57 protein-coding genes and 1 tRNA gene (1 of these 58 only partly in view) are annotated in these 55,644 nt (G+C 61.4%); 43 read left to right on the forward strand and 15 right to left on the reverse strand.

The window, feature by feature from the left end; all coding sequences use genetic code 11:
* Window positions 1-399 precede the first annotated feature (399 nt).
* From hisG to hisE, 9 genes are all read left to right on the forward strand, one after another.
* Window positions 400-2,115: an ATP phosphoribosyltransferase gene (hisG, locus tag DW029_RS05100; RefSeq protein WP_118345473.1), complete on the forward strand. Its 1,716-nt coding sequence runs from the start codon at window positions 400-402 to the stop codon at window positions 2,113-2,115.
* 105 nt (window positions 2,116-2,220) lie between these two features.
* Window positions 2,221-3,657, forward strand: coding sequence for a histidinol dehydrogenase (gene hisD / locus DW029_RS05105; protein WP_118345474.1), 1,437 nt, complete (start codon window positions 2,221-2,223; stop codon window positions 3,655-3,657).
* 1 nt (window position 3,658) lies between these two features.
* Window positions 3,659-4,774 carry a histidinol-phosphate transaminase gene (gene hisC / locus DW029_RS05110; RefSeq protein ID WP_199582549.1) on the forward strand — a complete coding sequence of 372 codons (1,116 nt, stop codon included), beginning with the start codon at window positions 3,659-3,661 and terminating at the stop codon, window positions 4,772-4,774.
* A complete protein-coding gene (gene hisB, locus DW029_RS05115; RefSeq protein ID WP_118345475.1) occupies window positions 4,775-5,362 on the forward strand; it encodes an imidazoleglycerol-phosphate dehydratase HisB in 588 nt (195 codons plus the stop codon).
* Between the two features lie 79 nt (window positions 5,363-5,441).
* Entirely contained in the window at window positions 5,442-6,137 is a 696-nt protein-coding gene (locus DW029_RS05120) for an imidazole glycerol phosphate synthase subunit HisH (protein ID WP_117735545.1), read from the forward strand.
* Window positions 6,134-6,877, forward strand: coding sequence for a HisA/HisF-related TIM barrel protein (locus DW029_RS05125; RefSeq protein ID WP_118345476.1), 744 nt, complete (start codon window positions 6,134-6,136; stop codon window positions 6,875-6,877). Before DW029_RS05120 ends, DW029_RS05125 begins: the two co-directional genes overlap by 4 nt.
* Before the next feature lie 3 nt (window positions 6,878-6,880).
* Entirely contained in the window at window positions 6,881-7,663 is a 783-nt protein-coding gene (hisF, locus tag DW029_RS05130; RefSeq protein ID WP_117757619.1) for an imidazole glycerol phosphate synthase subunit HisF, read from the forward strand.
* Window positions 7,664-7,993 carry a phosphoribosyl-AMP cyclohydrolase gene (hisI, locus tag DW029_RS05135; RefSeq protein WP_055252388.1) on the forward strand — a complete coding sequence of 110 codons (330 nt, stop codon included), beginning with the start codon at window positions 7,664-7,666 and terminating at the stop codon, window positions 7,991-7,993.
* A 46-nt stretch (window positions 7,994-8,039) separates the two neighbouring features.
* Entirely contained in the window at window positions 8,040-8,357 is a 318-nt protein-coding gene (hisE, locus tag DW029_RS05140) for a phosphoribosyl-ATP diphosphatase (RefSeq protein ID WP_055252387.1), read from the forward strand.
* A gap of 29 nt (window positions 8,358-8,386) precedes the next feature.
* Here hisE and DW029_RS05145 read toward each other — a convergent pair whose 3' ends face one another.
* On the reverse strand, window positions 8,387-9,298 hold the full coding sequence (locus tag DW029_RS05145) for a PHP domain-containing protein (protein ID WP_118345477.1): 912 nt from the start codon (window positions 9,296-9,298) through the stop codon (window positions 8,387-8,389).
* Window positions 9,299-9,599: 301 nt separating this feature from the next.
* Between DW029_RS05145 and larC the strand changes: the two genes are divergently transcribed.
* The 6 genes from larC (at window position 9,600) to DW029_RS05175 (ending at window position 15,017) form a co-directional block, all read left to right on the forward strand.
* Window positions 9,600-10,085: a nickel insertion protein gene (gene larC, locus DW029_RS05150; protein WP_233502257.1), complete on the forward strand. Its 486-nt coding sequence runs from the start codon at window positions 9,600-9,602 to the stop codon at window positions 10,083-10,085.
* A gap of 57 nt (window positions 10,086-10,142) precedes the next feature.
* Window positions 10,143-10,691, forward strand: a complete 549-nt coding sequence (yfcE, locus tag DW029_RS05155) for a phosphodiesterase (protein ID WP_117807773.1) — start codon at window positions 10,143-10,145, stop codon at window positions 10,689-10,691.
* A gap of 2 nt (window positions 10,692-10,693) precedes the next feature.
* Window positions 10,694-11,554 (forward strand): nucleoside triphosphate pyrophosphohydrolase, encoded by an 861-nt coding sequence (mazG, locus tag DW029_RS05160; protein ID WP_118345478.1) that lies wholly within the window; start codon window positions 10,694-10,696, stop codon window positions 11,552-11,554.
* 188 nt (window positions 11,555-11,742) lie between these two features.
* A complete protein-coding gene (gene eno / locus DW029_RS05165; protein ID WP_118345479.1) occupies window positions 11,743-13,032 on the forward strand; it encodes a phosphopyruvate hydratase in 1,290 nt (429 codons plus the stop codon).
* Window positions 13,033-13,228: 196 nt separating this feature from the next.
* Window positions 13,229-13,987 carry a septum formation initiator family protein gene (locus tag DW029_RS11670; protein WP_233543809.1) on the forward strand — a complete coding sequence of 253 codons (759 nt, stop codon included), beginning with the start codon at window positions 13,229-13,231 and terminating at the stop codon, window positions 13,985-13,987.
* Between the two features lie 28 nt (window positions 13,988-14,015).
* Window positions 14,016-15,017, forward strand: coding sequence for a hypothetical protein (locus tag DW029_RS05175; RefSeq protein WP_118345480.1), 1,002 nt, complete (start codon window positions 14,016-14,018; stop codon window positions 15,015-15,017).
* 448 nt (window positions 15,018-15,465) lie between these two features.
* Here the strand turns inward: DW029_RS05175 and DW029_RS05180 are convergent.
* Window positions 15,466-15,550 (reverse strand) — tRNA-Leu (locus tag DW029_RS05180).
* A gap of 31 nt (window positions 15,551-15,581) precedes the next feature.
* Complete coding sequence (locus DW029_RS05185; protein WP_117743691.1) at window positions 15,582-16,205, reverse strand: hypothetical protein; 624 nt, start codon at window positions 16,203-16,205, stop codon at window positions 15,582-15,584.
* Window positions 16,206-16,368: 163 nt separating this feature from the next.
* On the opposite strand from DW029_RS05185, the gene DW029_RS05190 reads away from it, so the two are divergent.
* On the forward strand, window positions 16,369-16,656 hold the full coding sequence (locus DW029_RS05190) for a PTS sugar transporter subunit IIB (protein WP_055252380.1): 288 nt from the start codon (window positions 16,369-16,371) through the stop codon (window positions 16,654-16,656).
* A gap of 11 nt (window positions 16,657-16,667) precedes the next feature.
* The gene (locus DW029_RS05195; RefSeq protein ID WP_055252379.1) at window positions 16,668-17,042 is read left to right on the forward strand and encodes a VOC family protein; all 375 of its coding nucleotides are present in this window, start codon (window positions 16,668-16,670) and stop codon (window positions 17,040-17,042) included.
* Between the two features lie 74 nt (window positions 17,043-17,116).
* Here DW029_RS05195 and DW029_RS05200 read toward each other — a convergent pair whose 3' ends face one another.
* Genes DW029_RS05200 through DW029_RS05210 form a run of 3 tightly spaced genes read right to left on the reverse strand, consistent with a single transcriptional unit; the run spans window position 17,117 to window position 19,733 of the window.
* Window positions 17,117-18,412, reverse strand: a complete 1,296-nt coding sequence (locus tag DW029_RS05200; RefSeq protein WP_118345481.1) for a cell wall metabolism sensor histidine kinase WalK — start codon at window positions 18,410-18,412, stop codon at window positions 17,117-17,119.
* Entirely contained in the window at window positions 18,396-19,172 is a 777-nt protein-coding gene (locus DW029_RS05205) for a response regulator transcription factor (RefSeq protein ID WP_117743693.1), read from the reverse strand. The genes DW029_RS05200 and DW029_RS05205 overlap by 17 nt, the downstream gene beginning before the upstream one ends.
* Before the next feature lie 18 nt (window positions 19,173-19,190).
* On the reverse strand, window positions 19,191-19,733 hold the full coding sequence (locus DW029_RS05210) for a hypothetical protein (protein WP_055252376.1): 543 nt from the start codon (window positions 19,731-19,733) through the stop codon (window positions 19,191-19,193).
* 373 nt (window positions 19,734-20,106) lie between these two features.
* Between DW029_RS05210 and DW029_RS05215 the strand changes: the two genes are divergently transcribed.
* Window positions 20,107-20,868, forward strand: coding sequence for a metallophosphoesterase (locus DW029_RS05215; RefSeq protein WP_117735537.1), 762 nt, complete (start codon window positions 20,107-20,109; stop codon window positions 20,866-20,868).
* A gap of 21 nt (window positions 20,869-20,889) precedes the next feature.
* Here the strand turns inward: DW029_RS05215 and DW029_RS05220 are convergent, their stop codons facing one another.
* The gene (locus DW029_RS05220; protein WP_118273020.1) at window positions 20,890-21,570 is read right to left on the reverse strand and encodes a hypothetical protein; all 681 of its coding nucleotides are present in this window, start codon (window positions 21,568-21,570) and stop codon (window positions 20,890-20,892) included.
* 473 nt (window positions 21,571-22,043) lie between these two features.
* Between DW029_RS05220 and DW029_RS05225 the strand changes: the two genes are divergently transcribed.
* Together DW029_RS05225 and DW029_RS05230 are read left to right on the forward strand one after the other, a co-directional pair.
* Complete coding sequence (locus DW029_RS05225; RefSeq protein WP_117735535.1) at window positions 22,044-22,283, forward strand: hypothetical protein; 240 nt, start codon at window positions 22,044-22,046, stop codon at window positions 22,281-22,283.
* Window positions 22,284-22,368: 85 nt separating this feature from the next.
* On the forward strand, window positions 22,369-23,133 hold the full coding sequence (locus DW029_RS05230) for a metallophosphoesterase (protein WP_233543810.1): 765 nt from the start codon (window positions 22,369-22,371) through the stop codon (window positions 23,131-23,133).
* An 82-nt stretch (window positions 23,134-23,215) separates the two neighbouring features.
* Here DW029_RS05230 and DW029_RS05235 read toward each other — a convergent pair whose 3' ends face one another.
* The 3 genes from DW029_RS05235 to gluQRS form a co-directional block, all read right to left on the reverse strand.
* On the reverse strand, window positions 23,216-23,689 hold the full coding sequence (locus DW029_RS05235) for a GNAT family N-acetyltransferase (protein ID WP_082435587.1): 474 nt from the start codon (window positions 23,687-23,689) through the stop codon (window positions 23,216-23,218).
* Entirely contained in the window at window positions 23,686-23,952 is a 267-nt protein-coding gene (locus tag DW029_RS05240; protein WP_158550249.1) for a DUF1778 domain-containing protein, read from the reverse strand. Before DW029_RS05240 ends, DW029_RS05235 begins: the two co-directional genes overlap by 4 nt.
* Window positions 23,953-24,055: 103 nt before the next feature.
* A complete protein-coding gene (gene gluQRS / locus DW029_RS05245; RefSeq protein ID WP_118273019.1) occupies window positions 24,056-25,057 on the reverse strand; it encodes a tRNA glutamyl-Q(34) synthetase GluQRS in 1,002 nt (333 codons plus the stop codon).
* Window positions 25,058-25,573: 516 nt separating this feature from the next.
* Here gluQRS and DW029_RS05250 point away from each other — a divergent pair.
* Window positions 25,574-27,520, forward strand: coding sequence for a DUF2207 domain-containing protein (locus tag DW029_RS05250; protein WP_158570845.1), 1,947 nt, complete (start codon window positions 25,574-25,576; stop codon window positions 27,518-27,520).
* 110 nt (window positions 27,521-27,630) lie between these two features.
* On the opposite strand, the gene DW029_RS05255 is transcribed toward DW029_RS05250, so the two are convergent.
* Entirely contained in the window at window positions 27,631-28,272 is a 642-nt protein-coding gene (locus DW029_RS05255) for a GNAT family N-acetyltransferase (RefSeq protein WP_117794142.1), read from the reverse strand.
* Window positions 28,273-28,549: 277 nt separating this feature from the next.
* Here DW029_RS05255 and purH point away from each other — a divergent pair, with 277 nt between their 5' ends.
* The 6 genes from purH (at window position 28,550) to DW029_RS05285 (ending at window position 34,773) form a co-directional block, all read left to right on the forward strand.
* The gene (gene purH, locus DW029_RS05260) at window positions 28,550-30,157 is read left to right on the forward strand and encodes a bifunctional phosphoribosylaminoimidazolecarboxamide formyltransferase/IMP cyclohydrolase (RefSeq protein WP_118273017.1); all 1,608 of its coding nucleotides are present in this window, start codon (window positions 28,550-28,552) and stop codon (window positions 30,155-30,157) included.
* 222 nt (window positions 30,158-30,379) lie between these two features.
* Window positions 30,380-31,111: a hypothetical protein gene (locus DW029_RS05265; protein ID WP_199570169.1), complete on the forward strand. Its 732-nt coding sequence runs from the start codon at window positions 30,380-30,382 to the stop codon at window positions 31,109-31,111.
* Window positions 31,112-31,287: 176 nt separating this feature from the next.
* Complete coding sequence (locus DW029_RS05270; RefSeq protein WP_055251273.1) at window positions 31,288-31,959, forward strand: response regulator transcription factor; 672 nt, start codon at window positions 31,288-31,290, stop codon at window positions 31,957-31,959.
* A gap of 9 nt (window positions 31,960-31,968) precedes the next feature.
* Complete coding sequence (locus DW029_RS05275) at window positions 31,969-33,012, forward strand: sensor histidine kinase (protein WP_117735527.1); 1,044 nt, start codon at window positions 31,969-31,971, stop codon at window positions 33,010-33,012.
* A gap of 178 nt (window positions 33,013-33,190) precedes the next feature.
* Entirely contained in the window at window positions 33,191-33,481 is a 291-nt protein-coding gene (locus tag DW029_RS05280) for a helix-turn-helix domain-containing protein (RefSeq protein ID WP_082435520.1), read from the forward strand.
* A complete protein-coding gene (locus DW029_RS05285; RefSeq protein WP_118345482.1) occupies window positions 33,481-34,773 on the forward strand; it encodes a HipA domain-containing protein in 1,293 nt (430 codons plus the stop codon). Before DW029_RS05280 ends, DW029_RS05285 begins: the two co-directional genes overlap by 1 nt.
* A 98-nt stretch (window positions 34,774-34,871) precedes the next feature.
* Here the strand turns inward: DW029_RS05285 and DW029_RS05290 are convergent, their stop codons facing one another.
* Window positions 34,872-35,309, reverse strand: coding sequence for a universal stress protein (locus tag DW029_RS05290; RefSeq protein ID WP_055251269.1), 438 nt, complete (start codon window positions 35,307-35,309; stop codon window positions 34,872-34,874).
* Between the two features lie 246 nt (window positions 35,310-35,555).
* Between DW029_RS05290 and DW029_RS05295 the strand changes: the two genes are divergently transcribed.
* Together DW029_RS05295 and DW029_RS05300 are read left to right on the forward strand one after the other, a co-directional pair.
* The gene (locus DW029_RS05295) at window positions 35,556-36,533 is read left to right on the forward strand and encodes an undecaprenyl-diphosphate phosphatase (protein WP_055251267.1); all 978 of its coding nucleotides are present in this window, start codon (window positions 35,556-35,558) and stop codon (window positions 36,531-36,533) included.
* Window positions 36,534-36,866: 333 nt separating this feature from the next.
* Window positions 36,867-39,767, forward strand: a complete 2,901-nt coding sequence (locus tag DW029_RS05300) for an ATP-dependent helicase (RefSeq protein ID WP_118345483.1) — start codon at window positions 36,867-36,869, stop codon at window positions 39,765-39,767.
* 535 nt (window positions 39,768-40,302) lie between these two features.
* Here DW029_RS05300 and DW029_RS05305 read toward each other — a convergent pair.
* Window positions 40,303-41,235, reverse strand: coding sequence for a type I phosphomannose isomerase catalytic subunit (locus tag DW029_RS05305; protein WP_370220167.1), 933 nt, complete (start codon window positions 41,233-41,235; stop codon window positions 40,303-40,305).
* Between the two features lie 72 nt (window positions 41,236-41,307).
* The gene (locus DW029_RS05310) at window positions 41,308-42,027 is read right to left on the reverse strand and encodes a GntR family transcriptional regulator (RefSeq protein WP_117763409.1); all 720 of its coding nucleotides are present in this window, start codon (window positions 42,025-42,027) and stop codon (window positions 41,308-41,310) included.
* A gap of 301 nt (window positions 42,028-42,328) precedes the next feature.
* On the opposite strand from DW029_RS05310, the gene DW029_RS05315 reads away from it, so the two are divergent.
* The 7 genes from DW029_RS05315 (at window position 42,329) to nhaA (ending at window position 49,904) form a co-directional block, all read left to right on the forward strand.
* The gene (locus DW029_RS05315; RefSeq protein ID WP_118345485.1) at window positions 42,329-43,729 is read left to right on the forward strand and encodes a glycoside hydrolase family 1 protein; all 1,401 of its coding nucleotides are present in this window, start codon (window positions 42,329-42,331) and stop codon (window positions 43,727-43,729) included.
* A 120-nt stretch (window positions 43,730-43,849) separates the two neighbouring features.
* The gene (locus tag DW029_RS05320) at window positions 43,850-45,193 is read left to right on the forward strand and encodes a PTS sugar transporter subunit IIC (RefSeq protein WP_099432237.1); all 1,344 of its coding nucleotides are present in this window, start codon (window positions 43,850-43,852) and stop codon (window positions 45,191-45,193) included.
* Between the two features lie 158 nt (window positions 45,194-45,351).
* Window positions 45,352-45,654, forward strand: a complete 303-nt coding sequence (locus DW029_RS05325; RefSeq protein ID WP_055285538.1) for a PTS sugar transporter subunit IIB — start codon at window positions 45,352-45,354, stop codon at window positions 45,652-45,654.
* Window positions 45,655-45,672: 18 nt separating this feature from the next.
* A complete protein-coding gene (locus DW029_RS05330; RefSeq protein WP_117743712.1) occupies window positions 45,673-45,996 on the forward strand; it encodes a PTS lactose/cellobiose transporter subunit IIA in 324 nt (107 codons plus the stop codon).
* A gap of 242 nt (window positions 45,997-46,238) precedes the next feature.
* Window positions 46,239-47,192: an ROK family protein gene (locus DW029_RS05335; protein WP_233539392.1), complete on the forward strand. Its 954-nt coding sequence runs from the start codon at window positions 46,239-46,241 to the stop codon at window positions 47,190-47,192.
* Window positions 47,193-47,357: 165 nt separating this feature from the next.
* Complete coding sequence (locus tag DW029_RS05340) at window positions 47,358-48,281, forward strand: manganese-dependent inorganic pyrophosphatase (RefSeq protein ID WP_117763412.1); 924 nt, start codon at window positions 47,358-47,360, stop codon at window positions 48,279-48,281.
* Between the two features lie 264 nt (window positions 48,282-48,545).
* A complete protein-coding gene (gene nhaA, locus DW029_RS05345) occupies window positions 48,546-49,904 on the forward strand; it encodes a Na+/H+ antiporter NhaA (protein ID WP_118345486.1) in 1,359 nt (452 codons plus the stop codon).
* A 149-nt stretch (window positions 49,905-50,053) separates the two neighbouring features.
* Here nhaA and DW029_RS05350 read toward each other — a convergent pair whose 3' ends face one another.
* Window positions 50,054-50,308 (reverse strand): hypothetical protein, encoded by a 255-nt coding sequence (locus DW029_RS05350; RefSeq protein ID WP_055251249.1) that lies wholly within the window; start codon window positions 50,306-50,308, stop codon window positions 50,054-50,056.
* A 150-nt stretch (window positions 50,309-50,458) separates the two neighbouring features.
* Between DW029_RS05350 and DW029_RS05355 the strand changes: the two genes are divergently transcribed.
* The 7 genes from DW029_RS05355 to DW029_RS05385 form a co-directional block, all read left to right on the forward strand.
* Window positions 50,459-51,763, forward strand: a complete 1,305-nt coding sequence (locus DW029_RS05355) for an aminotransferase class I/II-fold pyridoxal phosphate-dependent enzyme (RefSeq protein ID WP_118345487.1) — start codon at window positions 50,459-50,461, stop codon at window positions 51,761-51,763.
* Window positions 51,764-51,830: 67 nt separating this feature from the next.
* The gene (locus DW029_RS05360) at window positions 51,831-52,145 is read left to right on the forward strand and encodes an STAS domain-containing protein (RefSeq protein WP_117735514.1); all 315 of its coding nucleotides are present in this window, start codon (window positions 51,831-51,833) and stop codon (window positions 52,143-52,145) included.
* Between the two features lie 153 nt (window positions 52,146-52,298).
* Complete coding sequence (locus tag DW029_RS05365; RefSeq protein WP_158572618.1) at window positions 52,299-52,898, forward strand: twin-arginine translocase TatA/TatE family subunit; 600 nt, start codon at window positions 52,299-52,301, stop codon at window positions 52,896-52,898.
* Entirely contained in the window at window positions 52,898-53,689 is a 792-nt protein-coding gene (gene tatC / locus DW029_RS05370) for a twin-arginine translocase subunit TatC (protein ID WP_022093860.1), read from the forward strand. The genes DW029_RS05365 and tatC overlap by 1 nt, the downstream gene beginning before the upstream one ends.
* A gap of 6 nt (window positions 53,690-53,695) precedes the next feature.
* Complete coding sequence (gene hypA / locus DW029_RS05375; protein WP_117735512.1) at window positions 53,696-54,052, forward strand: hydrogenase maturation nickel metallochaperone HypA; 357 nt, start codon at window positions 53,696-53,698, stop codon at window positions 54,050-54,052.
* 35 nt (window positions 54,053-54,087) lie between these two features.
* Complete coding sequence (gene hypB, locus DW029_RS05380; RefSeq protein ID WP_118345489.1) at window positions 54,088-54,771, forward strand: hydrogenase nickel incorporation protein HypB; 684 nt, start codon at window positions 54,088-54,090, stop codon at window positions 54,769-54,771.
* A gap of 54 nt (window positions 54,772-54,825) precedes the next feature.
* On the forward strand, window positions 54,826-55,644 hold the 5' end (the start) of the coding sequence (locus tag DW029_RS05385) for a DNA topoisomerase I (protein WP_118345490.1). The gene runs 1,776 nt beyond the window's last position; 819 of the gene's 2,595 nt are visible here — the first part of the coding sequence; it begins with the start codon at window positions 54,826-54,828; its stop codon lies beyond the right edge, outside the window.

Genomic DNA, 55,644 nt, shown 5'->3' on the forward strand with positions numbered 1-55,644 from the left:
TCACCAAGCACAACCTCAAGTACCGCCGCTACTACCACCAGTTCGACTACTAAGAGCTGGTCGCAGGTCCGATATCTTGGCTGGTTGATATCTCGACCCTACACAAGGGCGTCCGCATTTGCGCGGGCGCCCTTTTTGCGTTGCTGTCGGCGCAGGGTGTCTTCGGCGGAAAGTTCATCCCGGGCTTGCGGCTCGGAGTGGGACGCGCTTTCCGGTTGGGCTGGGGGAATCGCCAGATTAAGCTGAGAGCTTGCCCCTATGTTTCTAAATGAATACGCTGTGAGCCGAGGGAGACGATTTTCCCCGCAAGCACTCTAGTATGCTAAAGTACCCAGAAGACCGGCGGAGCTATGCCGGTCTTCTGTTCTAAGCGAAGCACAGCATGAGGAGGCTCACCAGATGACGGCCACACCGTGGGGATTCCGGGACATATTGCCCGAGGAGGCTCAGGCACGCGAGGAGATCGCATGTACGGTGAAGGGCTGCTTTAGGGAGCATCATTACCTGCCGGTTGAGACGCCGCTGCTCGAGGACAAGGGTTCGCTCGAGGAAGGTGGCCGCATTGCGGACACGCCGTTTAAGCTCTTTGACGATGATGGGCGTTTGCTGGTGGTCCGTCCCGACAACACGTTGCCGATCGTGCGCTTGGTTTCGACCCGCATGCGCGCGGCCGACCTGCCCCTGCGCCTGCGCTACGAGGCGCCGGTGGTTCGCGAGTGCCAGCGCAATGCCGGCGGCTCGCGTCAGTTTACGCAGCTGGGCTTTGAGCTCATCGGTGCGGGCGACGCCGCGGGCGATGTCGAGATTGTCTCGCTGGTAGCCGAGGCCGTGCGCAAGCTGGCGTTGCCCGATGCGCGCATTATCGCAGGTAGCGTGCGTCCTTTTAAGGAGCTGCTCGCGGCGTGCGAGGATCGCGAGCTGGCTGCCGAGGCCCTGCGCTGCGTGCACGCCAATGACTTTGTGGGCCTCGATGCCCGCGTGGCGGCAAGCGCCGAGTCCGAGGCCGTCAAGGCCGCCATTAGCGAACTGCCGCGCTTGCACGGCGGTGCCGAGATACTCGACCGTGTGGATGCGCTGCTGGAAGCTGCCGGTATCGTCGCGTCGCTGACGCGCGAGCTGCGTGCCCTGGTCGAGGGCCTGGCTCCCGAGGACGCCCAGGTGCTGTCCTTCGACTTCTCCATCATGAACTCTTTTTATTACTACACGGGCCTGGTCTTTAAGGCCTATGCCGGTGGCCTGCCCGATCCGGTGGGTTCGGGCGGTCGCTACGACTCCATCTTTACCGGCGCGTTCGGCGATGGCATCGAGGTACCGGCGGCGGGATTTGCCTTTTCGCTCGAGCGTCTGGAGGCCGCGCACACTTCGGCTGAGGACGCCGCTTCCGACGGCGACCACGCCGCGGGCCGTGGTGCCGAGGGTCCGCTGCGCATCGCCGTTCCCAAGGGCTCGCTTAAGGCCGACACGCTCGACGTGCTCGAGGCCGCGGGCCTGGACGTCTCCGAGCTGCGCGATCCCGGTCGCCACCTGATCGTGCGCGGTCGCGATACGCGTGCCGGCGAGGGCGCGGTCGGCGATATCGAGTTTGTCATCGTGCGACCCAGCGACGCGCCCGCCTTTGTGGGCTGCGGCGGTGCCGACTGCGGCATCTGCGGGTGGGACTCGCTCATCGAGGCCGACCTCAACTTGCTGCAGCTGGTCGATTTGGGTTACGGCCTGTGCACCTTTATTGAGGCTGAGCCCGCTTGGCGCGCCGGTCAGGCCGAGCGCAACTATGCCCGCCGCGGTTCGCTTCGCGTGGCAACCAAGTACCCGCGCATCGCGAGTGCCTGGTATGCCGAGCGCGGCGTGAACGCCGACATTGTTTCGCTGCACGGCAACATCGAGCTGGGACCCATCGTCGGTATGACCGATCGCATCGTGGATATCACCGCCACGGGCGCCACGCTGCGCGATAACGACCTCGTTATTACTGGTCGCATTATGGACTGCACGGCCCGCTTCTTTGTCAATCCGGGTGCCGCACGTCTGGATCCGCGCGTACGCAATCTGGCAGATCGCTTGGCGGCAGCCGTGAAGGACAAGCATTTTGAGCCCGTTGCGGGCTCGGCACAATAGCGCGAGCGCGCACGGGCGCCCCCATATCCGGGCTGCGGACCGATTGGTGCCGCTGCCCGGCATCTCGTTTTCCAAACGCAACCTCGACCGATAGAGGATACCGATATGAAGACCATCAAGCTTGCTCCCGGTGAGCGCCTCGTTACCAACCAGCTCAACCGCAAGGGTGTGCTGCCGCAAAACATCGTCGACGCCGCCCGCGATATCGTGGCCAACGTGCGTGTCAACGGCGATGCTGCGGTGCGCGATTACTGCCAGCGTTTTGACGGTGTCGAGCTGCAAAGCTTTCGTCTGCCGCAAGAGCAGATCGATGCTGCGCTCGAAGGCCTCGACCCGGCCTTTGTCGCCGCGCTCGAGAAGGCTGCGCGCCAGATCCGTGAGTTTCACCAGCGCGAGGTCGAGCAGAGCTGGTTTACCACGCGCCCGGACGGCACGATGCTCGGCGTTAAGGTGACCCCGCTTGCCGCGGCCGGCATCTACGTGCCGGGCGGTCGCGCGCAGTATCCCTCCACCGTGCTCATGAACGCTATCCCTGCCAAGGTGGCCGGCGTCAAGCGCGTGGTCATGGTGACGCCGCCACAAAAGGACGGCCTGATCAGCCCCTATACGCTCGCCGCGGCCAAGCTCGGCGGCGTGGACGAGATCTATATGGTGGGCGGCGCCCAGGCCGTGGCCGCGCTGGCGTACGGTACCGAGACCATTCCGCGCGTCGACAAGATCACCGGCCCGGGCAACGCCTTTGTCGCCGCGGCCAAGCAGATTGTTTCGGGCGACGTGGGCATCGACATGGTCGCCGGCCCCTCCGAGGTCTGCGTGCTGGCCGATGCCACGGCCAAGCCCATGGTGGTCGCGGCCGACCTGATGGCCCAGGCCGAGCACGATCCGCTGGCCGCCTGCTATCTGGTGACCTGCGACGAGCAGTTTGCGCGCGAGGTCGAGGCGGGTATCGACATTCTAGTGGCGCAGTCGCCGCGTGCCGAGATCACGCGCTCCTCGCTCGACAACGAGGGCACCATCGTGGTGGCCGCCGATATGGCTGCCGCCGTCGAGGCCGTGAACACCGTGGCGCCCGAGCACCTGGAGCTGCACTGCAAGGATGCAATGGGCCTGCTCGGCGGCATCCGCAACGCCGGCGCCATCTTTGTGGGCGCCTGGAGCTCCGAGCCGCTCGGCGATTATGTTGCTGGCCCCAACCACACGCTGCCGACCGGCGGCACGGCCATGTTCTCCAACCCGCTTTCGGTCGAAGAGTTCGTTAAGCGCTCGAGTGTCATTTGCTATACACCCGAGGGCCTGCTCTCCGATGCTCCTGCCACGCAGCGTCTAGCCGAGGCCGAGGGTCTGTGGGCACACGCGCTTTCCGCCGCACTGCGCCGCCGCGTGTTGGAGCAGGGCGAGGATGCCGTGAGCGCCGAGTCGATCGCCGCGGCCGACCTGACCAAGGTTGCCTGGCCGGGCGACGCCGTGGCGACGGTTGCCGAGGGCGTGGACCTGGCGGCTGCGGGCGCGGATGGCGCTAACGCGACCGGCGGGGAGGCCTAATATGGCCGAGCTGACGCCTCGCATGAAGGAACTCGTCCAGCCCTACTTGGCCGGCATTGAGCCCTACGATCCCAACTTTACGCCCACGCGCATCAACCTTTCGGCCAACGAGAACACCTATCCCGTGCCGGCCGGCGTGCGCGAGGCGGTCGACGCGGCGCTCGCCGCCACGCCGCTCAACCGCTATCCCGACCCCATGTCCAACGACCTGCGCGACGAGCTTGCCGCTTGGCATGGCGTGGCACGCGAGAACATCTGCGTGGGCAACGGCGGCGACGAGCTGCTCTATAACTACCTGCTGGCGTTTGGCGGCGCGGGGCGGACCCTGCTCAACTGCCCGCCATGCTTTAGCGAGTATGCGTTCTTTGCGTCGCTCTGCCAGACCGAGGTGAGCGACGTGTGGCGCGATCCGGTGACCTTTGAGCTCGACCAGGCTGCCGTGCTTGCGGCAGCGCCCGAGTGCAACCTGGCGATTGTGACCTCGCCCAACAATCCCACGGGCGACGTGGCGCCGCTCGACTTTATCGCGGCTCTGTGCGATGCGTGTCCCGGCATGGTGATGGTCGACGAGGCCTACGTGGAGTTTGCCGACGATTCGTTTGGCGCGGCCACCACGGCGCAAGGGCTTATCGCCGAGCATCCTAACCTGGTGATTTTGCATACGCTGTCCAAGGCGTTTGGCGCCGCCGGCACGCGTCTGGGCTACGTGATCGCGGCCCCCGAGGTCATCGACGTGTTCGCGGCGATTCGCCAGATCTATTCAGTCAACGTGCTGAGCCAGGCCGCGGCGCTTGCCTGCGTGCGTGCCCGCGATGCGTATGCGCCCGTGGTGGCGCAAGTTGCATCCGAGCGCGAACGCGAGTTGTGCGCCCTGCGTGCAATGGCTGCCGAGGGCATGCCCGTGGAGGCATGGCCGAGCGCAGCAAACTTTGTGCTCGTGCGCACACTGCACGCCACGTGCGTGCGCGAGCGCCTGCGCGACGAGTATTCAATTTTGGTGCGCGACTTTAGCTACGCGCCGGGGCTCGCGGACTGCCTGCGCATTACCGTGGGTACCCCGCAGGAAAACGACGAGGTGCTGGCTGCGTTTGCCGCGCTGGTGAAGGAGGAGATGTAGATGGGCCGTTATGTCGAGGTGACCCGCAAGACGGGCGAGACCGACATTGTCGTTAGGCTCGATCTGGACGGATCCGGCGTGTGCGATATCTCGACCGGCGTGCCGTTTTTCGACCACATGCTCAACGCCTTTGGCCGCCATGGCCTGTTCGATTTGACGGTACATGCGATGGGCGATGTGGAGGTCGACGCGCACCACACCGTCGAGGACACGGGCATTGTGCTGGGCGAGGCGTTTTGCCAGGCACTGGGTGACAAGGCGGGCATTACGCGCTTTGCCGATGCGGCGATTGCCATGGACGAGACGCTCGTGATGGCCGCCGTTGATATCTCGGGTCGCGGGCAGGCCTATTGCGATCTGCCCGTGCCGACCGAGCGCGTGGGCGGCTTTGATACCGAGCTGGCCGTCGAGTTCTTCTATGCCTTTGCGCGCGATGCTAAGCTCACGCTGCATGTGCGCGAGCTGGCGGGCGGCAACTCGCATCACATTATCGAGGCAGCCTTTAAGGCCGTGGGACGCACGATGCGCCACGCCTGCGAGCTGGATCCCCGCGTGCAGGGTATCCCCAGCACCAAGGGCTCACTGTAACCACCACAAGGGTAAAAACCACCACAAAGGGGACAGGCACCTTTGTGGTGGTTTTGGATGATGGAAAAAGGAGGGTCGCGTGGGCGAACCGAAGATCGTGGTGGTCGACTACCACAAAGGGAACTTGTCGAGCGTCGTGCGCGGGCTTGCGCGCGCCGGTGCCGCTGCCTGCACGTCGGATGATCCGGAACAGATCCGCAAGGCCGATGGCCTGGTCATCCCGGGCGTGGGCGCGTTCTATGACGCGATCGCCTTTATGCGCCAGAGCGGCGAGGAGGCGGCCGTGCTTGACGCCGTTGCCGCCGGAACTCCTCTGCTCGGCATCTGCCTGGGCCTTCAGCTGTTTTTTGAACGCGGCGACGAGGGCGTGCCGGCGGACGAGGGCGCGGACGACGATGCCTCCGAGCAGGCCGGCGGTCCCTGGGTCGATGGCCTGGGCATTATGCGCGGCTCGTGCACGCGCTTGGAATCGAGTCGCCTGAAGGTGCCGCACGTGGGCTGGGACCAGGTGCACATGACGCCCGCCGGCGCGGCCGATCCATTGCTCGCCGGTTTTGCCGAGGGCGCCAACATGTACTTCACCCACAGCTATGCGGTGGCCGACGATGTCGATGCCGCCGATGTTCTGGCGCGCACGCACTACACGCGGAGCTTCCCGTGCATCGTGCGCCACGGCAACGTGTGGGGCTGCCAGTTCCATCCCGAGAAATCCTCCGCGCTGGGACAGCGCATCCTTAAGAACTTCGTCAACATCGTCGAGGAGGCCGGCCGATGATTCTGTTTCCCGCAATCGATTTGATCGGCGGCAAGGTCGTGCGCCTGGAGCGCGGCGACCGGAGCCGCTGCAAGGTATATTCCGACGACCCCGTGGCCGTTGCCCGCTCCTTTGCCGAGCAGGGTGCGAACTGGGTGCATGTCGTCGACCTGTCCGCTGCCTTTGGCGAGGATGAGGACGCATGCGCTGCCAACTCGACGGCGATCAAGGCTATCTGCGGCGTCGACGGTCTGTCCGTGGACGTGGGCGGCGGCGTCCGCTCGCTCGCACGCATCGACGAGCTGGCCGGCTATGGCGCGCGCCGTATTGCGCTGGGGACCGTGCTGGTGACCGAGCCGGGTTTTGCCGAGGTGGCAGCGCGCGGCTTTGGCGAGCTGCTGGTGGCAGACATCGCCGCCCGTGACGGCCAGGTCAAGGTGAACGGCTGGCGCGATGGCGCGGGCGTGGCGCTCGATGATGCGGTGGCGCAGCTTTCCGAGCTGGGCTTTAAGCATTTGGTGTACACCGACATCGCGCGCGATGGCATGCAGACGGGCATCGACGTGGCGGCGTATCGCCATGTGGCCGAGGTCGCGGGTTTTCCCGTCGTGGCTTCGGGTGGCATCTCGACACTCGACGATATCTGCGCGCTTGCCGCGGTGGGTGAGGATGCTATTGAGGGTGCGATCACCGGTCGCGCGCTCTACGAGGGCAACTTTACGCTGGCACAGGCGCTGGCCGCCGCCCGAGGGAAGGAGTAGCCCATGCTTGCCAAACGCGTGATTCCCTGTCTGGATGTTAAGGACGGCCGCGTGGTCAAGGGCGTCAACTTTGTGAGCCTGCGCGATGCTGGCGACCCGGTGGAGCTGGCGCGCGCCTACGACCGCGAGGGTGCAGACGAGGTCGTCTTCCTGGACATTACCGCGACGAGCGACAACCGCGCGACGACCATCGAGATGGCGGCGCACGCGGCCGAGGAGCTCGCTATTCCCTATACCGTGGGCGGCGGTTTCCGCGACTTGGCGGGCATGCGAACCATGGTTGCCGCCGGTGCCGACAAGGTGTCGCTTAACTCTGCCGCCGTGCGCGATCCGTCGTTGATCAGCCAGGCCGCCGCGGCGTTTGGCAGCCAGGCCGTGGTCGTGGCGATTGATGCCAAGCGCGTGGGCCTGCCCGGTCAGCCGGATGCCGACAAGTGGGAGGTCTTCACGGCGGGCGGTCGCAACGCCACGGGTATCGATGCGGTGGCGTGGGCCGAGGAAGCGGCTCGTCGCGGCGCCGGTGAGATCTTGCTCACCAGCATGGATCGCGACGGCACCAAGGCTGGCTTCGACCTGGCACTCACCCGCGCCGTGGCGCGCGCGGTGCCGATTCCGGTGATCGCAAGCGGCGGCGTGGGCACGCTCGAGCATTTTGCCGAGGGCGTGATCGAGGGCGAAGCCGACGCCGTACTGGCGGCCAGCGTCTTTCACTTTGGAACTTTCAGCATTCGCGAAGTCAAAGAATATATGGCCAGCCAGGGAATACCTGTGAGATTGGACTTCTAAATGGAGCAAGTGACAACCGCGGCAGAGCTCAAATACGACGACCGTGGGCTGATTCCTTGTGTGGTTCAGCAGTATGACACCGGTGAGGTGCTTATGGTTGCTTGGATGAACGAGGAATCGGTGGGGCTGACGCTCAAGACCGGTACCACGTGGTTTTGGAGCCGCAGCCGCCAGGAGCTCTGGAACAAGGGCGCGACGAGCGGCAATATGCAGGAGGTCAAGGAGCTCTGGGCCGACTGCGATAGCGATACGCTGCTGGTCAAGGTCGACTCGCCGGGTCCGGCCTGCCATACCGGCAACCGTACCTGCTTCTTTAGAAAACTCGCGTAGGGCGGGCGCTCGACCAGGCGCTTGGCCAACCAGAAAGGATTGAACCATGGGTGTGCGCACCGCGAATGTTCAGGATGGAAATATCGGTGAGACGCTGACGGGGCTCGCCGGGGTGATTCACGGCCGTCGCGACGCATCGCCGCAGGAGAGCTATACCGCTCGCCTGCTGACCGATGTCGAGGACGAGCTGCTCAAGAAGCTTGCCGAGGAGGCGAGCGAGGTCATCATGGCCTGCAAGGATAACGATCACGACCACATCCGCTACGAGGCCGGCGACCTGATCTACCACCTGCTCGTGACGCTCGAGCGCTACGGCATCACCCTCGATGAGCTGGCCGGCGAACTCAACGCCCGCCGTCAATAGTTGTTTAAGAACGTCCCCAACGACTAGTCTTAGGCGAGGGGCGTGGGTTCCCATTCGCCGGTGGCGTGGGGGATATCGAAGGTTCGGTAGCCGCAGTCGTAGGCGTGGGCCTGAGCCTCGCGGATGTTCCAGCAGATGTCGCAGGCGCGGTGTGCGTCCGAGCCAAAAGTAATCGGCACCTCGGCGTGGGCGAAGCAACGCAGCAATCCGGTCGCGGGATAGTAGTCGTCCAAGCCCTTACGCGGCGCGGCGGTCGAAACCTCAACGCGGCGGCCCGTGTCGTGGGCGCACTCGGCCATCTGCTCCCAAAAGGGCATGGGGTTAAAGTCGGGCGCAAAACCCTCTTTCGAAAAACGCATGACTAGGTCGGGATGGGCCATCACGTCAAAGTTGAGCGAGCTCTCGCAGGTGCGGCACCAGTCGTCGACATAGCGCTCCCATACGCCGCGCACGCCTAAGTTTTCCCAAACATGCAGGTTGGTATCGTCGTCAATCCAGCCGCAGAGCGAATCGGGCGTGTCGGGGCGAGCGACGTCCTCTGTCCCTGCCGCGCCCGCGGCGCCTGCCGCAATATCGCCTGGGTTGCCAATCCAATGCACGCTACCCAGGCGTACGATGGCGCCCTGGGACCAGCTCTCAACCAAAGGCTCGCAACCTTGGTACCAATCGCATTCAAAGCCATAGATAAGCTCGAGCTCGGGTGCGATCTGCGCGGCAAGCTTGCGGGCGTCCTCAAAGGCCAGACGATGTACCGGCAAGTCGCTTTCGACAACCTGCACCTCGCAGTTGGCATCCATGCTGGCGGGCAAGGTGAGGTGGTCGGTCGAGACCATGACCCGACAGCCAGCGGCCGCGGCAGCGCGAACGTTTTCCTCAAAGGAGGCATGGCCGTCCGAAAACGAAGTATGGGTGTGGCAATCGACCAGCGGGCATGCGGGCATGGCGACTCCTTTGCATTTGGCGAATCCGCTCCATTGTAATGGCGCAACTCTCAAAACGCCGGGCACGTCGGGGGTCGAAATCGATTGGAAAGGCTGCGCGGCGCGCGGTGCGGCCTCGCTTGCGCTCTCAAAACGTGTACGTCAGCCTCCAAAACCGACAAAAAATGGCATATTTGGAGGCTGACGTACACATTTGGATAAGGGCGAGGGCGGCGATGGACGAAAGTCACGTCTGCGCCACGTCCGATGTGCTAGCGTTTGGATGAACAAAACGAGCCCGTGCGGAAAGGACCCGGACCGTATGCAATGCGATAGCAAATCACCGCTGTCCCGCGAGACCGATGCGCCCGAAACCATCGTCAAGCTGGAATGCGACATCGACGATGCGTCGCCCGAGGTGCTCGCCTACGCCGCCGATCGCCTGCGCGAGGCGGGTGCGCGCGAGGTGCACTGGCTGCCCCTCTACTGCAAGAAAGGCCGTCCCGGCTGGCAGCTGCAGGTGATCTGCTCGCATGAGGATATCGAGCGCCTGCAGACGATTATCTTTTTGGAAACCACGACTAATGGCATCCGGCGCCAGGTCATGGAGCGCGTTTGCCTGCCGCGCCGCTTTGAGCAGGTCGCAACGCCTTGGGGCGAGGTGTCCGTTAAGGTGGCAACCCTGCCCGATGGCAGCGAGCGCGCCGCACCCGAGTACGAGGACTGCGCCCGCCTTGCCCGCGAGCACAGCGTGCCGCTCCAGCGCGTGATGCAGGCAGCTCAGAGCGCGGTACTGCAATTTGAGTAGCACGGGCGAGCGACGCGCCACGCCAACCCTATTTGCCCCATCCCGAAAGGACTTCCCATGAAATGTCTCATCGCCTCCGACATCCACGGCTCGGCATATTGGGCCGAGCGCCTGTGCACTGCCATCGAGTCCGAGCAGCCCGACCGCATCGTGCTGCTGGGCGACCTGCTCTATCACGGCCCGCGTAACGACCTGCCGCGCGATTACGCCCCCAAGCGCGTGATTCCGCTGCTCAACGCCCTGGCCGACCGCATCATCGCGGTGCGCGGCAACTGTGACGCCGAGGTTGACCAGATGGTGCTCGACTTTCCCGTCATGGCAGACTACGCCACGCTGTTCGACGAGGCCGGCCGCGAGCTGTTCCTGACGCATGGCCATGTCTTTGGCGCCGGCATGCACAACAGCGTCGACCACGCGCCTGCGCTGCCCGAGGGCTCCGCGCTCGTCTACGGTCACACGCATATCAAGGTTAACGAGGCAAGCGAGGCACACCCGGGCCTGTGGCTGTTCAATCCCGGCAGCGTGAGCATTCCCAAGGACGGTACGCACAGCTACGGTATCTACGAGGGCGGCGCGTTCCGTCACGTGATCCTGGAGGAGGAATAACCATGGCCGAGCACATGGCTCAGCAAAATGCCGAGGGTTCGCGCGACCTGTCGACGCTGGTAGATGCGTCGGCCGAGCTGCAGCATCTGGTGCAGACCATCTGGCGCCTGCGTCAGCCCGATGGCTGCCCGTGGGACCGCGAACAGACGCATCAGAGCATCGGCAAGAACATGATCGAGGAAGCCTACGAGGCGCTCGACTGCATTGAGGCCGACGACGCGGCGCATCTGCGCGAGGAGCTCGGCGACGTGCTCATGCAGGTTGTGCTGCATGCGCAGATTGCGGCGGACGCCGGTGAGTTTACGCTGGCCGATGTGGCACGCGATATCGACGCCAAACTCATCCGCCGCCACCCGCACGTGTTTGGCGATGCGGATGCCGAGAACTCCGACGAGGTGCTCAAGATCTGGGACGAGGTCAAGCTTGCCGAGAAGGCCGTCAAGGACAAGGCCGTGGCAGCAGGCGAGGCGGTACCCGAGGGCCTGCTCGACGGCGTGCCCACGCATCTGCCGGCATTGATGCAGGCGCAGAAGGTGTCGCGCAAAGCAGCGGCCGTGGGCTTTGAGTGGGAGACGGTCCAGGACGTGTGGGACGAGGTTGCCGAGGAGCGTGCCGAGTTTGAGGCCGAGGAGCCCGGCTCGCCCGAGCGCGAGATGGAGTTTGGCGACCTGCTCTTTGCCCTGGTCAACGTTGCGCGCAAGGAGGGGATTGACGCCGAGAGTGCCCTGCGCGCCAGTACGGCAAAGTTCCGCCGCCGCTGGGCCGCGATGGAGCAGATGGCAGCCGACGTTCACGTGGATCTTGCCGAGCTTTCGACCCACGGCCTCAACGACCTCTGGGATGCCGCCAAGGCGGAGGAGTAAGACTGCGGGAACGACGGGCTGACATGCCTCATCGTTCCCGCTCAATTATTCGAAAAACAATTGTATCCCTCGGCTAACTTAGGGCATAATGCAAAAAGTGCGACGGGCTAACTTACGGAGGCGCACCGACGGTGCGCAGTCGGCCAGTCGCTTGCATCCACTACGTTTCCAAGTGAGAGGGAGACAACATGAGCGATATTTTGGACGTCTACGGTCGTGAGGTGCTCGACAGCCGCGGCAATCCCACCGTCGAGGTCGAGGTCGTGCTCGAGGACGGCAGCTTCGGCCGCGCAGTGGTGCCTTCGGGCGCTTCGACCGGCGCCTTTGAGGCCTGCGAACTGCGCGATGGCGACAAGGGCCGCTACCTGGGCAAGGGCGTTTCGCAGGCCGTCGAGCACGTCAACAACGAGTGCGCTAACGCCGTCGTGGGCCTCGACGCCTTCGACCAGCGCGCCGTCGATGCCGCGCTGATCGCCGCGGACGGTACCCCCAACAAGACCAAGCTCGGTGCCAACGCCATCCTGGGCGTGTCGCTGGCCGTTGCCCGCGCCGCTGCCGAGTCGGCGGGCCTGTCGCTGTACCAGTACCTGGGCGGCGTCAACGCTCATCTGCTGCCCACGCCCATGATGAACATCCTCAACGGCGGCGTGCATGCCGACAATAACGTCGACTTCCAGGAGTTCATGATCATGCCGGTGGGCGCCCCGAGCTTTGCCGAGGGTCTGCGTTGGTGTGCCGAGGTCTACCACACCCTCAAGGGCGTGCTGCACGAGGCGGGCCTTGGCGGCGGCGTGGGCGACGAGGGCGGCTTTGCCCCCAACCTCAAGACCAATGCCGAGCCGTTCGAGTACATCACCAAGGCCGTGGAGAAGGCCGGCTTTAAGCCTGGCGTCGACTTCATGTACGCCATGGATCCGGCCTCGACCGAGTTCTACAACGCCGAGACCGGCATGTACGAGCTCAAGGGCGAGGGTGTTGAGTATACGAGCGCCCAGATGGTCGATTACTGGGAGAAGCTCGTCGACACCTATCCCATCATCTCCATCGAGGACGGCATGGCCGAGGAAGACTGGGACGGCTGGGTCGAGCTTACCCGCCGCATTGGCAACAAAGTGCAGCTGGTGGGCGACGACCTGTTCGTCACCAACACCGAGCGCCTCAAGAAGGGCATCGAGCTGGGTGCCGCCAACGCGATCCTGGTCAAGGTCAACCAGATCGGCACGCTCACCGAGTCGCTCGAGGCCATCGAGACCGCCAAGGAGGCCGGTTACGCCTGCATCGTGAGCCACCGCTCCGGCGAGACCGAGGACTCCACGATCGCCGACCTGGTCGTGGGCGTCAACGCCGGCCAGATCAAGTCGGGCGCCCCGTGCCGCAGTGACCGTATCGCCAAGTACAACCAGCTCATCCGCATCGAGGACGAGCTTGAGGGCAACGCGCGCTACGCCGGCAAGGCCGCGTTCTACAACATTCGCTAGACAGACGAGCCTGGCGGGGAGGGGGCAGACTCGGCTTTGCCCCGCTCAAGCTAGATGCTACAGAGCGCTATCGGGCGCTGGGCCACACGGCTCAGCGCCTTTTTTATGTCGAGCAAAGGCTGGCGAAGGCGGTGCGCATGCTCGTGCTATAACTAAAGGACTTAGCGCAAACAAACCTCAACCGCACAAGGCGCACATGGATCAGATTTACGACAACAGGTACTATTCCGCCGGTTCGCGCGAGCCGTCGCCTCGCCCTGCGCGCACGGTGCAGCTCGGTGGGTCCGCCTACGCCGGCGCCGACCGCTCCACGCAGCGCCCGACAAGTACCTCGCGCCCCAATGCTCAAGTGAATACTTCGACAGATGGACCAGTACGTCCGACACGTTCGCCGCATTCGTCGCGTCCCTCGGCCCAGACGCACGACAAATCGAGCAGACCTTCGAGCCGTCTTTCGGGCGCGGACTTTATGCGCTACGCCAACGACAATGCGGTGGTCAAGGCGATCTATGACTTTACGCATGGCTCTCTGCGCCTGCTGTTTATCGGTATCGTGGTGGCGCTGGCGCTCGTGAGCCTGTATTTTCCCGTACGCGACCTGTACGTGGCTAAGCGCTCGAGCGACATCTTGGCCAAGCAGGTCGAGATTCGCGAGCAATACAATGATGAGATGAAAAAAGACACTGATAAGTGGTTCTCGGAAGAGGGCATTAAGGATTCGGCACGGGACCTGGGCATGGTGATGCCCGGCGAGAAGAGGATTGAAGTGCAGGGTCTGGACGAGGATTCGGATTCGTCGTCGAGCAAAAAGTCCTCAAACGCCAAGAATGCCAGCGAGGTGGCCAAGGAGATCGAAGAAGTCGGCAAGGACGCGCCGTGGTACATTCAGACGCTCGATATGCTGTTTGGATTTAACGGCGTCGAGGGTCAGACGGTCGCGTCCAGCGGCGAGTAGGCGAGTAACGCCCGGAGGGGAGCCCGCAATGGCAGAGTGCAAACGATATAAGGTGGCCGCGATCGACCTGGGAACGGTGTCGTCGCGACTGGTGCTGGCGCAGGTCGAGGCCGGGGCGATCGTGGAATCGTCCAAGCATACCGAGATCACCGACTTGGGCGAGGGCGTGGACGCGACGGGGCGCTTTTGCGAGGCGGCCGTTGAGAGCGTGCTCGCTGCGTGCCGCATGTTTGTGGACGAAGCCCGTGCCTTTGGGGCCGTGCGCATCTGCACCACATGCACGAGCGCCGCGCGTGATGCGTCCAACGCCGCCCTGCTGCTAGGCGGCCTGCGCGAGCTGGGGCTCGAACCGCAGGTGATTCCGGGCGAGGTCGAGGCGCGCCTGACGTTTTTTGGTGTGGCGCACGACTTTGCGGGCGAGCGCATCATCGTCGCGGATTCGGGCGGCGGGTCGACGGAGCTTGCGACGGGTGTATACGCTCCGGAGCGCGGGGTCTTTGCGCTGGAGGGCACGCGTTCGCTGGACATTGGCTGCCGTCGTGTAGCAGAGCGGTTTTTCTCGGCGCTGCCGCCTTTGGCAGGTGAGCTTGCGGCTGCTGCCGACTGGGCAAACGAGCAGTTTACGGCGTACTTTGAGAGCCTGCCCAACAACTTTGAGCGCGCCGAGCGCTTGGTCGCGGTGGGTGGCACCGTCACCACGCTCGTTGCACTCGTTCACGAGCTGGAGCCGTACGATTCGAGCTTTGTGCACCTGCGCGAGCTTTCGATGGAGCAGGTCTCGACCGCTATCGAGTGCATGTCCGCGCTGGGTGTTACGGGCATTGCCGCATTGCCGGGCGTGCAGTCCAAGCGTGCGGGCGTGATTCTCGCTGGCGCCGTGGTGATTCGCGAACTCATGCGCGCCGGCGGCTACGACACGCTCACAGTAAGCGAGAACAGCCTACTCGCCGGTATGGCAGCAACCATCAACGAGACTCTCGACGGCGCGACCCCCACCATCGCCTGGACCCCCACTCTCAGCACACTCTAAAAGTAGTCTTTTTGGGACGGGGCTTTTTTAGCTACATGGTCCGCCCGAGCCTTTCCGTGAATGAGTTTTCTGGGACGGGGATTAAAAAATCATTAGGTACACAATGATTTTTTAATCCCCGTCCCAGAAAACTCATTGGGTGGGCGGAAAAGTAGCTAAAAAAGCCCCGTCCCAAATTAGCTGCCCTGCAGTTGACGGCATCTAAAAGAAACGGGCCCGCATCCCTTGGGGACACGGGCCCGTAAACAATACGTGGTAGGGGCGGTGGGACGTCTGCGTATTTGCTTCGCAAATACGCACCGGCTTCGGTCGCCTGCCGGCGCCCTCGCCGGCTCGCTGCAAACGCTCCGCGTTTGCTTAACGCTCGCCCCCTCGCGGGTTCGAGCCCCACCGGCGTGCAAAAGAAACGGGCCCGCATCTCTGGGAGATACGGGCCCGTAAAAGCCAATGGTAGGGGCGGTGGGACTCGAACCCACAATCCTTGCGGCGAGAGATTTTAAGTCTCCTGCGTATGCCAATTCCGCCACGCCCCCGTGAGACTAGAAGTCTAGCACAAGCCGTCCGTTACGCGTTGACGGCCATCGAGTGTTGGCCCGACTTCTCCAGGAACTCCTGGAACTTGGCCTCGTCGCCCTTGTTCTTGTACTGCAGGGCCAGCAGGTACTCCAGGCGGCAGCGCTTGACCGGGTCGTCGCCGACATCCTCGAGCATGCGCTCCAGTTCGGGAATGTCGTTGTGGCGCTTGAGGATCATCGTGTCGTACATCAGCTGACACTCGTGCGCGACTGCCTCGGCCTGACCGCCCTCAAAGCCCTTGATCTCGTGCAGCAACTCCTTGGACTTTTTGCGGTCCTCCTGGCCAACGTAGTAGTTAAAGGCCTTAATTACCAGGTCGACGCGCTGCATCTTGGGCAGGTTGAGCCCCAGCAGCAGGTCGAACATTTCGCCAGCGCGCTCGTGGTCCTCGCGCAGCAGATAGGAGTTCAGGCGCAGGTAGTCGCGGTTGTAGCGCGGGTACAGCATGCTGGTGAGTTTGCCGTCGAGCAAACGATCGAACTCGTCCCACTGCTTGGCGGCCATAAGCTGCTGCAGGCGTTTAAACGTGGTGCGTTTTTTAACGCTAAAGAACACCGACACGGCGATACAAATAATGACGACGGCGGTCCAGAGTGTGCGGGAATCGGGCATATTGAGCTCCTCGGTCGCTCATAAAACAGGCGGTATGACAACACGTACTAGATGTATTATACGCAGCGCGCAGGCAAACTGGTACAAAAGTGCATCGAGGCCGAGCACCATCGCTCGCTGCGGTACACTTACCTAAAGTAAACCATGAAGGGAGACATTACCTATGAAGAAGATCGTTTTGGCTTGCGGTGCTGGCGCTGCTACTTCCACGCTCGTTGCCCAGAAGGTCGCTACCATGCTCGACGCCAACGGTTATGCCGGCAAGTATGAGATCGTGCAGTGCGCCATCTCCGAGGCCAAGGACGCTTGCGACGAAGGCGCCGACCTGCTGATCGCCACCACCGTTGCCCCCGAGGGCCTCACCTGCCCGTACGTGAGCGGCGTGCCCTTCATGACCGGCATGAACCGCGTTGCTGCCGAGAAGGCCGTTCTCGACGTCATGGCTCAGTAGGCGCTGCCTGTATGAATGAGCAGAACGCCAATCCGGTCGAGCTCTTTGGCATGCGCGTCGCCCATGTGGGCATCAACGCCGCCGACCCGGCAGACGCCTTGGAGATCGCGGAGCTGTTCTCGACGATGATGGGCTTGCCCGTTATCGAGACCCCGGTTTCGTACTTTAACGATTCGCTGATCGAGGTCATGAAGCAGAACGGTCGTGGCACCAAGGGCCACATCGGCTTTGCCGTCAACGACATCGATGCGGCCGAGAAGTGGTTTGCCGAGCGCGGGCTCGAGGTTAACGAGGAGTCGCGCGCGCTGCTGCCCGACGGTTCTACCAAGCTCGTGTACTTTAAGCGCGAGTTCGCCGGCTTCGCCGTGCATCTGTGCCGCGAGTAGCGCACAAACTGCCATAACGAACAAAAAGGGATAGGGCCGCATGGCCTTATCCCTTTTTTACGCCGAGGGGCTTCCTACCGTGGCAGGCGAATCGTAAAGCGGCTGCCGACGCCTTCGACCGAGGTCACGCCAATAACGCCGCCATGGCTATCGACAATCCACTTGGCAATGGCAAGCCCCAGACCCGAGCCCTGCGCGCCGGCATCGCGTGCGTTGTCGGCACGGTAGAACCGTTCAAACGCGTGAGCTGCGGATTCCTGATTCATGCCGATACCCTCGTCCTCAACACTTATGTCGATCGCGCCCGTGCCCGTATCCTGCGCTACGCCAAAGGTGATGGACGTGCCCGCGTCCGAATACTTGGCGGCGTTTTGCACGATCGCGCGCAGGGCCTGCTTCACGAGCGCCACGTCGACAGAAGCATCGCAGCGCGGGTCGCTGGCGAGCGCAGTGTCGTACGCCAGCCGATACGTGTGCGCGGCATCGATCATCTGCGATTCCTCGCACACCTCGCCGACCAGTGCGGCCAGGTTGGTGTCCACGCGCCTCAGTACGGTGCGGCCGGCATCGCCGCGCGCCAAAAACAGCAGCTGCTCCACGAGCTCTTGCATGTGCTCGCTTTCGGCCTTGAGGGACGCGATGGATTCTGTCAGCACGTCCGGGTCGTCTTTGCCCCAGCGGTCGAGCATGTTCACGTAGCCCTGAATCACCGCGATGGGCGTGCGCAGCTCGTGGCTCGCATCGTTGACAAAGCGCATCTGCTGTAGCTTGGCCTCTTGCATCTGGCGCAGCAGGCGGTTGAGCGCGACCTCGATGCTCGCCAGGTCGGCGTCGCCGGTGGTGACGCTCGGCGAGTCGACACTCGCGCGTTCGATTGCCTGCTCCAGCGTTTCCATCTTGCCGCCGGAGAGCTGCATGCGGCCGAGCTCGTCCACGCGCAGGGCCAGGTCGTTGAGCGGTGCCATGGTGCGGCGCACGCGGCGAGCGCCGCTGAGCATGTTGAGCACGCTGATGACTTGCCCGCCCGCAACGACAAGATAGAGGGGCCACAGCGCGATGAGGTCCTGCGCGAGGGGGAAGGTCTTGGTGGTGCGCGCAAGCTCGACGGTATAGGTGAGCGTGGCCAGGCCCAAGCCGCGCGCGGGGGCGAACGACATGCCGTGAACGGTGGCGCCGGGGATCCAGCCTGCGGTAAACGCGCCATCGGGCAGCGTCTGGTTGTAGCCATAGACCAGGATCGCCGCCGCAACAACCAGCAGCCACAGATCGAGCCAGACGTAGCTCATCAGGCGGCGCCACATGTAGCTCCAGTTGATGGCGCGGGCAATGGAGGTGACGCGCTTGGTCTCGGCGTTATGCGCGGCAGACATAGCCCACCCCGCGCACGGTCTGGATGATGCGGGCGCCGCCGGCGTCTTCAATCTTGGCGCGTAGGTGCGCGATGTGCACGTCGACGTTGTTGGTGTCGCCTACGTATTCGTAGCCCAGCGCCTCGTGCGCGATGCGCTCGCGCGTGAGCACGGTGCCGGCATGCGCCATAAGCAGGGCGAGGACGTCGAACTCTCGGGCCGTGAGTACGATGGTTGAACTACCAACGATGACTTCGCGGCGGTCGGGATCGAGCGCAACCGAGCCCACGGTGAGCACGGCGGGGGAGGGCACGGCAGAGGTTTTGGCCGAGTCGCTAGCCGGGGACGTCGCGGCGGTACCGGCACCCGTAGCGCCCTCCCCGGTCCCAGCGCCGCCAACGCCCGAAGCCGCCCGCACGGCCTCCGAGCGCTTCAACGCCACGCGGATCCGTGCGAACAGCTCCTCAATCGCAAACGGCTTGGTCAGGTAATCGTCGGCGCCGGCGTCGAGCCCGGCTACCTTGTCCATCACGGCATCGCGCGCGGTGACCATGATCACCGGCACATCCTTGTGCTTGCGCACGCGCCGCAGCACCTCCATACCGTTGAGCTGCGGCAGCAGCACGTCGAGCAGAATCAGATCGTAGTCGCGCTCCAGCGCCAGGTCGACGGCGGTGCGGCCGTCGGCGGCGTGCTCCACCTGGTAGCCCTCGTGCTCCAGCTCGAGCGTCACAAAGCGGGCGATTTTCTCCTCGTCCTCTACGATCAGGATTCGTGCCATGCGTGCCCCCGTCTGCGATTACTTGTCGTCGTTCAGATTTTGCTTGATATCGTCTGCGGCATCGGCGGCGTGATTCATCAGGTTGTTGATGCTGCCGGGCACGTCGCCGTCGCTATCGATGCGGTAACGCATGCCAAAGAACAGACCGATCAGCATCAGCCATATCGTGGCGCCCCAGGCAAACAAGGCGACGATGGGAATCAGGATGGGGATGTTGAGGATGATCGCATCGCGGCGCGTGGCGATAAACTTGGTGTCCAGGCTCAGGCGGAAGAGCTTTTTGAGGTACTCCCACACGCTGTCCATCTTCTTGGAGAAGTCGGTCTTTTCGCTCGACTTCTCGTAGGCGGCCTGCGCGGCGACCATCTCGGCCGAGGGCTCATCTACCGGCTCGGACTCGGTGGCGGCGTGCGCCGACGTGGTCTGGGTCTTGCCTTGCGACTCGAGCCAAATGATGGCGTCCAAAACGTTGCCGTCGGCGGCATCGAGTGCTGCCTTGGCATCGGTGTAACTCACGTTGCACTTGGTGCGGATGGTTTCAACTTTTTCGAGGTCGTCCATGACCTGTCCTTTCGTTCGATGGGCGCGACGCCGGGCGATTTGCCCGGGCGCGAGCGTTGCGTTCGGCGGCCTGCGTCGCGCGGCGCCGCCCCGCCCTTGGTCGAACTCTATAGTGCAGGTTATAGATTAAGCGATTCTTGAGCCAAGATTAATGTTGGATGAGTTTTTGGGTGACGCGGAGGCGGCCTTTGAGGCAAGCGCAGGCCGAGCGGCTAGAGCCCAAGGGTAAATTTGTGTCCGCACGGCGAGATATACTTATTGTCAACGTTGAGGGCGCGTCAGGGCAAAACTGCCTGGCGCCCGCGAAATCAGAGGGGCCGCCGTGCCGCATGGCGCAAACGAGTGGGGTCCCGACGTAAACAGGGGGTCATACGTGCATATCTACGCTATGAGCGACATTCACGGGTGCTTGGACGCCTTTAAGGCATCGCTTTCCACCGTCGACCTCGATGCCGAGGATTCCAAGCTGGTTTTGCTTGGCGACTACTGCGACCGAGGCCCCGATTCACTCGGGGTCTTCGAGCTCGTCATGGACCTGCAAAAGCGCTACGGCGATCGCGTCGTGGCGCTGCGCGGCAACCACGAGGAGATGTTCCTCGAGTACATTGACGAGGTGAATGACCCCAATTTCACGCAGGCATGGATACTTGCCGACAGCAATCTGGCAACGGCCAAGAGCTTCTTAGACGCCGAGGCATTCAAGCACGTTAAGCACCTTTTGAGGCTCAGGGAGTTCGAGGAGGCCTACGCCTTTACGGTTGAGCGCATAAAGGCCGAGCACGCGGACATCATCGCGTGGGTTCGCAAGCTCCCTTACTTTTACGAGAGCCCCTTCGGCCAGGTCTTTGTGCACGCCGGCGTTGACGAGGAAGCCGGGGAGGATTGGAAGCTTGGCACGGCTGTCGAGTCGTTAACCATGATGCTGCCCGATTACGTGGGGCGCGAGTTCTATCTGGATGTTATCGCCGGGCATATCAACACCGAGGTTGTTTCGGGCATTGCGGGCTATCGCGGCATCTGGCATGACGGGGCCAGCCACTACTACATCGACGGGAACGTCATGAAGAACGGCGAGGTCGCCGTGTTGAGCTACGACTCGGAGACGGGGAAGTACAGCGGCCAAGGGCTGGAGTAGGTTGGTGGGCGATTAGTTCTCCTACGGCCTGCACAACGCTACCCTAAGCCATTCGTCCATCGCCGAAGAGGGCTGCCGTTGCCAATTTTTACCCTTTGATCTAAGTTGAAGTTCAATGGTGCCGGAGGCATAACGGCTGAATCGCAGTTCCAGGGCGTTCAAGTCACCTTTGTCCCAGTCTTTAATGTGCTGGTATAGGCAATGGCATTCGTGCCGCTCGTTGCTTAGGGCATGGGCGACGTCACGGAACGCAAGCAGGGAGATGAGCACATGCCACTGCTGATCTAAAACAGTCGTATTGTCCTTGAAAGGATTAAAGGCATCGATTTCTGCAACCGAATCTTTGTCGAAGTAAAAGCGGTAATGCCCTTGGCTGTCGGTGCGGTGTTTAAGCGCAAGGTAGAAAACAGCATCTTCCGGTGATGCTTTTATACCATTGTTTTTAAGCCATTCATTCCACCTGCCTTCTTTCAGGGCAGATTTCATCTCCATAAGCCTGTCTTCATTAAGGCAATTTAGGCTGCGTACGGTTTGACCAAGCACATTGGCCTGGTCATCTACTGTCCTATTGGAATCATTTTTGTAGGGATTGTTGCACCAACCAATAAAGTCTTTGACGCCTATCGGCTCGACAGAGGGCCTGTCGACACGGTTGAAAAAGTCCTGGATTTCGTTCAAATCGGCGAGCTTGGCTTCGCTCATAGCTGGATTCCTTTCTCATTAGGAAACATGTCTCATTATAGGCATGCCTGCGGTCGCAGCGGCTAGGGGTGCCAGTGCTAGTGAGGGTTCCAGAGAAGGAAGCGCCGCACCCTCGGGGCAGCAAAGAATCAAGGTCTAATACTTTTCCGGAGAAGTGAACGAGCTAAATCGGACCGCCGAAGCATCGACACTTTGAGTGTGTCGTTTCCTGCGGTTTCGGTGCTGAAATCCTGCGATTTTGCGGCCGAAAAATGCGGATGTTTCAGGGGTCCAAAAACAGCCGTTCACTTCTCGGGAAAAGTATTAGACCTCGATAGCGGGGGATGGGGTGCCGGTGCAAAACGGCGTCAAGGGTTGGTCGAGCAGGCGGTTTCTTTATTGATGTCCGCACGACATGTGACACTTACCCTGTCGCCCTGCTCTGCCGCGGCGGCATGTACCTGAACAACGACCCTCTAAGGAGCTCGATAGTAATGAGTGACAACACCAAGCATCTCGCAAAGAAGTACGTCAAGGACGCGGGGCCGTGCCTCGTGCTGTGCCTTGCCGGCGCAGCGGTCGCGCTGCTGGCTGTTCTGGGGCCGTTCGACGTGCTCCGAAGTGCCGTCTCTCTACACATTTGCATGGCCCTTGCCGGCGCCATGATGACCGGCAGCGCGCTCGATCTGGTTTTTTGGGTGCTTGACCCGTTTGGATGGAAGAACGAGGGGTAAGCCCTAAGGGATGGAAGTGCTGGAACGGTTGGCTTAGTGATCGTGCAGAATGCGGGCTAGCGACTTACAGGGAAGTGGTGATCCGATGACGGTCTATGTGACGGGCGATATTCACGGCGGCCTCGACATGCAAAAGCTGCGCGACTGGGATTTTGGGGATAGTTTGACGAGCGACGACTATCTCATCATTGCGGGCGACTTTGGCTTTCCGTGGGATTTCTCTGCCGAGGAATGCGCCGACATCGCTTGGCTGGAGTCGCGCCCCTATACCGTGCTGTTCATCGACGGCAACCACGAGCGTTTCGATCACTGGGCGGAGCGACCCATGGAGTTGTGGCACGGTGGGCTGACGCAGCGCCTGTCGGATACCTCTCCCGTACGGCGCCTGACGCGCGGCGAGGTTTTTGAACTCGATGGCTCAACGATCTTTACCATGGGCGGTGCCACGAGTGTTGACAAGGAATACTGCATACCGTATTCCAGCTGGTGGCCTCAGGAGCTGCCGGACGAGCGCAACTTTGAGGAGGCACGGACAAAGCTCGGCAGCGTGGGCTGGAAGGTCGACTACGTAATCACCCACACTGCTCCACGCGCATGCTTTCGTCCACGTTCTATCCGGCGTCCGGCTGGAATTACCCCGCCGTTGATCGGCTTACGGCATTTTTCGATGAGCTGGAAGATCGCTTGGACTACAAGCGCTGGTATTACGGGCATTTCCATCGGGATGCCAACCCGGCCGAGCGCCATACCGTGCTCTACGACTGCATCGTTCGCCTGGGCGACGAACTCCAGCCCTGGGATGTTGCGTAGGGGTGGGAATAGCGAGAACTTCATACGATACCTTGGGTAGTTACCCTACATTTCAGTAGTAATCTTTATTTGTAGGGTAACTTAGGGCATGCTGGGAGCTGGAGGAGATGTCGCCCGACGATCTAAAGTTTCAGCGCCATTCGGTTGGTGCCCGGTAGGGTGGCGAAGCCAAAATGTTCATAGAATGCTGCCGCCTCATCATCTACTGGATCGACAACTAAAGCTCGCGCTCCTGCTAGGGCAGAAATTTTCAAGGCGTTCTCGATGGCATCTTTGAGCAGTGAAGCTCCAAGACCAAGCCCCTTGAACTTCTCATCGACCCCCATCATTCCAAGCAGCACTGTGGGGACTTGGGAGGGGGAGTTTCGCACGAACCATCCTCCATCAACATTTTCGCGAGCCACGGAGTGCGTGCACAACGTATAAAACCCAGCGACTGCGCCGTCGCAATACGATGCGTATATAACTGCTGATCCTCTTCTTCGCGCCGAGGCTGATCTGTTTTTAGCCCATCCGTCTACAAGAGTATTTCCGCAGTGGAAAGCCTCGATGCCTTGGCCAACGGGGAGTTGAACGGGCTTGGTAAATGTGCTCATTCCCAAACCGCTTTACGGTCAAGCAGCGCTTTTGCGGCTTGGGGCATGGGGGAATCGAGCATTTCGCAAAATGCATCGAAACCATCAGGAGAAAGATAGGTTGTTGATGCCTCGGCGATATCACGTGCGGAGCTCTCGTCAAGGTGGGCTGTGGCCCATTGGGTGAGAGTTTGCCCGCGCAAGGCCGCGGCGCGCTCGTAAGTAAGGCGTTGACGTTCGGTCAACCTTAGATCCATACGGCGTTGTTTCTCAATCGTTGGCATGGCAAAAACCTCCTTTGCACAATTGTACGGAATTATTCCGTACATAACAAGACGCAGAATTATGTCCTCGTTGAAGGGGGGCGAGGGGGCGGGGCGTATTTGACTACTCGACCGTTACAGTAATGTTCTCCCGGTGCGCTCGGATAACATCCCAGCTAAAGTGCTCGGCCAGCTGCTCGGCAGAGCGCGGTGTGGTGTCCGGCGCGATGCCCGTTTGCCCGGCGAGCCATCCCAGCAGTGCCTCGGGTATGCCAAAGCGGGCGCGTAGTTCGCCTAGGTCCAGATCGCGGTCGCGCTTGGAAAGGCGGCGACCGTCCGGCGACATGAGCAGCGGAATGTGCGCGTAGTGCGGCGTGGGAAGACCCAACAGATGCTGCAGGTAAATCTGGCGGGGCGTGGAGCCCAGCAGATCGCATCCGCGCACGACCTCGGTGACGCCCATGGCGGCGTCGTCGACCACTACGGCTAGCTGATAGGCAAATACGCCGTCGCTGCGGCGCACCAAAAAGTCGCCGCACTCGGTGGCGAGCGCCTCGCATTGGGCGCCGTACGTGCGGTCCACGAATTCAATCACGTCTTCCGCGAGGTCATCTACGGTGGGCACGCGCAGGCGTGTGGCCGGGGCGCGCAGAGCACTGCGGCGTGCAACTTCTTCGGCAGAAAGAGCGCGGCAGGCGCCGCGGTAGATGGGCGTGCCGTCGCTGGCGTGCGGCGCGCTTGCGGCGTGGAGCTCGGCGCGCGTGCAAAAGCAGGGATAGGTGAGGCCGGCGTCTTGCAGCTGGCGTAAAGCGGCTTCGTACAGGTCTAGGCGATCGTGCTGATAGTAGGGGCCTTCGTCCCACTCGAGCCCCAGCCAGGCCAAGTCGTCAATTAGCTGAGCGGCAAGCTCGGGGCGCTTGCAGCGATCGTCGAGGTCCTCGATGCGCAACACGATGCTGCCGCCCTGGCTGCGGGCCGAAAGCCACGCGCACAAGCAACTGAACACGTTGCCCAGGTGCATGCGGCCCGAGGGCGACGGGGCAAAGCGGCCCACGACGGGGGTGGGCACTGCCGTTGCCGGTGCGTCCGCGGCGGGTGTTGCTATGTTGCGTGCGATGATATCCATGCGGACGAGTATAGCGCGGGGCGCGGTGGGGGAGACGTTGCCGTGGCCTGCAAGTTGCCGAGGCCGCGCGTTGCGCGTGTCGAACCACCGGCTCGACAGCTCGATCGCCGCCCGCCAGCCCAACCTCTCAAACGACAGAAACCCCGGCAGCTCTTCGCAACTGCCGGGGTTTCCGCGGAAAAGGGGGACATGATCCTCGAGCGAACGGGAAAGGGGCAACCGTTTTCGCTCAACTGCTTTATGCCCCTCGGTTGGCGGCTCAATCAGCGCGTGCCGCGCCCACACAAAGCCGCTACACCTGTGACGGTGCTGTGAAGTGGTATCTATTGCTGGCGCGGGCCATGCCAAGGGTGTCCCTAATGACTAGTCATTTAAGAACGTCCCCAACGACTAACTGCCGGGGTGCGGGCGTGACTTTTGTCCCGTTTTGACACTCCGCTGACCTAGATGTTCGTCACATGAACCCGCAAACGTGGGACAATGACGCTACTGGTATCACAGACAAAGGATGTGCCTATGAACGCCCCCGTTGCCAAGACCTGCCGGCAGCGCCACCTGTTTGCGCGATTCGCTTCCGTCTGCGCACTCGTCGCGCTTGCGTTGTTGCTACTGCCTGCCGCCGCGCACGCCGACGGCTACTCCATGACCCAAACCTATATCGGTGCCACGGTTGAAGCCGATGGATCGCTGACCGTTGTCGAGGGACGCCAGTTTGATTTCGACGACGATATCAACGGCGTGTATTGGGATATCAATACGGGCACCAACCAGCAGGGCGGCACGGCGGGCGTCGATGTGCTGAGCGTCGAGGAAGACGATGCCGCGTTTAGCAGGGTCGACTATGCAAACAAAGGCGACAGCGGCGTCTATACGGTTGAGCAGTCCGACGGCAGCGTAAGGATCAAGGTTTTCAGCCCCCACGAGAGCGACGACAGCGCGATCTATTACGTGAGCTACACCATGACCGGTGCGGTTATGAACTGGGCCGATACCGCCGAGCTCTACTGGAAGTTCGTGGGTGACGGCTGGTCTGCGAATTCCGACGACGTCGAGATGGAAGTTTACTTCGCGGACGGTGCCATCGGAACGCCAGCGAGCAAGGGCGACAACTTCCGTGCGTGGGGCCACGGCCCACTGACGGGCGACGTATCGATCGATGCGGACGAACCCATGGTCACCTACGCCATTCCGTGCGTGCACGAGGGCGAATTTGCCGAGGCGCGCATCGCCTTCCCCAGCGACTGGGTGCCAGGACTTTCCGCCTCGAGCGAGGAGCGCATGCCGACAATCCTGAGCGAGGAGAAGACATGGGCCGAGGAGGCCAACGCCCGCCGCGCCCGCGCCCGCATGATCGCAAATACGCTTGCCGCGGTAAGTGTTGTCGCGGCGGTGACCTTTACCGGCGTAATCGTCGTGCTCAAGCTGCGCCGTCGCAAGCCAAAGCCGCTTTTCCAAGATGAATACTTCCGCGACGTGCCCTCGGCCGACCATCCCGCGGTGCTTGCAGCTCTTATGAGCTGGAACGACGTGCCCGATCAGGCATATATCGCCACGCTGATGAAGCTGACCGACGACCGCGTGATCAAGCTAGAAGAAGCGACCGAGACCAAGAAGAAGGGTCTGCTCCGTCGCGAAAAAGAGGAGCGGACGTATCGCATCACAGTGACCGACGAGGCCTGGAAGGCTGCCAAGAAGGACGGCATCGATCGCGACGTGCTCAAGGTCTTCTTCGCTGGCGTTAAGCCCGATAAAGACGGCGTCCGTTCGCGCACGTTTAGCGAGCTGGAGGAGTATGCCAGCGAGCGTACTGAATCTGTTGGCGACAAGCTCGAGGACTATCAGAGCACGGTTAAGGGCAAGCTGGAGGAGCGCGAGTTTATCGCATCGGATGGCACTATCGCGATGGTGGCCGGCCTGGTTCTCGGCATCATCATTGTCTTTGGCATTTTGGGTTCTCTGTTCTATACCGACTTTGCGGACGCCAACGTCGGTGCCGCTATGATCTCGATCCCCGTCACGATTGTAGGTTTTGTCCTGAGCTGCACCTTCCGCCGTTACACGCCGGAGGGCGCCGAGGTGGCGGCTCGCTGCAAGGCGCTCAAGCATTGGCTCGAGGACTTTACGCGCCTGAAGGAGGCCATCCCCAGCGACCTGATCTTGTGGAACAAACTGCTGGTGATGGGCGTGGCGCTGGGCGTTTCGAAAGAAGTGCTGCGACAGCTGGCCGAGGCAGTGCCTGCGGACCTGCGCAATAGCGACGATTTCTACGACAACTACCCCTGCTACTGGTGGTATTACCATCACTACGGCAACGAGTCTCCGCTCGATTCGTTCAACGATGTGTATCACGAGACCATCCGCGAGCTGGCTTCGAGTTCCGACAGCTCGAGCGGCGGCGGAGGCGGTGGCTTCTCGGGCGGCGGAGGCGGCGGTGCCGGCGGAGGCGGCGGCGGAACGTTCTAGCGGTCCTAAATTACGGGATGGGCTTTTCTCGACAGCCGTCGGGGGAAGCCCGTCCCTTTCTTATGTGCCGAGATGGGACGTTCTTGAATGACTAGGTGTGGCTGCCGGGTTTAGGCGGTTAGGTCCAGCTCGTAGAGGAAGCTTTCGCGCGGCATGTCGTGGCGGCGCTCTTCGCGGTTGGCGCGGTGCGTTGCCGTGCGCTTAAAGCCGTGCAGCTCGTAGAACTTCCACGAGCAGTTGGAGTCGGTGTACAGGTGCGCCCTCGTCGCTCCGCGCGAGGACAGGTGCGAGACCGCAGCATCGAGCAACACCGAGCCGACGCCCAAGCCATGGACATCGCGATCCACGGCAAGCAGCGTGACCTCGTTGTCGTGTGGCAGGGGGCTGCTTTCGAGCAGACGGTTGTTGGTGCGGATGGTTGCGCGCACAAACGAGAGATACTCGGCGCAGGCATCGGGCTCCAGCTCGCGCATCTGCGATAGCAGCGCGCGCTCGGTATCCATCCAATGTTCCTTGACGGTGGCGCCGGAGCTTTGCCCCGCACGCGCGAGCGCGATGCCGCGCGCCTGACCGTCGATGACGGCAACCTGCGAAAACGTCGACGACGAAAGGCAATAGGCGAGGTCGCACGCGGCCTCGAGGCGGTTGTACTCATCGTTATCCGAATTGTTATGCCAAAGCTGCTGCAGAATCAGCGCGATGGCGTCGAAGTCTTCGGTGTCAAACGGTCGGTAGAGAACCCGCGAGACCATGGTGCCTCTTTCTTTTGCGGATGCATATCGAGCACAGTTCTACCACGCCATTGGCATCTAATTATGGTGCCCCTGTGTTCCATGAACTCACCGTGCCCGGCGCTGCGCCCACATCCTCCACTCGCAAGCTTTTTCTGCACATGCGACCGTTGCGGGGTGCATCGACGCGCTCGATGCGCTACATTAAATCAGTATTTTCAATGCCGCTGCGCGAGCGCTGCAGATCGACGTATCACCGACTCACAGAGCACGGCGGCGTACCAGACAGGAGGACTGCATGGGATCTGATGTGAAGATCGCACGCGCGTTGATCTCGGTTACCGATAAGACGGGCGTCGTCGATTTCGCACGGACGCTGGTCGATGACTTTGGCGTCGAGATCATCTCTACGGGCGGTACGGCTCGTGCTATCGAGGATGCGGGCGTTCCCGTAACCCCCATCGAGGAGTTCACGGGTTATCCCGAGATGATGGACGGCCGCGTTAAGACCCTGCACCCCAAGGTTCACGGCGCGTTGCTGGCCCGCCGCGATTCCGAGCAGCACATGCAGGAGGCAGCTCAGCACGGCATTAAGCTGATCGACCTGGTCGTCGTCAACCTGTACGAGTTCGAGAAGACCGTCGCCAACCCCGAGGTCACCTTTGCGGACGCCATCGAGCACATCGACATCGGCGGTCCCTCCATGCTGCGCTCCGCCGCCAAGAACGCCGCGAGCGTTACCGTCATCTCCGATCCGGCCGACTACGACGCCGTCCTGGCCGAGATGCGCGAGACCGGCGGTTGCACCACGCTTTCCACCCGTCGTCGTCTGCAGGTGAAGGTCTACCAGACCACCGCCGCCTACGACACGGCTATCTCTCGTTGGCTTGCCGCCCAGGCAGGCGACGTGGCGGACACTTCTGCCAGGCTCGAGGTTTCGCTCGAGAAGGTCGACGACCTGCGCTATGGCGAGAACCCGCAGCAAAAGGCCACGGTCTATCGCTTTGCCGAGGGCTGCGAGAACACCGCGAGCTCGCAGTTCCCGCTCGTTGGCTCCGAGCAGATTCAGGGCAAGCCGCTCAGCTACAACAACTATCTGGACGCCGACGCCGCTTGGAACCTGGTCCGCGAGTTCGACGAGCCTGCCTGTGTGATCCTCAAGCACCAGAACCCCTGCGGTTCCGCCGTTGCCGAGGACATCACGGCTGCCTACGACCGCGCTTTTGCCTGCGATCCCAAGAGCGCCTTTGGCGGCATCATCGCTTGCAACCGCGAGGTTCCCTTTGAGTTGGTTGAGCACTTTGCCGATCAGAACAAGCAGTTCGTTGAGGTCATCATCGCCCCGAGTTACACCGCCGAGGCGCTCGAGCGCATGGCCAAGCGCCCCAACCTGCGCGTGCTGGCTACCGGCGGCGTGGACCACGGCGCCAAGGTGGAGCTGCGCTCCATCGACGGCGGCATGCTGGTGCAGGAGGTCGACCACGTGACCGAGGACCCCGCGACCTTTACGTTCCCCACCGACCGCAAGCCCACCGACGCCGAGATGGCCGAGCTCGAGTTTGCCTGGAAGGTCTGCAAGGGCGTTAAGTCCAACGCCATTCTGGTCTCCAAGGGCAAGGCCGGCATTGGCATGGGCCCGGGTCAGCCCAACCGCGTTGACTCCGCGCTGCTTGCCTGCGAGCGCGCCGAGGACTTCTGCGAGCGCGAGGGCGTGGAGAAGGGCGGCTTTGCCTGCGCAAGCGATGCGTTCTTCCCGTTCCGCGACAACGTCGACGTGCTTGCCGCTCACGGCGTGACCTGCATCATCCAGCCCGGCGGCTCCAAGCGCGACGACGAGAGTATCCAGGCCTGCAACGAGCATGGCATTGCGATGGTGTTCACAGGGGCCAGGCATTTTAGGCACTAGGGCTTTCCCAAGCACCCGACCTTGCCCCTCAAACCGTCGCTTGCGTACATTTAGTACGCGGCGCTCCTCTTTCGGGGCAATCTCGGGCACTTGGAAAACCCTTAATGGGATGCTGTTCTATCCCATTAAGCTGATCGGTCGCTTGGCCATATCGTCAAAATAATCTCTGCAAAAGACGGCCGCTCCGTTTGGAGGGCCGTCTTTTTGGTATAAGAGGACGGAATGACTAACACGAAAGGGATGACCATGCCCCAGATTGATGATGCCGAGCTGTTTGGCAATGCCGAGGACCAGCGCGCGTACGAGGACTTTTGCGCCAATCAGGAGGCGGTTGAGAAGTTTACGCTCGACGAGCCCGCGCTCGTGTGCCGTTGGCGCATGTCCAACAAAAAGGTACCCATGCTCAACCGTCACATCCGTGCGCTGTCCGAGCGCTTGGTGCAGGGCGAGCCGCTTACCCATAACATGCTCAGCTGGGCCAAGCAGCACGTTGAGTGGTCGCTTGCCGAGGGCGATTACACCGCGCACGACGGCGTGCTCATGCTAGTGATCGACGTCAACGGCAATGCCGCCATGACGGTGGGCGAGTACGAGCCGCTGGCCGATACTTCGGCCAAGGCGCTGCGTGCCCGCTCTGCCGAGGCCCGCTCCGAGGCCGACGAAACCGGCGTGGCGCCCGAGTTGCTCGCTTCCGTCAACGACGGAGAGCTGGCCTTTGTGGCGCCGGCGGACGAGTGCCTGTGCGGTACGGCGACGCTCATCGAGCAGCTGGCCCAGACCAAGGGCATCTCGGTCACGCGCGTAGACATTCCCGCGCAGCTCAAGGGTGCTTTGTTTCTGGTGAGCGACGAGCACGGCGTGGTTCCCGCTGCCGATGCCGACGCTGCCGAGGCGGACGCTGCTATGGTCACCTTCTTCGCCGCCGGTTACGAAAAGCTCCGCGCCCGCCGCTAAATGATTTTTCTGGCGCGGGGATTTTATAATCATTTGATCCCCGCACCCGTTGCGAGCGAGGGCGAGTCGAACCTTTCGTTCGCGAACAGTTCTGTCACCTTGTTGCCGCGCGAGGCGCGTGCCGGCGACTTCGCGGCAATAATGGCTGTAAGACAACTAAGAGGGGAGCGTAATCCATGGCGCTGATCTATATCGTTGAGGACGACGAGCCCATTCGTCGCGAGCTCGCCGACATCCTTGCCCGTGCTGGTTTTGAGGTCGAGTCCTGCGAATCGTTTGAGCACGTCTCGCGCGATATTCTCGCTGCCGCGCCCGACCTGGTGCTGCTCGACCTCACGCTTCCTGTCAAAGACGGCCAGCACATCTGCCACGAAGTCCGCCGCGAATCCGAGGTCCCCATCATCGTCCTTACGTCGCGCACGACCGAAATCGACGAGGTCATGGCCATGACACTCGGCGCGGACGACTTTATTTCCAAGCCCTATAGCGCGCGCGTGCTCGTGGCGCGTATCAACGCGCTGCTGCGCCGCACCACGTCGGCAGGCGAGCGCAGCACCATGGTCCACAAGGGGTTGGAGCTCGACCTTGCCCGCTCCACGGTCACCAATACGGCAACCGGTGACAGTACCGAGCTCACCAAAAACGAACTGCGCATTCTCTCGCTGCTCTTGGGTCGCGTGGGCAAGATTGTCTCGCGCTCGGCCATCATGCAGGACCTGTGGGATTCCGATGCCTTTGTGGACGACAACACGCTCACCGTCAATATCAATCGCTTGCGTGCGACGCTCGACAAGATCGGCGTCAAGGGGTACCTCACCACGCACCGCGGCCAAGGCTATTCGGTTTAGGGTCCGGCCATGTCGTTTGGCAAGTTCTTTAAAGACGCGTTGCTGCCCGTTGCCGTGTGGACGTGCGGCGTGCTACTGAGCTGCTTTGTGCTGACGGTGGCCGGCGCCCCCGCATCCATCGTGATCGTGGCGGTTGGCGTGTCCTTTATCTTTGGCGTACTGGGTATCGTGATCGAATATGCGCGCCGTCGCCGCTTTCTGCACCAGCTGGAGCGTGCGGCCGAGGAGCTGGAGAGCCCCGCGTGGGTGCAGGAGATGGTGCAATGCCCAACCTATGCCGAGGGCGAGCTCGAGTACGAGGTTCTGCGCCGGGTGGGCAAAGCCGCTTGCGATGAGGTTGCCGAAGGCCGGCGTCAGACCGATGACTATCGCGACTATATCGAGAGCTGGGTCCACGAGGCCAAGCTGCCCCTGGCGGCAGCCCATCTGATTTTGGAAAACTTGGACGGCAGCGAAGACGACCTGTCGCGCGTGGATGACCTGGGCCGCGAGCTGGATCGCGTGGAACGCTATATCGACCAGGCGCTGTACTATGCGCGCTCGGAAGTCGTGGAGCGCGATTACCTGATTCGCCGCTGGGATCTTAAGACCTTGGTGGCGGGTGCGATTAAGGCCAACGCGCGCGAGCTCATTGCGGCGCACGTGGCTCCGGTGTGCGAGAACCTCGATTTCGAGGTCTTTACCGACGAGAAGTGGCTCGAGTTTATCCTGGGCCAGCTCATTCAGAACAGCATTAAATATGCGTGCGAGGACGGCGCGAAGATCGTGTTTTCGGGCGCGTTGCTGGACGAGGGCTTGGCAAGCGAGCGCATTGAGCTTGCCGTCGCCGATAACGGCTGCGGCGTGTGTGCGGCAGACCTGCCACGCGTGTTCGAGAAGGGCTTTACCGGCGACAATGGCCGCACCACCAAGCGTGCAACGGGCATCGGCCTCTACCTGGTGGCGCGCCTGTGCTCCAAGATGGGCATCGACGTCACCGCAGCGTCCGACCCCGGCGAAGGTTTTGTCGTAACGTTTGCCTTCTCGACGAACAAGTTCCAATACTTTGAGTAGCCGGCCCGTATGGCGCGGCCGATCGGAATCTTCCCGTCTGGGAACAAACCGGGGGCTTTTAACAACTATATTCCTGAACGGGAACATTGCTAATGAAGTCGATACTATATTCTCGTACATGAACATAGCTTAGTAGTTTTATACTGTGTTCACGAATAGGAATATAGCTAGGAGCATCATGAGAACAGTGACAACGATTAAAAAGCTGGATGGGCGCATCAAGCTCAAGCCGTCAGAAGCTGCTTTCTCGGAGCGCATGGTTTTCGATCCGGCCGAGATGGGGAAGGCCCTCAGGCTCAGAAGGCGTGAGCTTGGCTTAACTCAACGTGACGTCGCGACTATGACGGGTCGCAGCCTTCGTGTGATCGGTGATATCGAGCGGGGGCGGACAACGGTCGAAATTGGCGTCATTTTCGACTACGCCTCCATCGTGGATATCGATTTTATTCTGAAGGTGAGGGGAAAATAATGGATGGCGCACTGTTCGTTCATCGTGAGTTTAATGGTTCCTACCAGCTGGTTGGCGTATTAGAGGAAAACGCCGGGCTTCCGATATTCGCCTATGACCCCAAGTATCTCGAGAGTGCTGATGCGGCCCCGATTTCGGCCTCGCTGCCTTTGTCGGCCGAGGCGTTCAGCCCGGACGTAACGGGCTCCTTTTTCTCTGGCATCATTCCAGAGGGGCAGCTTAATAGGGACCTCGAGAAAAGGGCGCGAGCGGAACGCGGAGATTACTTTAAGGTGCTCGATTTGGTCCGCGATGAACCCGTCGGCGCTCTTGTTTTGACGCGAGAGCCTTCGGCCGAGGGTCTCGAAATGGGCTATGAAGAGATAGATGGGGAGCGGCTAAGCAGGCTGGCATACGCACCGGCGGAGGTTGCTTTTGACTTAGCGCTAGAGAGTCGAATCTCCCTTGCGGGTGCTCAGGCGAAGGTTGGCCTTTACCATACGGGCGATGACCCGTGCGGCGGATGGTACCTGCCTCATGGAGCGGCTCCATCTACGCACATCCTCAAGGCGGGGTCGAAAACGTTTCCGGGCGAGACGGTGTGTGAAGCAATGTGCGTTAGAGCCGCATCTCTGATGGACCTATCGGCCGAAGAATGCTTTCTAATCCGGGTTGAGGACGCCGAGCCGATTATCGCTGTGAAGCGATTTGATCGAGTAACGTCGGATGACGGACGCTCGGTTGATGGATTGCCAATTCCATATCGTTTGCACCAGGAAGATGTTTGTCAGGCCAAGGGTATCTCGCGTGAGCTTAAATATGAGCCGACGGGCGTCAATTATCTGGGACTTATCGTCGATGCGCTGCGAAGGGTGTCGACTAATCAAATGGAGGATAGGTTCCTTATCGGCTATAACCAGCTGTTCGATTATGCCGTAGGTAACTGCGATAACCATCTTAAGAACTGGTCGCTCGTGTGGGACGAAAGTTGGAAACAAGTGAGGTTGGCGCCGCTCTATGACGTGCTGTGCACAACGGTTTACCCCAGCCTTGTTCGCGAGATGGGCGTCTCGTTTGGTGGGAGCCGGAAGATCGACGATGTAACGCGCGGATCGGTGATGAACCAAATGATCGAGGCGGGTTTGCCCGCGGGAATCGTTGCCGGGATGATAGCCGACACCTGCAATGAGGTTCCAGACGCACTAAGAGACGCCGCGCGCGGTCTCAAAGAAGATGGTTTTCCCGAGGCGGAGGTAATGTTCGAGAAGATCATTCCAGAAGTACAAGCCCGTCTAAGCAGGATCGCCTCATAACAAAACGCGCCGCCCCGATCGGGGCGGCGCGCCATCTTTCTTATCAGCCAGCTCGCTGAAGTAAGGCTGCGAAGGCCCCGCGGCCGGTGGGAGCAACGCTACTTCACGACCAGGATATCGCAGTCGGTGTTGCGCAGCAGGAACGTCGAAATCGAGCCCAGTAGCGCATACTTGATCGAGGACAGGCCGCGGGCGCCGCAGAGCACCAGGTCGGGCTTGACCACGTCGAGCATCTCGTCTTTGAGCGTCTCGCGAATACGGCCGGCGCGAATCATGACCTCGACCTCGGGAATATCAGGATTGGCCTTGGCCTCTTCGAGCTGCTTGGCGATGGAGTTGTTAAATGCCTCCTCCAGACCGTTGACCAGATCGACCGGATAGGAACCGGCGCTCTCGAGCGCCGTGGAATCGATAACGTGGCCGATAATCAGCTTAGCGCCGTTGTTCGCGGCGACCTTGATGGCGCGTGCGAGCACAAAATCCTGCTGCTCAGTACCGTCGAGTGAAACAAATACCTTGGTGTAGCCCTCGTTCATGGTTTCCTCCTTGGTCTATCGCACGGGCGCGGGGCTCGTGCGTCGGGCGGGCGCGGATGCGTGGCCGCCGGACACTTTATCTTGTTGCAGTTATACCCAAGGATTTGGGTTTGACCGCTCGCAATTCTGTGAACGGGCGAGTTTTTTGGTAAGGGTAGGCGCAGACGCGCTCGAACGGTTGATAATGGGACATCGCCTGCACCGTCCGCAGAATAATATCGGCGGGTGTCTAACGAGGGGGTTCCTTTGGATATCATCGAGCTTCTAAAATCTGCCTTCATGGGCCTGGTCGAGGGCATTACCGAATGGCTGCCCGTTTCGTCGACCGGTCACATGATCTTGGTGGACGAGTTCGTCAAGATGAACGTGAGCGAGACGTTCTGGAATATGTTCCTGGTCGTGATCCAGCTTGGCGCCATTTTGGCCGTCTGCGTCCTGTTCTTCTACGACCTTAACCCGTTTTCTCCCAGCAAGGGCAAGGAGGGCCGTCGCGACACCTGGGTGCTGTGGGGCAAGATTGTGCTCGGCTGCATTCCCGCCGCGGCAATCGGTCTGCCGCTCAACGACTGGATGGAGGAGCATTTCTACAATGCTCCCGTCGTGGCACTGGCGCTCATCGTATACGGCGTGCTGTTTATCGTGATCGAGAACTGGCGCGCGAACAAGCGCGAGCAGGCTGCTCTTGCCGGTTCGTTTGGTTCTCGTGCCGTGACGTCGGGTGGGCGTCCCGCTGGCGCACACTTTGCCGCACCCGCTGCGACTGCCGCTGCAGACGACGATGACGATAACCTGGACTTTGGTTCCATCGCTACGCTCGAGGACCTGAGCTGGAAGACCGCACTGGGCATCGGTTGCTTCCAGGTGCTCTCGCTGGTGCCGGGTACGTCGCGCTCTGGCTCCACCATCATCGGTGGCCTGCTTTTGGGCTGCACGCGTTCGGTGGCGTCCAAGTTTACGTTCTTCCTGGCCATCCCTGTCATGTTTGGCGCGAGTGCGCTCAAGCTGGTCAAGTACTTTATTAAGGGCGGTACGTTCGGTGCCAACGAGGTCGCTATCTTGGGCGTGGGCTGCGTTGTGGCCTTTGTGGTTTCGCTCATCGCCATCAAGTGGCTCATGGGCTTCGTTCGCCGTCACGACTTTAAGTGCTTCGGTGTTTACCGCATCATCCTGGGCATCGTAGTGCTCGCATATTTCTTCGTTCTGGAGCCGATGCTCGGCCTCTAACTTAGTCGACGCTGCGCGGCGGTCAGGGCGACAACTTGTCATTCAAAGGGGGTGGCATGACCAAAAGGTCTATGCCGCCCCCTTTTCATGCCAATTTGTTCGCCCTGACCGTCGCTCGCTGTTGCTGCCATGACATCGGCGGTTTCGTGATTGTCAGTAGATTGGTGCAAAGTAACCTGACCCCATTGCACCAAATCCGTTGGGGCGAGCCTGACGGCGGCGCACGGAGTCGTGGTGTGATTTGCGTCGGTGTCCGTGCGGCTCGGTATACTGGTACGGCTCAAACTATGGCGCTGCCCGCAGGCGCGCCGTCCGTCAGATGAGGAGTCGCCCATGACCCAGCCCTTGCCCTGGGAAAAGAACACCGCGGTACCCGTGCCGCCCGCGCCGGAACCCGTGCCACTCGATGCATACGCCGCCCCCGCCGCGCCGGAACCCGAACTTGTCCCGCTCGACATCTACGACGCCCCCGCGCCGGCTCCTGCGCCCGCAAAGCCGCTTGTCGACATCGACAGCCTTAATCCCGCCCAGCGCGAGGCGGTGCTCACCACCGAGGGTCCGTTGCTGGTACTTGCCGGCGCCGGCTCGGGCAAGACTCGCGTCCTGACCTTCCGTATCGCACATATGCTCGGCGACCTGGGCGTTAAGCCTTGGCAGGTTCTTGCCATCACGTTTACCAACAAGGCCGCGGCCGAGATGCGCGAGCGTCTGGCAGCGCTCATCCCCAGTGGCACCCGCGGCATGTGGGTGTGCACCTTCCACGCCATGTGCGTGCGCATGCTGCGCGAGGACGCCGACCTGCTGGGCTACACCGGTCAGTTCACCATCTACGATGATGACGACTCAAAGCGCATGGTGCGCGACATTATGCAGGCGCTCAGCATTGAGCAAAAGCAGTTCCCCATCAACATGATCCGCAGCAAGATCAGCTCGGCTAAAAACGCCATGATCGGGCCCGAGGACATGCTCAAATCCGCCGACAGCCCCAATGACAAAAAGGCCGCGCAGGTCTACCTGGAGCTGGAGCGCCGCCTGCGCGCCGCCAATGCGATGGACTTCGACGACCTGCTCGTGCGCACGCTCGAGCTGCTGCGCACCCGCCCCGAGGTGCTCGATAAGTACCAGGAGCGCTTCCGCTACATTAGCGTCGACGAGTATCAGGACACCAACCACGTCCAGTACGAGATCGCCAACCTGCTGGCAGCCAAGTACCAAAACCTCATGGTCGTGGGCGATGACGACCAGTCCATTTACAGCTGGCGCGGCGCCGACATCACCAACATCCTGGACTTTGAGCAGGATTTTAAAAACTGCAAGACCGTCAAGCTGGAGCAAAACTACCGCTCCACGGGGCATATCCTGAGCGCCGCCAACGCCGTGGTGCGCCACAACTCGCAGCGCAAGGACAAGCGCCTGTTTACGGCCGAGGGCGATGGCGAGAAGATCCAAGCCTTCCAGGCGAGCGATGAGCGCGACGAGGGCCGCTGGATTGCCGGCGAGATCGAGAAGCTGCATGCCAAGGGTACGAGCTACGACGATATCGCCGTGTTCTACCGCACCAACGCCCAGTCGCGTATTCTCGAAGATATGTTCCTGCGTGCGGGCGTGCCCTACAAGATCGTGGGCGGCACGCGATTCTTCGACCGTGCCGAGATCCGCGATGTCATGGCCTACCTCAAGATGATCGTGAACCCGGCCGACGAGATGAGCGTCAAGCGCGTCATCAACACGCCGCGTCGCGGCATCGGCTCCACTTCGATCCAAAAGATTGAGCAGCTGGCGCGTGACAACCGTTGCTCGTTCTTCCAGGCCTGCGAGATTGCGACAGCCGAGACGGGCATGTTTAGCGCCAAGGTGCGCAATGGCCTGTCGAGCTTTGTGGCGCTGGTGCGCGAGGGCCGTCGCATGGACGGCGAGCTCAAGGACGTCGTCGAGATGATCGTCGATAAGACGGGCCTGCTGCGGGCTTTTCGCGCCGAGGGCACCATGGAATCCGAGAGCCGTGCCGAGAACATCCAGGAATTCCTGGGCGTCGCCGCCGAATTTGAGGAGACGCACGAGGATATCGAGGGCACGCTCGAGAGCTTGGAGGAGTTGCGCGCTGCCGGCGTTGCCGACGTGCCTGCCGGCGCCGAGCCCGAGCCCGTCGTGGTGAGTGCGCCCGCGCCCGAGCCGGGACCCTCCGCCCCGGCATCTTCGTTTGAAGTGCCCATCGGCGCACGTGACGCCGCGGGCACCAATCCGCTCGATAGCCTGGCCGCTCCGGCACTCTCGCCGCAGGACGCCCTGGCCGCCGCCATCGCGGGCAACGCATATGCCGCGCCGACGGAGTTGCCGGCGGGTGCCGTGCATGCCGATGAGATTGAGCGCACCTATGGCCCGCTTACCTGCAAGGCGCTGCCGGCGCTCATGGAGTGGCTGGCCCTACGTTCCGACTTGGATTCCCTGGCCGGCGAGACGCATGCCATCACCATGATGACCATCCACTCCGCAAAGGGCCTGGAGTTCCCGGCGGTGTTCGTGGCCGGCATGGAGGAGGGTATCTTCCCGCATGTGCACGACTTTGGCGGCAGCGATGATCCGGGCAAGCTCGAGGAGGAGCGTCGCCTGGCCTACGTCGCCATCACGCGTGCCCGTAAGCGCCTGTTCTTGACCTATGCGGCCACGCGCCGTACGTACGGCTCAACTTCTGCCAACCCGCGCTCGCGCTTCCTCAACGAGATTCCGTTTGAGGATATCGAGTTCAGCGGTATCGGTTCTGCCGGTTTTGAGGGCACGGGCTGGGAGAAGCGCGGCGACCGTCGCGGCACCTTTGGCTCGGGCATGGGCTCGGATATGTACGGCGGCAAGGTGTTTGGCTCGCATACGCGCTCGACCGGCGGTTCCGCCTCGCGTGGCGGATCGAGCTTCGACGATTTCTTTGGCGGCAGCAGTTATGGGACCGAGCGTCATCGCGGGGTCTCGCCCGACGCCGGCCGTGTCGCCTCGACCTTTGGCTCGGGTGCATCGCGAGCCAAAAAGCCGTCGTCCAAGGTGTCGCCGACGGTGGAGCGCAAGGTCGATCGCGCGAGCGCGTCGCAGGACTTTGCCGCGGGCGATACCGTGAGCCACAAGACCTTTGGCACGGGTACCGTGATCTCGGTCGCCGGAGACATGATCGAGGTTCAATTCGAAAAGACCGGCCAGACCAAAAAGCTAATGAAGGGCTTTGCACCTATAGTGAAACTGACCTAGGCGGCTTTCCCAGGCACGGCACCTCGGCCTTCAATCGTCGGGCATGACCTCAAGGTCTATGCCCTCCTCTTTCAGGCCGATCTGCCGCACCTGGAAAACCCGTACATCCGGCTGGCGGGCACGCCGGGGGCTTTGGTCGCCTGCTCGGGCAGTCCTGCGCAAGACGGAGAGCACATTAAGTGCTCTCCTTTGCGTGCGGAACTCGCGACCGATGTTGCCCTATACGCCCACCCAGGTCCTCAGGTAACGTTGCTTGCGAACAACGCTCTGCTCGTTCGCTTTTTGGTCTGGAGAGCCGGGTGGGCTGATAAATGGATATGAGTAGGGGCTCCCCCGTTGATGGACGGGAGAGCCCCTTGTTGCTTTTAGGTTGTTGCTGCTGTCCAGAGGTTCGCCGGGATGGGCGCGGGGTTTGGTCGATCGCGAGTTCCGCACGAGCCGGAGAGCACTTAATGTGCTCTCCGTGCGAGCAGGACTGCCCGAGCAGGCGATCAAACCCCGCGCCCATCCCGGCGAGCACTTGGGGACCGGTGGCTTACAGGTGCGAGATGATCAGTTCCATTTTGCCTTCGAGGTCGATGGAGGTGACGGTGCTGGGGGCTAGCAGATGGCTTCCCTTGTGGACGGGGTCGCCGCAGACGGTGCCTTCGCCGTCGATGACCGACAGGCACATGAAGGGCCAGCGCTGCTCCAAGGTCTTGCTGCCGTTGACGCGCACGCGATCGACGGTGTAGCAGGGGTTGGACTCGAGCTCGGTCACGCCGTCGATCTCGGGTGCGGTCACGGTGCCGTCGGTCGGAGCCTGGACATCAAAATCGATGCAGTCGAGGCTCTGCTCAATGTGCAGAGGGCGAAGCTTGCCGTCGGTGCCGGGGCGGTCGTAGTCGTACAGGCGATAGGTCACATCGCTCGACTGCTGCGTCTCCAAAATGAGCGTGCCGGTTTTGATGGCGTGCACGGTACCGGAGTCAATCTGGAAAAAGTCGCCCTTGCGGATCGGCAGCATGTTGAGCATGTCGTCCCAGCGGCCGTCCTTGATCATCTGTGCGGCCTCGGCGCGATCCTTGGCGCGCTGCCCGACGATAATCGTGGCGCCGGGCTCGCAGTCCAGGACATACCAACACTCGGTCTTGCCCAGGCTGCCGTTCTCGTGCTCGGCGGCGTACTCGTCGTTGGGATGAATCTGGATCGAAAGATCGTCCTTGGCGTCCAGAATTTTAATGAGCAGCGGGAACTCCTTGCCCTCGCAGTCGCCAAAGAGCTCACGGTGCTCGGCCCACAGCCACGACAGCGTGTGTCCGGCATACGGGCCCTCCGCAATCTGGCAGTCGCCGTTGGGGTGGGCCGAGATGGCCCAGCACTCACCGATGGGACCCTCGGGAATGTCGTAACCAAATACGGTTTCGAGCTGGCGGCCGCCCCAGATCTTCTCGTGGAAGATCGGCGTGAGTTTAATCAAATCGGACATGTGCATACTCCCATAAGGTTGTGCGGGTGCCGCGTAAGACAGCTCAAAACGAGCACCCACCGGATTACAAAACTAGGCCAGCGTTACGTTGTGTAGCTCAAAGCGGTCGCCTACGTTGTGCGAGATAGAATATTCAAACGCGGTGCCGCTATCCAAGAAGCCAATCTGTTTGAGTTCGAGCAGGGGAGAGCCGGGTTTGGTATCCAGGCGTTCAGCCTCTTCCTCAGTTGCCGCGACAGCGCGAATGGTGCGATGGAAGCTCGAAATCTTCAGCCCGCATTGCTCGCGGATAAAGCCGTAGACCGATCCGTACAGGTCCTTCTTTTTAAGGCCCGGGATCAGTTCGAGCGGCATATAGGTGTACTCGATGACGATGGGCTTCTCGTCGACCTGGCGCACGCGCACGATGTGATAGGCGAAGTCATCCTCGGCCATTCCCAGCTGGGTCGCAACCTCTGCCGGCGGATTGACGATCGAGAAATCGTAGACCACCGAGGTCACCTTTTCCCCGCGGTGCTCATACGAAAAGCCCTGGGCACGGTCGTTCTTGCCTTGAAAAAACACCTGGCCGGGAAGTCCCGCCGTGTCCTTGACGTAGGTGCCCGATCCGCGCCGGCTGGTAATAAGGCCTTCTTCGGTAATCTGCTCAATCGCTCGTTTGACGGTGATTTTGGAAACGCCATAGAGCTCACAAAACTCAACGACGGTGGGCAACTTATCGCCCGGTTTAAGTGCGCCGTCCTCGATGCTTCGACGGATATCTGCAGCTATCGCCTCGTATTTGGGAATCATGCAATCCTCCCTTCATATTTGCGTCGATATTTAGAAAGTATACCTACTTAAAAAGCATCCATATGGCTTTCATGAAAGAAGTTCTATAAAGAAAAATGAAAAAGACGCTTTACATAGAAAATTAGAGCGCTATAGTTACAGACAACAAGCGAGATGCATTGGCGTTTCCTTGTACTGTTTGGGGACGGCTTTGTTTTGGCGGGTCGGATATCCGGAAAACCGGTGCGCGCCCGCGCCGGATTGCCTGCCAAAGCAAACCCGTCTCCAACCGAAAGCTCTAGACACGAAAGCGAGGACTTTGATGGCTCAGTATCAGCTGCCCAGCGACTTCTTCTTTGGCGCCGCTATGTCCGGCCCGCAGACTGAGGGTCAGTGGAACCAGGGAGGCAAGCTCGAGAACCTGTGGGACACCTGGTCCATCCAGGATCTGGGGTCGTTCTATAACTGCGTTGGCTCTTATGCCGGCAATGACTTTATGGCCAAGTACCAGGAAGACTTTCGCATTTTGAAGGACTTGGGCCTGAATACCTATCGCACTTCCATCCAGTGGAGCCGTCTGCTCGATGCCGACGGCAATCTTAATGAGGAGGGCGCTGCGTGGTATCACGAGCTGTTCCGCGCCTCTCGCGAGGCCGGCCTGGAGCCGTTTGTCAACTTGTACCACTTTGACATGCCCACCTACCTCTTTAACCGTGGTGGCTGGGAGAGCCGTGAGGTCGTCGAGGCTTACGCGCATTACGCCGACGTCGCCTTCCACGAGTTTGGCCAGGAGATTAAGTACTGGTTCACCTTTAACGAGCCCATCGTCGAGCCCGAACAGCGCTATCAGGAGGGCGTGTGGTTCCCGCAGCTCCACGACTTTAGCCGCGCCCGCACCGTGCAGTATCACATTTCACTGGCACATGCGCTGGCCGTGGGCAACTATCGTCGCGCCTATGACGAGGGCGCCGTTCGCAGCGATGCCAAGATCGGCATGATCAACTGCTTTACCCCGGTCTACACCAAGGATAACCCCAGCGAGGCAGACCTCGAGGCCGTGCGTATGACCAGCGGCATCAATAACCGCTGGTGGCTCGACCTCATTACCAAGGGCGAGCTCCCTGCCGACGTGCTCGACAGCCTGGCCGAGGGCGGCGTTAAGCTCCCGTTCCGTGCTGGAGACCAAGAGATTCTCAAGCAGGGTGTTGTCGACTGGCTCGGTTGCAACTACTACCACCCCACGCGTGTTCAGGCGCCGGCGAGCAAGGTCGACCAGTACGGCCTGCCGCACTTTGCCGACGAGTACGTATGGCCCGACGCCGTTATGAACGAGAGCCGCGGCTGGGAGATCTACCCGCAGGGCCTCTACGACTTTGGCATGGACTGCGCCAAGAACTACCCCGATCTTGAGTGGTTCGTTTCCGAGAACGGCATCGGCATCATGGACGAATACAAGAACCGTGACGCCGAAGGAACCATTCAGGATGACTACCGTGTCGACTTTGTACGTCAGCACCTGGAGTGGGTGGCCAAGGCCATCGACGAGGGCGCCAAGTGCCGCGGATACCATTATTGGGCCGTTATCGATAACTGGTCTTGGGCCAATGCCTTTAAGAATCGCTATGGCTTTGTCGAGGTCGATTTGATGGATGGCTACAAGCGCCGCCTTAAGAAGTCGGCGGCCTGGCTCAAACAGGTCGCAACGACCCACGTGGTTGATTAGCGACCGGGCGAACGCCCAGACCGCGCGCCGCCGCGCGCAACACATGGCACATCTGGTGGCAGAGGGCGACAGACCACCGTGCGAATAGGAAAAGGCCGGATTTGATAGTTAGGAGCAATCATGGCCAGTGACAACGGAAAGAGCTTCCTCGACAAGTTTGCCGAGGTCTCTGCGAAGGTGGGAAACCAGGTTCACCTGCGTTCCCTGCGCGACGCCTTCGCGACCATCACGCCGCTCTATATCCTTGCGGGTATCGCGGTTCTTATTAACAACGTCGTGTTCCCCCTGTTCCCGCTCGATGCGGCGGGCCTTGCCAACCTTCAGACGTGGGGTTCGGCAATTACGCTGGGCACCCTCAACGTCTCTGCCATTATCTTGGCCGGATTGATTGGCTACAGCCTCGCCAAGAACAAGCGTTTCGATAACCCGCTCGCTTGCGTGGTCGTCGCTATCTCTGCTTTCGTCATCATGATGCCGCAGCAGATCACCGCCACGCTTGCCGCCACGAGCCCGCTGCTCACCGACAAGATCACCTCCGCCGAGGTCACGGGCGCCCTTTCGACTGCCAACACCGGCACCAACGGTCTGTTCTCGGCTATTATCATCGCCCTGCTTTCCGTCTCGCTCTTCATCAAGATTTCTGGCGTCGAGAAGCTCAAGGTTAAGCTGGGCGAGGGCGTGCCTCCCGCGGTCTCCAACTCCTTCAACGTCATGATCCCGATGCTGCTCAACCTCGCGATCTTCGCTCTTGCCGCAGCTCTGCTCGCCGTGTGCGCCGGCACCGATCTGTGCGCCATCATCTCTACGTGCATCTCCAACCCGCTCAAGAGCATCATGAACGCCGGTCCGTGGGCTGTTATCCTCATCTACACCCTTGCCAACCTGCTGTTCTGCGTCGGTATTCACCAGTCCACCATCTCTGGCGCTACCGTCGAGCCGATCCTGACCATGCTCATCGTCGACAACATGGCTACCTTTGCCGCCGGTGGCACCATCCAGCCCGATCACTACATGAACATGCAGATCGTTAACAGCTTCGCCCTCATCGGCGGCTCGGGCTGCACCCTCATGCTTCTGCTCGATACGCTCCTGTTCTCCAAGAACAAGGCTTCCGAGACCGTTTCCAAGATGGCCATCCTGCCTGGTCTGTTCAACATCAACGAGCCGGTTATCTACGGTTACCCCATCGTGTACAACCTGCCGCTCATGATCCCGTTTGTCCTCCTTCCCGACTTGTTCATCGGCATCACCTATGGCCTTACCTGCGCAGGCATCATCAGCCCCTGCATCGCCCAGGTGCCCTGGACTATGCCTCCCGTCATCAATGCCCTGCTCGCAACGGGCTTTGACTGGCGCGCCGGCGTGTGGCAGGCCCTCGAGATTGTCATTGGCATGGCTGTCTACCTGCCCTTTATGAAGATTTCCGAGAAGGCAATCGCCAAGCAGGAGGCTCTCGCCGAGTAGAACGCCTAACGTTCGTCCCTTTCACCGTTGCGGGCGCCGGTACGCGGTGCCGGTGCCCGCACCTCTCTTTTGCGTAAGGGCGCAGAAAGAGGGCACAATAACCGCAAGAAATACAACCAGTTGTCGTCTGCGCGCCGCGCAGTTATAAGGAGGAAACCATGAAGAAGATCATGCTCTGCTGCAATGCCGGTATGTCCACGAGTCTGCTGGTCCAGAAGATGCAGGCCGAGGTTGCAAACCGTGGTCTGGATATCGAGATCGAGGCTCGTCCCATGAACGAGGCTCACGATCACCTGGACGAGTGCGACATGTTGTTGCTTGGCCCGCAGATCGGCTACACCAAGGGCGATTTTGAGAAGGAGGCCGCTGGCCGCTTCCCGGTCGAGGTCATCAACATGGTCGATTATGGTCGCATGAACGCCGCCGGCATCATCGACCACTGCGTTAGCGTGATGGGCTAGGTGCAGCATATGGAGGATATGAACGAGTTGCAGATGACCTGCTTCGAGATCATCAGCTACGTCGGTACCGCCAAGAGCATGTACATCAATGCCGTGCAAAAGGCCAAGGAGGGTGATTTTGACGCCGCCGAGGAGCTTATCAAGCAGGGCGACGAGGCCTATAACGGTGGCCACGATGTTCACATGGGGCTTCTGAAGAAGGAGGCCAACGGCGAGCGTAACGGTGAGGCTCCGTTGATTCTGCTGCATGCCGAGGACCAGATGGCCGGCACCGAGACCATGCGCGTCATGGCCACGGAGCTCATCGAGGTCCACAAGCAGCTGCAGGCACTGAAGGCCTAGCTGGCGTTATCGCCGCGACGGACCGTGCAATCCAACAGACAATACAGTCCCTTTCACGGGCGCCGGGAGCCTCCGCCTCTCGGCGCTTGTTGTTTTTGGCGAAGGCCTTTCGCGGCCTGCTGAGCGGACATTCGCGTTTTCCCAGATAAAACCTGCCAAAACAAACCTGTCCCTTTTTGGCAGGTTTTTGCCTTGGGAGCGGTACCATACTGGCAATGTTTAAACGAGAAAGGTGGGCTCCCATGGAACCTAAGCAGTACTACATCGGCATTGACGTCGGCGGCACTTCGGTTAAGGAGGGCCTGTTCGACGAGGACGGCAACCTGCTTGCCAAGGCCAGCGTGCCCACGCCTCCCATCGTTGACGCTGCGGGCTTTGCCGCGGTGACCGAGGCCATCGACCAAGTGGTCGCCAAGGCACAGATTCCGCGCGCCTTTGTGGCGGGCATTGGCCTGGCCGTTCCGTGCCCCATCCCGGCTTCGGGCGACGCCAAGGTCAAGGCCAACATTGCCATTAACCTGCCCGAGCTTAAGATCGCCATTCAGGAGCACTGCCCCGACGCGGTCGTTAAGTACGAAAACGATGCCAACGCCGCTGCTATGGGCGAGGCTTGGCTCGGCTCTGCCAAGGGCGTGCAGAACGTGGTGATGGTCACCATCGGTACCGGCGTGGGCGGTGGCGTTATCGTCAACGGCGATGTGGTATCGGGCGTTGTGGGCGCCGGCGGCGAGATCGGCCATATGTGCCTGAATCCTGCCGAGGAGCGCACCTGCGGCTGCGGCGGCCATGGCCACCTGGAGCAGTATTCCAGCGCCACCGGCGTGGTGAGCAACTACCTTGCCGAGTGCGAGAAGGCGGGCGTCGGGCCCATCGAGCTCACCGGCCCCTCCGATTCCAAGGACGTGTTCCAGGCCTGTCGCGAGGGCGACAAGCTTGCGCTGGCCGCGGCCGATACCATGGCCGACTATCTCGGTCGCGCTCTGGCGCTTATCGCCAACGTGGTCGACCCCGAGATGTTCCTGATCGGCGGTGGCGCCTCCGCCTCGGCCGACGTCTACCTCGACGCGGTTCGCGAACACTTCCAGCACTATGCGCTATCCGCCTCGCGCGAGACGCCCATCGAGGTCGCCTCGCTCGGCAACGACGCCGGCATCATCGGTGCCGCCTACGTAGCCCTGCGCGCCGCCGGCAAATAGCTGGCGCAAGGGGGGCAGGTTAGTTTGCACCACATGGTGCAGAGGGGGCAGACTTTGCCCCAGCGCCTGCCCCAATTTGTGCTGCGGCCCTTCCATCTCATAGGGTTCGGCGTCAGCGTGCTACCATAGCTACGTCCAAGTACACATATCAAGTGGAGGATTTCCATGGCAAACGTTCTTGTCTTTGGTCACCAGAATCCCGATAACGACGCCATCATGAGCGCCGTCGTCCTGTCCCAGCTGCTCAACCAGGTTGAGTATGCCGGCAACACCTACGAGGCCTGCGCACTGGGCCAGCTTCCGGCCGAGTCCGCCAAGCTGCTCGCCGACGCCGGCATTGCCGAGCCCCGCGTGATCGATTCCGTCGAGGCCGGCCAGCTCGTCGTCCTCACCGACCACAACGAGTCTGCCCAGTCCGTCGCCGGCCTTAAGGACGCCACGGTCTTTGGCGTCGTCGACCATCACCGCATCGGCGACTTCGAGACCGCCGGCCCGCTGCACTACATCTGCCTGCCCTGGGGCTCCAGCTGTACCATCGTCACCAAGCTCGCCGGCGTGCTCGGCGTCGAGCTTTCCGACGTTCAGGCCAAACTGCTGCTCTCGGCCATGATGACCGATACGCTCATGCTCAAGAGCCCCACCACCACCGATCTCGACCGCGCCGTCGCCGCCAAGCTCGGCGAGCAGGTGGGCGTCGACCCGGTCAAGTTCGGCATGGAGGTCTTCCTCACCCGTCCGTCCGGCTCCTTCACCGCAGCCGAGATGGTCGGCAACGACATCAAGATGTTCGAGCCCGCCGGCAAGAAGCTGCTCATCGGCCAGTACGAGACCGTCGACAAGAGCCGTGCGCTTGGCATGATTGACGAGATCCGCGAGGCCATGCGCGCCTACGCCGCCGAGAAGGGCGCCGACGGCATCGTCCTGTGCATCACCGACATCATGGAGGAGGGCTCGCAGGTTCTGCTCGAGGGCGAGACCGAGGCCGCTCAGAAGGGCCTGGGCATTGCCGACGAGCACGACGGCGTTTGGATGCCGGGAGTCCTCTCCCGCAAGAAGCAGGTCGCTGCTCCCATCATGGCCGCCTGCTAGGTTTTGCAACCTGCTCACACACGGATCGCGGATGCTCCGCGCTCCGGTCGTTTTTTGTGCGCGGGACCACGTCGCCTATTGGACAGGGGCGCCCGTGCCGTTGAACAAATAATGTTCAACCTGTGGTTCCGCTTTTCGGCCGCGCTCGCGCGCTTGTCGCGCAGGGTAGGCTAGATGCAAGCGTAATACGTTGGAGCGCGGCGCCGCCATTTGGGCGGGCCGTGCTTTTTTAAGACGGGAGCCTTCCCGTGAAAGGAGCCGCCCATGGCAGCACCCGAGCAGCTGTTCAACACCCGTGAGCGCAAGCGTTTTGAGCGTCACGACATTTGGGAGCGCATTGCCGAGAACGGCACGATTTCCGCCGCCGTCATGGTGATCGCAGCCATCGCCGCGGTCATCTGCGCCAACACCGATGCCTACGAGGCTATTCATCACTTTTTGGAGACCCCGCTGTATGTGGGTCTTGGCAGCCTTACGGCTGGCCTTACCGTCGAGGTCTTTGTCAACGACTTTCTCATGGCGATCTTCTTTTTGCTGGTGGGCATCGAGCTTAAGTACGAGATGACGGTCGGCGAGCTCAAGAATCCGCGTCAGGCCATGCTTCCCATGCTGGCGGCCGTGGGCGGCGTCGTCGTTCCCGCCTGCATCTACCTGATCTTTAACCATGCCGGCGCGCACAACGGCTGGGCTATTCCCATGGCAACCGATATCGCCTTTGCGCTGGGCGTGCTATCGCTTTTGGGTAACCGCGTGCCCAACGGCGTGCGCGTGTTCTTCTCGACGCTCGCCATTGCCGACGACCTGATCTCCATCGCCGCTATCGCCATCTTCTACGGCCAGAGCCCCAGCACGTTTTGGCTGGGCGCCGCTGCGGTTGTGACCTGCGCGCTCGTGTGGCTCAACAAGACGCAGCACTACCGCCTTGCCCCGTATTCGGTGCTGGGTCTGCTGCTGTGGTTCTGCATGTTCAAGAGCGGCGTGCATGCTACGCTTGCTGGCGTCATCTTGGCCTTTACCATCCCGGCCAAGTGCGGCGTCAAGCTCGATAGCCTTACCGACTGGCTGGGCGAGTGCCTACCGTTGCTCGACGACCGCTACGACGACGAGGCGCACATCCTGGGTCAGCACGACTTTACCGTCTCGACCACCAAGGTCGAGCGCGTCATGCACCGCGTGACCCCGCCGCTCATCCGCATGGAGCGTCTGATCTCCACGCCGGTCAACTTTGTGATCCTGCCGATCTTTGCATTTGTCAACGCGCAGGTTCGCCTGGTGGGCGTGGATATGGGCACGCTGCTGACCGACCCGGTGACGCTCGGCGTGTATTTTGGCATGCTGCTGGGCAAACCGATCGGCATCTTTGGCATGACGTTTGCCCTGGTTAAGCTCAAGATTTCCGAGCTGCCGCGCAACGTTAACTGGCACATGATTGCCGGCGTGGGCATTCTGGGCGGCATTGGCTTTACCATGTCGATTCTCATCAGCGGCCTTGCCTTCCCGACGGCCGAGTTTGAGGTCCTGGCCGCAAAGGCCGCCATTCTTGCCGGATCCGTTACCGCCGCGGTGCTGGGCATGATCTACATGAGCGTGGTCTGCAAACACCCTGCGCCCAAGGACGAGTAAGAGCACATACAAGTTTGAAAACGCCGCCTGTGAATACCATCACAGGCGGCGTTTTAGTCACTGGGTAGTCGTTGGGGACAGACTTAAATGACTGCCCAAGTGCCGGCAGGTTGGGACTACTCATTTAAGTCTGTCCCCAATGAGTGGTTCTATTCCACGGTGCCGTAGACGGCGCCCCAGCCGTGGGCGGCTAAGGCGGAGTTCAGCTGGTCGCAAAGTGACTGGCGGTCGTAATAGCCGGGCGGCAAAAGGTTCACGATCTCCATAAGGTCGGGCGCTAGGTCCAAGATTTCGGCCTGCACGATTAGGTCCAGGCGGTCGATGGCGTGGCGGTCGTAAAACAGCCCGTCGATCAGGCGCTGCAGGTCGCCGAATTCCTCAGCCCTAAACGAACCGTATTCCATAATGCCTCCTTAGGCGCCCCACGCCGGCATGTGCGGCGATGTCGTAATTCATTGCGATGAACTTAATCTATCACGGCTTCATACCGTTGCGGCGGTGGCGGTCTATACTTAGACGAACTGCAACGTCCCGCTTCGCGAAAGGTCGCACCCATGCAGACGATCTACCAGAAGATGGAAACCACCGAACTCGATGCCGCCATCGAGGCGCTCAAAGCCGAGGTCGCCGAGGTCAAGGCCAAGGGCCTGGCGCTCGACATGGCCCGCGGCAAGCCGTCGCCCTCCCAGGTGGACATCTCGCGCCCCATGCTCGATATCCTCAATGCCGAGGCCGATCTGCACGACGGCAACGTCGACTGCTCCAACTACGGCTGCTTCGAGGGCATTCCCTCGGCACGCAAGTTGGCAGGGGAGTTCCTGGGCTGCCCCGCCGAGCAGACGCTCGTGCTGGGTTCGTCGAGCCTTTTGATCGAGCACGACATCGCCGGCATGTTCTGGCGCTGTGGTTCGTGCGGCAGCGAGCCCTGGGATGCCTACGAGGCCGCGCACGACGGCAAGAAGGTCAAGTTTCTGTGCCCCGTTCCCGGCTACGATCGCCACTTTGGCATCACCGCCGACTTGGGCATCGAGAACGTCCCCGTTGCGATGACCGAGGCCGGCCCCGACATGGACGAGATCGAGCGCCTCGTTGCCGCCGACGATTCCATCAAGGGTATTTGGTGCGTGCCCAAGTATTCCAACCCCACGGGCATCACCTTTAGCGAGGACACCGTGCGCCGCCTGGTCGAGATGCCCACGGCCGCGCCCGATTTTCGCATCTTCTGGGACAACGCCTACTGCGTGCACGACCTGTACGACGAGACCGACGAGCTTGCCAATATCTTTGACCTCGCTCGCGCGGCGGGCACTGAGGACCGCGTGGTGGCCTTTGCCTCGACGTCCAAGATCACCTTCCCGGGCGCCGGTATCGGTTTTATCGGCGCGAGCCCTGCGGTCATCGCGGAGTTCTCCAAGCGCCTCAAGGCCGGCTTGATCAGCGCCGACAAGCTCAACCAGCTGCGTCACGTGCGTTTCCTTCCCACCATTGAGGCGGTCAAGGAGCATATGAAAAAGCATGCCGAGTTTTTGCGCCCGCGCTTTGAGGCCGTTGAGCGCAAGCTCACCGAGGGTCTGGGCAACACGGGTTGCGCCACTTGGACGCATCCCCGCGGCGGCTACTTTGTGAGCTTCGATGGTCCTGAGGGCTCGGCCCAAAAGGTCGCCGCGCTTTGTGCCGATCTGGGCGTCAAGCTCACGCCGGCTGGTGCCACCTGGCCCTATGGCAAGGACCCGCGCGACACCAACATCCGCATCGCGCCGAGCTATCCCACGGTCGAGGACCTGGAGGCCGCGCTCGACGTACTGGTGCTGGCCGTCAAGCTCGTCGCTGCCGAGATCGCGCGTGCCGAGCGCGCCTAGCGCGCAGAGCTCTGCAAGTCCGCGTCGCGTACTTTTCCGCACTTTCGATACGCAAAGGAGCGTATACATGGATTTGGGTATTTCCACCAACCCCACGCCGGAGCTCTACACCATTAAGGTGACCGGCGAAATCGATATCTCTAACGCCGACAGTTTGCGTAACGCCATCGACTTGGCGCTTGAGCAGCCCACCGAGGCCGTTGAGCTCGACTTTGCCCAGGTGAGCTATATCGACTCGACGGGCATTGGCGTGCTTGTGGGCGCCGCGCACCACGCAGCCGATCATGGCAAGCGTTTTAGCTGCGCCAACGTGCAACCCCCGGTGATGCGCGTGGTTCAGCTGCTGGGTGTCGACCAGGAGATTTCGATCACGGCCGCATAAGCCCTGTCCCAAAAGGGGCGTGCCGTTTGGCATATGTTTGTGATGCGCTCGAACGTTTTGGCGTCCGGGCGCTATACTTGACCGAATGAATAGACGAGTTCCGGCCGAATGGCGCGGTGCGGGCTCGACTCACATCGAGCCTTGGAGGTATGTGTGTTTGGTATTGGAGAGGGTGAGCTGGCAATCATCGTGGTCTTCGGCTTTTTGCTGTTTGGCCCGGATAAGCTCCCGCAGATGGGCCGCACGATCGGCCGTGCCATCCGTCAGTTCCGCGAGACGCAGGAAAAGATGACGGCAGTTGTTCAGTCCGAGATTATCGATCCGGTAAGTGAGGCCGCTTCGGCGCCGGTCAAGCCCAAGAAGGCCGCTGTCGATGACGATTCCGATGCTGACGCTGATGCCGTCGAGACGGCCGCGCCCGCAAAGAAGGAGACCTTTGCCGAGCGTCGCGCCCGCCTTGCCGCCGAGAAGGCCGCGAGTGAGGGTGCTGCTGAGGGCGAGGCTGCTGCCGAGGAGACGGAGGCCGAGGGCGCTGGGCCCGCCGCTGCTGTGTCCGCTGCCGATGCTGCCACTGCCGCCGTCGAGCCCGAGCCTGCCGCAGAGCCCGAGCCCGAGCCGGCAGAGCCCACGACGGCCGACCTCTACGCCCGTCGTCCCCGCAAGCGCAAGGCCGTCGTCGACCAGCTCGCTCGTGAGCTTGAGGTCGAGGACGAAGCCGCTGCCGCCGACGCCCCGAAGGGAGGCGATGAGTAATGCCTATCGGACCTGCGCGCATGCCGCTCTTCGATCACCTGGGAGAGCTCCGTCGCCGCCTGACCATCGTGGTCGTATCGGTGTTTGCCGCCGCCATCGTGCTGTATTTCGCCACGCCCGTGGTGCTCGATATCCTGGAAGACCCCATCCGCTCGTTTGTGCCGGACGGTAAGTTCTACATCACCACCACGCTCGGCGGCTTTGGCCTGCGCTTCTCGCTGGCCATCAAGATGGCCGTTGTCATGTGCACGCCCATGATCATCTGGCAGATCTTGGCGTTCTTCCTGCCGGCGCTTCGCCCCAACGAGCGCAAGTGGGTCGTGCCCACGGTGCTCGCTTCGACGGTGCTGTTCTTCCTGGGTGCCATCTTCTGCTACTTCATCATCATTCCTGCGGGCTTTGAGTGGCTCATCGGCGAGACCTCTGCCGTCGCAACTGCGCTGCCCGATCTGGAGAACTACGTCAACATGGAGCTGCTCTTTATGATCGGCTTTGGTGTGGCGTTTGAGCTGCCGCTCATCATTTTCTACCTGTCCGTTTTCCACATCGTGTCCTACGCGGCTTTCCGCGGCGCCTGGCGCTACGTGTACGTGGGCCTGCTCGTGGGCTCGGCTGTGATCACGCCCGACGGCTCGCCCGTCACGCTGGGCCTTATGTACGGTGCCCTGCTTTCGCTCTACGAGATTTCGCTCGCCATCGCTCGCGTGGTCATTACTGCGCGCGAGGGCAAGGAGGGCCTGTTCGTGAGCCGTCTGGACCTGTTCTCGGACGACGAGGACGACGAGGAGTAAATCGGTATGCACGAGGTTGGCATTGTCAACGGCATACTCGATACAGTGATTCGCGCGGCGCGTGGGGCGGGGGCCTCGCGCGCCGTTTTGGTAACGCTGCGTATCGGGGATATGACCGAGGTGGTGCGCGAGGCGCTCGACTTTGCGTGGGAGACGTTTCGCGACGAGGACCCGCTCACGCGAGGCTGCGAGCTTTCCGTGGAGGAAGTCCATCCACAAAGCGAGTGCCTGGACTGCGGCGACGTCTTCGACCACGATCGCTTCCACTGTCGCTGTCCCCAGTGTGGTGGTGCCAACGTGCGCCTACTGCACGGCCGCGAACTCGACATCGCAAGTATCGAAATCGAAACCCCCGACGATTAGCCGTCACCAAATGGCAGAAGTAAGGAGTGCCGAGTATGGCCGAGAAAACGATTGATATCGCATCGCCGATCCTGTCGCGCAACGAGCGTCTGGCAGACCAGCTGCGTCAGCGATTTAATGAGGCAGGCACCTATGTGATCAATGTGCTGTCGAGCCCCGGTTCGGGCAAGACCACCACGATCCTGGGCACCAACGAGCGCCTGCGTGACAAAGCCGGCCTGCGCTGTGCCGTCATCGAGGGCGATATCGCCTCGGACGTCGACGCCATCACCATGAAGGAAGCCGGCATGCCCGCCATCCAGATCAACACCGGTGGCCTGTGCCATCTTGAGGGCAACATGATCATGGAGGCCGTTGACGCGTTCGACCAAGCGGTGGGCCTTCAAAACATCGATGTCATCTTTATCGAAAACGTGGGCAACCTGGTGTGTCCGGTCGACTTTGACCTGGGCGAGAACCTGTCCATCATGATTCTCTCGGTGCCCGAGGGTGACGACAAACCCATTAAGTACCCGGGTATCTTCCAGCACGCCGGCGCACAGTTGCTCAACAAGGTCGACGTGGCCCCGGCTTTCGATTTTGACATGGATAGGTATACTAAGACACTCGATGACCTCAATCCGCAAGCGCCGCGGTTTGCCGTGAGCGCGCGCAAGGGCGAGGGCATGGATGCCTGGTGCGATTGGCTCATCGGGCAGATTGAGCAAGCAAGGGCGTAAATCGGCCGCCATACAGGTGGGCGTAGCCGCAGAGACACGAGATAGGAGCCTCTTTTGAAGCTCATCATCGCCGAGAAAAACGACGCCGCACGTCAGATTGCCGAGCGTCTGTCCACGGGCAAACCAAAAAAGGACAAGGTGTACAACACCGCCATCTACCGTTTTGAGTGGAAGGGCGAGGAGTGCGTGACCATCGGCCTTGCCGGTCACATCCTGGCGCCCGATTTTTGCGACAGCGTGCTGTTCGATAAAAAGCTGGGTTGGTATTCGGTGACCGAGGACGGCGAGATGCTGCCGGCCGACATGCCCGACGGCCTGGCCCGTCCGCCCTACGACACCAAGCGCAAGCCGTTCCTTGCCGACGGTATCTCCATTAAGGGCTGGAAGCTCGAGAGCCTGCCCTACCTCACGTGGGCACCGGTCATTAAACTGCCGGCAGAGAAGGAACTCATTCGCTCGCTCAAGAACCTGGCTAAGAAGTCCGACAGTGTCATCATCGCCACGGACTTCGATCGCGAGGGCGAGCTGATCGGTTCGGACGCCCTCAACAAGGTGCGCGAGGTTGCGCCCGACTTGCCGGTTGCCCGCGCCCAGTACTCTTCGTTTACCAAGGCCGAGATCACGCACGCCTTCGATAATCTCGTCACGCTCGACCAGAATCTGGCCGACGCTGGCGAGAGCCGTCAGCACATCGACCTCATCTGGGGCGCGGTGCTCACGCGCTATCTGACGCTCGCCAAGTTTGGCGGCTTTGGTAACGTGCGCTCCGCCGGCCGCGTGCAGACACCGACGCTTGCCCTGGTGGTTGAGCGCGAGCGCGAGCGCATGGCGTTTGTGCCCGAGGACTATTGGCAGATTCGCGGCATGGGTGCC

Origin of the sequence: Collinsella sp. AF38-3AC, from assembly GCF_003474365.1 — a bacterium.
Classification (GTDB): Bacteria; Actinomycetota; Coriobacteriia; order Coriobacteriales; family Coriobacteriaceae; genus Collinsella.

What these genes read in the sequence shown, in the direction of transcription:
- hisG (WP_118345473.1), top strand. Translation starts at nt 400, where the DNA reads ATGACGGCCACACCGTGGGGATTCCGGGACATATTGCCCGAGGAGGCT.
- hisD (WP_118345474.1), top strand. Translation starts at nt 2,221, where the DNA reads ATGAAGACCATCAAGCTTGCTCCCGGTGAGCGCCTCGTTACCAACCAG.
- hisC (WP_199582549.1), top strand. Translation starts at nt 3,659, where the DNA reads ATGGCCGAGCTGACGCCTCGCATGAAGGAACTCGTCCAGCCCTACTTG.
- hisB (WP_118345475.1), top strand. Translation starts at nt 4,775, where the DNA reads ATGGGCCGTTATGTCGAGGTGACCCGCAAGACGGGCGAGACCGACATT.
- DW029_RS05125 (WP_118345476.1), top strand. Translation starts at nt 6,134, where the DNA reads ATGATTCTGTTTCCCGCAATCGATTTGATCGGCGGCAAGGTCGTGCGC.
- hisF (WP_117757619.1), top strand. Translation starts at nt 6,881, where the DNA reads ATGCTTGCCAAACGCGTGATTCCCTGTCTGGATGTTAAGGACGGCCGC.
- hisI (WP_055252388.1), top strand. Translation starts at nt 7,664, where the DNA reads ATGGAGCAAGTGACAACCGCGGCAGAGCTCAAATACGACGACCGTGGG.
- hisE (WP_055252387.1), top strand. Translation starts at nt 8,040, where the DNA reads ATGGGTGTGCGCACCGCGAATGTTCAGGATGGAAATATCGGTGAGACG.
- DW029_RS05145 (WP_118345477.1), bottom strand. Translation starts at nt 9,298, where the DNA reads ATGCCCGCATGCCCGCTGGTCGATTGCCACACCCATACTTCGTTTTCG.
- larC (WP_233502257.1), top strand. Translation starts at nt 9,600, where the DNA reads ATGCAATGCGATAGCAAATCACCGCTGTCCCGCGAGACCGATGCGCCC.
- yfcE (WP_117807773.1), top strand. Translation starts at nt 10,143, where the DNA reads ATGAAATGTCTCATCGCCTCCGACATCCACGGCTCGGCATATTGGGCC.
- mazG (WP_118345478.1), top strand. Translation starts at nt 10,694, where the DNA reads ATGGCCGAGCACATGGCTCAGCAAAATGCCGAGGGTTCGCGCGACCTG.
- eno (WP_118345479.1), top strand. Translation starts at nt 11,743, where the DNA reads ATGAGCGATATTTTGGACGTCTACGGTCGTGAGGTGCTCGACAGCCGC.
- DW029_RS11670 (WP_233543809.1), top strand. Translation starts at nt 13,229, where the DNA reads ATGGATCAGATTTACGACAACAGGTACTATTCCGCCGGTTCGCGCGAG.
- DW029_RS05175 (WP_118345480.1), top strand. Translation starts at nt 14,016, where the DNA reads ATGGCAGAGTGCAAACGATATAAGGTGGCCGCGATCGACCTGGGAACG.
- DW029_RS05185 (WP_117743691.1), bottom strand. Translation starts at nt 16,205, where the DNA reads ATGCCCGATTCCCGCACACTCTGGACCGCCGTCGTCATTATTTGTATC.
- DW029_RS05190 (WP_055252380.1), top strand. Translation starts at nt 16,369, where the DNA reads ATGAAGAAGATCGTTTTGGCTTGCGGTGCTGGCGCTGCTACTTCCACG.
- DW029_RS05195 (WP_055252379.1), top strand. Translation starts at nt 16,668, where the DNA reads ATGAATGAGCAGAACGCCAATCCGGTCGAGCTCTTTGGCATGCGCGTC.
- DW029_RS05200 (WP_118345481.1), bottom strand. Translation starts at nt 18,412, where the DNA reads ATGTCTGCCGCGCATAACGCCGAGACCAAGCGCGTCACCTCCATTGCC.
- DW029_RS05205 (WP_117743693.1), bottom strand. Translation starts at nt 19,172, where the DNA reads ATGGCACGAATCCTGATCGTAGAGGACGAGGAGAAAATCGCCCGCTTT.
- DW029_RS05210 (WP_055252376.1), bottom strand. Translation starts at nt 19,733, where the DNA reads ATGGACGACCTCGAAAAAGTTGAAACCATCCGCACCAAGTGCAACGTG.
- DW029_RS05220 (WP_118273020.1), bottom strand. Translation starts at nt 21,570, where the DNA reads ATGAGCGAAGCCAAGCTCGCCGATTTGAACGAAATCCAGGACTTTTTC.
- DW029_RS05225 (WP_117735535.1), top strand. Translation starts at nt 22,044, where the DNA reads ATGAGTGACAACACCAAGCATCTCGCAAAGAAGTACGTCAAGGACGCG.
- DW029_RS05230 (WP_233543810.1), top strand. Translation starts at nt 22,369, where the DNA reads ATGACGGTCTATGTGACGGGCGATATTCACGGCGGCCTCGACATGCAA.
- DW029_RS05235 (WP_082435587.1), bottom strand. Translation starts at nt 23,689, where the DNA reads ATGAGCACATTTACCAAGCCCGTTCAACTCCCCGTTGGCCAAGGCATC.
- DW029_RS05240 (WP_158550249.1), bottom strand. Translation starts at nt 23,952, where the DNA reads ATGCCAACGATTGAGAAACAACGCCGTATGGATCTAAGGTTGACCGAA.
- gluQRS (WP_118273019.1), bottom strand. Translation starts at nt 25,057, where the DNA reads ATGGATATCATCGCACGCAACATAGCAACACCCGCCGCGGACGCACCG.
- DW029_RS05250 (WP_158570845.1), top strand. Translation starts at nt 25,574, where the DNA reads ATGAACGCCCCCGTTGCCAAGACCTGCCGGCAGCGCCACCTGTTTGCG.
- DW029_RS05255 (WP_117794142.1), bottom strand. Translation starts at nt 28,272, where the DNA reads ATGGTCTCGCGGGTTCTCTACCGACCGTTTGACACCGAAGACTTCGAC.
- purH (WP_118273017.1), top strand. Translation starts at nt 28,550, where the DNA reads ATGGGATCTGATGTGAAGATCGCACGCGCGTTGATCTCGGTTACCGAT.
- DW029_RS05265 (WP_199570169.1), top strand. Translation starts at nt 30,380, where the DNA reads ATGACTAACACGAAAGGGATGACCATGCCCCAGATTGATGATGCCGAG.
- DW029_RS05270 (WP_055251273.1), top strand. Translation starts at nt 31,288, where the DNA reads ATGGCGCTGATCTATATCGTTGAGGACGACGAGCCCATTCGTCGCGAG.
- DW029_RS05275 (WP_117735527.1), top strand. Translation starts at nt 31,969, where the DNA reads ATGTCGTTTGGCAAGTTCTTTAAAGACGCGTTGCTGCCCGTTGCCGTG.
- DW029_RS05280 (WP_082435520.1), top strand. Translation starts at nt 33,191, where the DNA reads ATGAGAACAGTGACAACGATTAAAAAGCTGGATGGGCGCATCAAGCTC.
- DW029_RS05285 (WP_118345482.1), top strand. Translation starts at nt 33,481, where the DNA reads ATGGATGGCGCACTGTTCGTTCATCGTGAGTTTAATGGTTCCTACCAG.
- DW029_RS05290 (WP_055251269.1), bottom strand. Translation starts at nt 35,309, where the DNA reads ATGAACGAGGGCTACACCAAGGTATTTGTTTCACTCGACGGTACTGAG.
- DW029_RS05300 (WP_118345483.1), top strand. Translation starts at nt 36,867, where the DNA reads ATGACCCAGCCCTTGCCCTGGGAAAAGAACACCGCGGTACCCGTGCCG.
- DW029_RS05305 (WP_370220167.1), bottom strand. Translation starts at nt 41,235, where the DNA reads ATGTCCGATTTGATTAAACTCACGCCGATCTTCCACGAGAAGATCTGG.
- DW029_RS05310 (WP_117763409.1), bottom strand. Translation starts at nt 42,027, where the DNA reads ATGATTCCCAAATACGAGGCGATAGCTGCAGATATCCGTCGAAGCATC.
- DW029_RS05315 (WP_118345485.1), top strand. Translation starts at nt 42,329, where the DNA reads ATGGCTCAGTATCAGCTGCCCAGCGACTTCTTCTTTGGCGCCGCTATG.
- DW029_RS05320 (WP_099432237.1), top strand. Translation starts at nt 43,850, where the DNA reads ATGGCCAGTGACAACGGAAAGAGCTTCCTCGACAAGTTTGCCGAGGTC.
- DW029_RS05325 (WP_055285538.1), top strand. Translation starts at nt 45,352, where the DNA reads ATGAAGAAGATCATGCTCTGCTGCAATGCCGGTATGTCCACGAGTCTG.
- DW029_RS05330 (WP_117743712.1), top strand. Translation starts at nt 45,673, where the DNA reads ATGAACGAGTTGCAGATGACCTGCTTCGAGATCATCAGCTACGTCGGT.
- DW029_RS05335 (WP_233539392.1), top strand. Translation starts at nt 46,239, where the DNA reads ATGGAACCTAAGCAGTACTACATCGGCATTGACGTCGGCGGCACTTCG.
- DW029_RS05340 (WP_117763412.1), top strand. Translation starts at nt 47,358, where the DNA reads ATGGCAAACGTTCTTGTCTTTGGTCACCAGAATCCCGATAACGACGCC.
- nhaA (WP_118345486.1), top strand. Translation starts at nt 48,546, where the DNA reads ATGGCAGCACCCGAGCAGCTGTTCAACACCCGTGAGCGCAAGCGTTTT.
- DW029_RS05350 (WP_055251249.1), bottom strand. Translation starts at nt 50,308, where the DNA reads ATGGAATACGGTTCGTTTAGGGCTGAGGAATTCGGCGACCTGCAGCGC.
- DW029_RS05355 (WP_118345487.1), top strand. Translation starts at nt 50,459, where the DNA reads ATGCAGACGATCTACCAGAAGATGGAAACCACCGAACTCGATGCCGCC.
- DW029_RS05360 (WP_117735514.1), top strand. Translation starts at nt 51,831, where the DNA reads ATGGATTTGGGTATTTCCACCAACCCCACGCCGGAGCTCTACACCATT.
- tatC (WP_022093860.1), top strand. Translation starts at nt 52,898, where the DNA reads ATGCCTATCGGACCTGCGCGCATGCCGCTCTTCGATCACCTGGGAGAG.
- hypA (WP_117735512.1), top strand. Translation starts at nt 53,696, where the DNA reads ATGCACGAGGTTGGCATTGTCAACGGCATACTCGATACAGTGATTCGC.
- hypB (WP_118345489.1), top strand. Translation starts at nt 54,088, where the DNA reads ATGGCCGAGAAAACGATTGATATCGCATCGCCGATCCTGTCGCGCAAC.